The following is a 54884-nucleotide window of genomic DNA, read 5'->3' on the forward strand; positions in this document are numbered from 1 at the left end:
GCTGCTTGAACTCCTCGTGCAGCGCGGCCGCGATGGCGGCGACGACGTCGAGACCGATCAGGTCGGCCAGCCGCAGCGGCCCCATCGGGTGCTTGCAGCCCAGCTCCATGGCGCGGTCGACGTCTTCGGCCGGGCAGTACCCCGTGTCGACCATGCGGATGGCCGCCAGCAGGTACGGGATGAGCAGCGCGTTGACCACGAAGCCGCTCTGGTCGGCGACGGTGACCGGCTGCCGGTCGAGCGTGTGCTCGGCGAACGCGGTCACCGCCGCGGTGACCTCGGTGGCCGTCGGCAGCGCGGGGACGACCTCCACGAGCCGCATGGCCGGAACGGGGTTGAAGAAGTGCAGGCCGATCACGCGCTCCGGCCGGGAGGTCGCCGCGGCGAGCCGAGTGATCGCGATGGCCGACGTCGTGCTGGCCAGGATCGCGGCGTCGCCGGCGATCTTGTCCAGTGTGGCGAACAGGCCCACCTTGAGCTGCTCGTCCTCCGGGATCGCCTCGACCACCAGGTCCCGGTCGCCGAGCTCGGCCAGGTCCGTGCCGACGCTGATCCGCGCCAGCGCGGCGTCCCGCTCGGCCGGCGCCAGCTTCCCCTTCTCCACACGGCGATCGAGCGACGCCGCGATCCGGTGCGGAGCCGACGTCAGCGACGACTCCCGGGACACCGCCAGCCGCACGTCGAGCCCGCTCGTCGCGCAGAGCTCGGCGATGCCCGCACCCATCGTGCCCGAGCCGACCACGCCGACCCGGCTGATTCCATTCGCACCCACTTGTTTCCCCGCATTCTGCCGTGCCCGAATTCGCAGTGGCTCGTCAAGGAGCCGGCTTGAGTTCGATACCGAAAGCCCGATAGCCCCGACCAAAGGGCACACCTCCGGAACAGTTCGCGCCGAAGTCCGGCGGTGCAGCCATTCGCGGTGGTACCCCAGTGCCCCGGTTACTTCACCCCAGCCGTGGCGTTCGCCAGTCTGCCCATGCCCGGTGCCGCGGCGCCATGGGGGCCGCTCCCCCATCTTTTCCGTGGACCTCGTGGTTTCCCCGAGAACAGGGCGAATCCGGCATCGAGACAGTGGTCCGGACCGCTCGTGCGGCGTGGGTCACGGGGTCCGCTGGGCCAACCGGCCCTCCGGCGCGTGTCAACCACCGAACGAACGATTCGGCATTCACTCCCTGCCTGCCGCCCGCCGGCGAAATCTGGGGGAACGCGCCCCAGCCCGCCGGTCCGAGCCCCCGGAGTCGCAGCAGTGAATTCCAGCATTCGGTCCCGGTTGGCAATGCCGCGGTTGTCCTGTATCCAAGGAGCGGCGTCCGGAGAGGCGCCAGAGCTGGGGGCTCGATTCGATGGATGAATACAGTCATTCCTTTTTCCAGGCCGCTCGCCGGACATGCTGATCCGCTCACCGGAGCTGTTCGGCCGCGCCGGTGAGCTGCGGGAACTGGGCCAGGCCCTCGAACGCGCGCTGGCGGGCCACGGCGGCGCCGTCTTCCTGGTGGGAGAAAGCGGTATCGGGAAGTCCCGCCTGGCGCGGGAGCTGGCGGCCCGCGCCGCCGAGCGGGGCGTCCGGGTGCTGCGCGGCCACAGCAGCGCGATCGGTCCGGCAGTACCGTTCCGTCCGCTGGCCGAAGCACTGCTCGCGCTGGCGAGGGACACCGAACCGGTGGACGTCGGCGACCTCGGCTTGTACCAGCCGGCGCTGGGCGTACTCGTGCCGGACTGGCGTGGGAGCGCTCCGGACGAACCGGCACCGCCGTTGCTGGTGGTCGCCGAGGCGGTCCTGCGGCTGCTGACAGCTGTGGGGCGAGCAGGCGGTTGCATGCTGGTACTCGACGATCTGCACGACGCCGACGCGGAGACGCTGTTCGTGCTCGAGTACCTCGTGAACAACCTGGGCGCGGCCCGGGTGCTGCTGATCAGCACGATCCAGGACGGCAGCTCCGCAGCCCGCGACATCGCCCGGTCCGGGGCGCGGCACGGTGCCTGTTCGCTGCGCACCTTGCGCAGGCTGACCCGCGACGACGTCCACGGCATGGTCGCGGCGTGCCTCGGCACAGAACACGAGCGCGTTCCGGCCGCGACAGCCACGTCCCTGTGGCAGCTCAGCTCCGGGAACCCCCTCCTCCTCGAAGAGCTGCTGCACGAACTCGTTCACGAGCGCGTCCTGACCGAACGGCCCGATGGCTGGCACCTGGCCGGGCGAATGGCCGGCACCGTGCCCGCAGCGCTGGTCAGCGGCATCGCGGCACGGACGGCCAAGCTCGGCTCCGCCGGTGGGGAACTGCTGGCCGCCGCGGCGGTCCTCGGCCCCCGGTTTCCCGCGCCGGTCGTGCAGCGGATCGCCGGCGCCGACGACCGGACCGTGGCGGCGTTCCTCGGCGCCGCCGTCGACGCGCAGCTCGTCGAGCCGGATCCGGCGGCGTTCGGCTGGTATGTCTTCGGCCACCCGCTGACTGCCGAAGCCGTGCTCGCCCGGCTGAGCCCCACGCGGCGCGCCGAGCTCGCCAGGCAGGCGGCCGACACGACGGAGCTGCTGTATCCCGGCCTGCCCGGCGACTGGTGCACGCGAGCCGCGCGGCTGCGGCAGCTCGCGGGCGACCGGATCGCCGCCGGCCGGCTCTTCGCCGACGCCGGGCACCGGGCGCTCGCGGCGGCAGCTGCCGATCGCGCGGTCACGCTGCTCGAGCAGGCCGATGCGCTGCTGGCCGACAGCCCCGACCTGCCGCTGCGAGGCACCGTCCTCGAATCGCTGGTGTACGCGCTCGGCGAGACCGGGCAGACCGATCGGGCGTTCGCGTTGACAAGCCGGTTCTCCGACGTCGGGCTGTTCGACCGGGCCGCTGTGCTGCACGCGAGGGTGGCCTGGGCCGCGCACCTCGCCGGCCGGACCGACGACGGGCTCGCCCAGGTGACCGCGGCCCGCATCCGGCTGGGGCCCGGCGGCGACCGGGAGCGTGCCGCGGTCGACGCCGTCCACGCCCTGCTCCTGCTCGATGCGCCCGGCCGGGCGGGTGACGCCGGGGCGCTCGCTGCGGCTGCACTGGAACAGGCTGAGCGAACCGACGACCCGGTCGCCGCGGTGCCGGCGCTGCTGGGGCTCGCTGCCCTCACTCGTGACCCGGCGCGGGCCCGCGACCACCTCGAACGCGCGCGGCAGCTGACCGAGACCCACGGCATCCCGTTGTGGCGCACGCACGTCATGCTCCGGCTGGGCGAGCTGGCTGCCTTGGCCGAAGGGGATACCGGCGGGCTGGAGCTGGCCCGCGGACAGGCGGAACGCAGTGGTGCGGCTCCGGCGGCGCAGGCGGCCGAAGCCCACGCCATCCTGCACGGGCTGGTGCTTCGCGGGGAGTTCCACGCTGCCGCGGAGCGGCTCGGCGCCGTGGCCGGCCGAGCCCACGTCATTCGCGCTGTCCGCGCCGCGCACCAGGCCGACCGGGCCGGCATGGCGGAGGCGATCGGCGACTTCCGCGCCGCGAGCGGCGACCACCACCCGGACCTCGCTCTGTGCCTCGGCCTCGCCCAGGCGTTCTGCGCCCTGCTGGAGGAGGACCGCGACCAAGCCCGACGAGACCTGAAGCGCGCGCGAATCCAAGCCCCCGGCGGTGCGCCGCTGGCCGGGCAACACGGGCTCGAACTGCTGCTCGACATCCTCGCCGGTGACCTCGAAGCCGATGAGCCGGCCCGCGCGGCCACGGCCGCGGAAAGCATGTTCCGCTGGAACCGCCAGTTCGCGGCCCTCGCCGAGGCAGTGCTCCACGGCCGCCACGGCGACACCACCCGCGCGGACAACGCGGCGAAGGAAGCCCGGGAAGCAGCGCTGCCGTACCGGATGGCGGGGCACCTCGGCGCGCGTCTGGTCGCCGAGGCCGCGCTCGCCGACGGCTGGGGTGACCCGGTGACGTGGCTGCGTGCCGCGGAGGAGTACTTCCACGACGCGGAGATCCCCGCCGTGGCCGGAGCGTGCCGCACCCTCCTGCGGCGGGCCGGGGAGTCCGTGCGGCAACGGCGGCCGGGCCTGCACCGGCTCCCCCGCGAGCTGCGCGACGCGGGTGTCACGGTCCGCGAATACGACGTGTTCCGGCTGCTCGCGTACCGCCTCGGCAACACCGACATCGCCCGGCGCCTGCTCATCTCACCGAAAACGGTCGAGAAGCACGTCTCCAGCCTGATGGCGAAGACGAAGCTTCCCGACCGTGTGACGCTGTTCGACTACGCGGCCACGATCAGCCGCTGAGCCGGCTCACTTCCGGGGCAGGCCCTGGGGGTTGACCTGCGAAGCCGGCAGCGCCTCCGAGGCCAGGTTCCAGCGCTTGAGGACCTCGGCGTACTGGCCGTTCTTGATGATCGTGTCCAGTGCCTGCTGCAGCGCCTTGACCAGGCCGTCGTCCTTTTTGGTCATCGCCGCGATGTCCGCCGGGAGGGTGCCGCCACCGGAGACCGTGCCGACGATCTTGGTCTTCCCGTCGACGGCGACGTGGTAGGCCGAGGTCGGGTTGGGGCCGACGTAGGCGTCGATGCGGCCGGACTGCAAGGCGAGGTAGTAGTCGGACGTCGCCTGGTAGTACTGGAACTTCACCGGGGCCAGGCCGGCGGTCTTGTTCTGCTGGTCCCAGCGCAGCAGGATCTGCTCCTGGTTCGTCCCGGCGCCGACCCCGACGGTGAGCCCGGCGATGTCCTTCGGCTCCTGCACGGTGATGTTCTTTTCCTTCTTGACCTCGAAGGCGATCGTATCCTTGCGATAGGTCGCGAAGTCGTACTTGTCCTTGCGCTCCTCGGTCACCGTGATGTTCGAGAACCCGGCGTCGAACTGCCGGTTCTCCACCGAGAGGAAGAGGTTCTCCCACGACGACGCCTGCAGGTCGAGCTTCAGCCCGAGGACGTCGGCGACCAGCTGCGCGAGGTCGGGTTCGACGCCGATGACCGTCTTGTCGTCGTCGGCGCGGAAAGACAGCGGCGGGGTGCCGTTGCCGGTGGTGCCGACCACCAGCGTGCCGCGGTTCCGGATGCCTTCGGGGACGAGCGCGGCGATGGCGTCCACCTTCTGCGCCCGGATCCGGTTCTGGTTCGCGGTGATGTTGACCCCACCGGGTCGGTCGGCCGCGGGAGCGGTCGCGGCTTCCGGGCTGCCGCACGCGGCCAGCGCGAACACCGACGCCAGCAGAAGGGTTTTCAGTCTCATCATTCTCCTCAGAGGACTTTGTCGACGAAGGCCCGGGTGCGGGCATGGATCGGGTTGTCGAGGACGTCGGCGGGCGGGCCCTGCTCGACCACGCGGCCTCCGTCGAGGAACACGACGGTGTCAGCCACTTCGCGCGCGAAGCCCAGCTCGTGGGTGACGACGACCATCGTCGTGCCGGTGCTCGCCAGGTCGCGGATGACCGTGAGGACTTCCCCCACCAGCTCGGGATCGAGCGCCGAAGTGGGTTCGTCGAAGAGGAGGACGTCCGGTTCGAGGGCCAGCGCCCGCGCGATCGCGACCCGCTGCTGCTGGCCACCGGAGAGCCGACGTGGGTATTCGGCTGCCTTGTCTTCGAGGCCGACTCGGGCCAGCAGCTCGCGGGCCTTCGCCTCGGCTTCGGCGCGGGGACGGCGTTGCGCGGAGATCGGCGCCTCGACGACGTTCTCCAGCACGGTCAGGTGCCCGAACAGGTTGAAGTTCTGGAACACGAACCCGATCTTCGTGCGCTGCTTGAGGATTTCGCGTTCCTTGAGCTCGTGCAGCCGGTTCCCGGAACGCCGGTAGCCCATCAGCTCGCCGCCGACGCTGATGAAGCCGCGGTCGGCGCGTTCGAGGTGGTTGATCAGCCGCAGCAGCGTCGACTTCCCGGAACCGGACGGTCCCAGCAGGACGGTCACTTCCCCTTGACGCACCTGGAGATCCACGCCGTCCAGCACGGTCAGCGTTCCGAAGCTCTTGTGCACGCCCCGCACGTCCACCATGAAATCCGCGGTCACGCCCGCCTCCAGGCCGCTCGCAGGCGCTGCAGCGGCGTCGGGGGCAGCGTGCGCTGGGCGCCCCGGCCGAAATGGCGCTCGACGTAGAACTGCGCGATCGACAGCACGCTGGTCAGCGCGAGGTACCACGCCGTGGCCACCAGCAGCAGCGGGATCACCCGGCCGCTGCGCGTGTAGATCACCTGGACCTGGTAGAACAGCTCGGGCAGTGCCATCACGTACACCTGCGACGTCGCCTTCAGCAAGCCGACGATCTCGTTGGCCGCGGTCGGCACGATCGTGCGCATCGCCTGCGGCAGCACGATCCGCCGGAACTGCCGCCCGGCCGGGATGCCCAGCGCCGCGGCCGCTTCGCGCTGCCCGGCGTCCACCGAGAGGAACCCGGCGCGCACGATCTCCGCCGCGTAGGCCCCTTGGTGCAGGGCGAGCCCGAGGCCGGCGGCGAGGAACGGCGGGATCAGGCTCATCGTGCCGACCGAGACGAACGACGGCCCGAACGGGACGCCGAAGGAGATCTCGTTGTACAGGATCGCGAGGTTGTACCAGAAGAGCAGCTGCAGGATGAGCGGCACCGACCGGAAGATCCACGTGTAGGTCCAGCTGACCGCGCGCAGCAGTGGGTTCCGGGAAATGCGCATCAACGCCAGCACGGTCCCCAGCAGAAATCCCGCCACCACACCGAACAGGGTCAGTTCCAAGGTCAGCGCGATCGCTTCCAAGATCGATTTCTGGAAGACGAAGCGCGCGAACGTCGGCCAGTCGAACGCCTTGTTCGTCACGAGAGCGTGCCCGGCCATCGCGACGAGGACCGCCACGACGACGGCGGCCACCCAGGTCAGCGGATGGCGGGCCGGAACGATCTTCAGGGCGTGGTCCGGCGCTTCGGCAGGTGCGGGGCGCGTTCCGAGATCGCTGGTCATCTCGATCCCACCGCAACGGGAAGCGCTTTCGAGAACGACAGCCGCGTTTGCGGGACGGCATCGACGTCGAAGTGTGGCGTGTACCCGGCGGCGAGGTAGAGCCCGCGCGCCTCGGGCTGGTTCGGGCCCGTGGTCAGGAAGATCCGCGTGTACCCGCGGCCCACGGCTTCGGCCTCCAGTTCGGCGACGACTCGGCGGGCGAGCCCGCGCCCGCGGTGCGCACGGTCGGTCCAGATCCGCTTGAGTTCGGCGGTTTCTTCGTCGTAGCGCTGGAAAGCGCCACCCGCAACGGCGACGCCGTCCGCCAGGAGCAGCAGCAGGCCCCCTTCCGGCGGAGCGAAGTGTTCGCCCGGGTATTGCCGGAGTTTGTGGTGCTCGTCGACGAGCGCGCGGTGGTACCGCGTCGCGTATTCGCGAGCCAGGTCGGCGAGCAAGGGCCGGACCCGCGGATCAGACTGGGCGACCCAGACGGATTCGGGCATGCGTGTGCCTGTTCTGCGATGGGAACGGGGAGAAAAGCGCAGGCGCTTTCCGCTGACACCGACGAACCTTATGAAGCGGACCGGGCCGGGTCAACGAACCGGCCGCGAGTTCCAGATCCTGGAAGCAGGTGCCGAGCGACCCCGCTGCCGGATAGCTGTTGAACCATGACCTCTCGCAGCCTGCACCTCGCGGTCGACCTGGACAGTGGCGGCGCGCACACGGCCACCGGCGCATCGCCGAGCGCTCTGGCCCGCGTCGTCAAGACCGCCGAACGGGCCGGCTTCACCTTCGCCACCTTCGACGACTCACCGCTGCCTCCCGACGTCGGTCCGCGGCTCGACGCGACCACCCGCGCGGCCTACGTCTCGACACTGACCGACCGGCTCGGGCTGGCGCCGGCGGTGAACGTCACCACGGCCGAGCCGTTCCACCTGGCCGCCCAGCTCGCGAGCCTCGATCACGCCTCGCACGGGCGAGCTGGCTGGGTGGTCGGCGCCGACGGCTCGGCCGAGGCCCTCGCGACGATCGGCGGTTCCCGGCTCGACCCCGGCGCGCTGCACCACGAAGTCACCGAGGTGGTCGAGGTCGTCAGCAGGCTGTGGGACTCCTGGGACGACGACGCCGTCGTCAAGGACGTCACCACCGGCCGGTACCTCGACCCGGACAAGGTCCACCACGTCGACTTCACCGGCACGCGGTTCTCGATCAAGGGCCCGCTGATCACGCCGCGGCCACCACAGGGACAGCCGGTCGTACTCGCGCCCGACAGCCTGGCCGAAGCCGCTCGTCCGGACATCGTGCTGGTCGGCGGCGCCGGTCTCGACGACGTCCGCGCCCGCGCCACGCGGGCACGGCAGTCCGGCGCTCCCCTCGTTTTCGCGGAGGTCGACGTCGCGCTCGGCGCCGCCGCACGGCGGCCGCACAGCGACCGGTTGCGCTACACCGGGTCCGCCACCGGGCTCACCGAGCTGCTCGGCTGGCTCGCCACGAGCGTCGACGGCGTCCGGCTGCTCCTCGCGGACCTGGCGGCCGGCCTGCCGGTGCTGGCGGGTGAGGTGCTGCCCGCGCTGCGTTCGGAAGGCTTGCTCGTCCCGCCGGAACCCGGCGTCACACTTCGCACCTCGCTCGGACTTCCGCGCGTGGAAAGCGTGTTCGCATGACCGCGCGGCTGCACCTCGGCGTGTTCTACACCGGCGTCGGCCCCCAGTTCCTGTGGGACGACCCGTCGAACGCCGACCACACCGCGATCGAGACGTACGTCTCCGTGGCGAAGACCCTCGAACGCGGCCTGTTCGATGCGTTCTTCCTCGGCGAGGGCCTGCGGGTGCGGGAGAACCGCGGCCGCGTCCACGCCCTCGACGTCGCCGGCCGCCCGGACGCCATCACCCAGCTGTGCGCGCTGGCCGCCGCCACCACGCGCATCGGGCTGGTGGCCACCCAGAACACCACCTACAACTTCCTCGCCGACCTCGCCCGCCGGCTGTCCTCCTTGGACTTCCTGTCGGGCGGCCGGGCGGGCTGGAACATCGTCACCACCGACAACGCCTGGACCGGCGCCAACTTCCGCCGCGGCGGCTGGCTCGCCCACGAACGCCGCTACGAACGAGCCGAGCAGTTCGTCGAAGCCGCCCTCGCCCTCTGGTCCGGCGGCGGCCCGGTGAACCGGCACACCGACCTGGTGAACCTGCGGGCCACGCCCATGGTGCCCCCCAGTCCGCAGGGGCGCCCGGTGCTGTTCCAGGCGGGTGACTCCCCCGGCGGCCGCGAACTGGCGGCGAAGTACGCCGACGTCGTCTTCTCCGCCAACACCGCCTACGACAAGGCCGTCGCCTACGCCGAAGACCTGCGTGCCCGGCTCGCCCGCCACGGCCGGCCCGCCGATGCCGTCCGCATCCTGCCCGGCACGACCGTCGTCCTCGGCGACACCCCCGCCGAAGCCGCCGAACGAGCCGAGGACGTCCGGCGGCGCCAGATCACCCCGCAGCGCGCGCTGGCGTTCCTCGAGCAGTACTGGGGCCAGGACCTGTCGGTCTACGACCCACACGGGCCGCTGCCGGACATCGAACCGGCCGAGGGCGAGCTCGACCCGTCCCGCGGGACGATCCCGATCGCCGACCGGACCGGCAAAATCGACCGGATCCGGCAGTGGCGGGAGCTGGCGGAGGCGAAGAAGCTCTCGATCCACCAGCTGGTCCTGGAGGTGCAGCCGCACCGGCACGGCTTCGTGGGCACTCCCGGCCAGGTCGCCGACGAGTGGGCGCGGTACGTCCGCACTCGCGCGGTCGACGGGTTCAACATCAGCCCGCACCTGGTGCCGGCCGCGCTCGACGACATCGTCGACCGGCTGGTCCCCGAGCTGCAGGACCGCGGCGTCTACCGCACCGAGTACGAAGGCACGACGCTGCGCGAGCACCTGGAGCTGCCTTGACCGTCTCCGGGAATCCAGTCCGTGGGCACGATTGCGCATCCGCGCCCGGAAGAGTCCACTCGGCGTAACCCCTTGCCCCCGAGGAAAGGATGACCATGTCGGTCACCGACGAGCTCCTGGCCAACAACGCCGAATACGCCGCGGGCTTCACCGGGCCGCTGCCCCTGCCGCCCGCCAAGCACCTCGCTGTGCTCGCCTGCATGGACGCCCGCATCAACGTCTACGGCGTCCTCGGCCTGCAGGAGGGTGAGGCCCACGTGATCCGCAACGCCGGCGGCGTGGTCACCGAGGACGAGATCCGGTCGCTGGCCATCAGCCAGCGGCTGCTCGGCACCGAGGAGATCATCCTCATCCACCACACCGACTGCGGCATGCTCACCTTCACCGACGACGGCTTCAAGCGGTCCATCCAGGAGGAGACCGGCATCAAGCCCGCCTGGGCCGCCGAAGCCTTCAGCGACCCCGACGAGGACGTCCGCCAGTCGATCGCCCGGATCAAGAACAGCCCGTTCATCCCGAAGAAGGATTCCGTGCGAGGCTTCGTCTTCGACGTCGCCACCGGAAAGCTGCACGAAGTGGAGTGAACCACGGCGCTCACACGCCAGTCAGCTGCTGCGGCGCCGGCCAGGTCGATCGCCGCCGTGTTCTCCTCCGCCCGGGTACGCACGGCGGCGAGCGGCACCGCGACGGATCGGCCGAAGACGGAACACGCACTTCAGGCGGAACTGTCAGCTCCACCCGACGCTCGACCAGAGCCGTCGCAGGTGCGGCTCTGGCGTGCCGCCCGAGATCCGCGACCGGTTCACCGACCAAGGACGCTCAAGGAATCGACGTGTCGCTGCTCGCCCGCACCCCGCCGGGAATCCAGCCACTGCCACCCGGGCAGGCAACGGCATCGACATCCAGCGCAGCCGGAGGGAGCCGGCCTGAGCCCACCCGCCCTTGCGGGACCTCGGTGCACGGACCACTCATGTCGGCTTCCGGCTGTGCAGCGCGATTTCCGCACCCATCAGTCCACACCAGACAGCGCAGCTCGTGCGATCCCGCTTCGACCAAGCTGGAGGACTACCTGCTGACGGCGGAGGCGCCGCTGGCGGGCTTCGCCTGCCCGGCCTGATCCGCCGGACGGCGGACGTGCTGGCCGAGGAAGAACGCCGCACGGTCGAGGGCCTGGTCCGCCTCCTCGAGCCGGCCGGCGAACGCCTGGAACACGTGCGGCACGTCGGCCGTGACGTCGAGGACCACGTCGACCCCCGCGCCCCACGCGCGGGCGGCCAGGCGCGTGGAGTCGTCCAGCAGCACCTCGTTGGTGCCCACCTGCAGCAGCATCGGCGGGAACCCGGACAGGTCGGCGCACACCGCGGGGCTGGCCAGTTCCTGGTGCGGGTCCTGGCCGGCGAGGTACATCGCGCTCGTCGGCACGAAGCTCTCCCGCGTGAAGAACGGGTCGATCCCCGCCTTGGTGTCCATGCTTTCGCCCGTGCGGGTCGCGTCGAGACCCGGGGAGAACGCCACGAGCGCGGCCGGCATCGGCAGCCCCTCGGCGCGGGCGCGCAGGCACGTGGTGACGGTCAAGCCGCCTCCCGCCGAATCCCCGGCGAACACGATCGCCGACGGATCCACGCCGCGTTCGAGCAGCGCGCGGTAGGCGGCCACCGTGTCCTCGATCCCCGCGGGGAAAGGGTGTTCCGGAGCGAGGCGGTAGTCCAGCGAGTAGGCCGCCCACCCGGTCCGCGTCACGAGGTTGCCGGTCACGGAAAGCGCTGTCTCCGGAGCGCCGAGGACGAACGAGCCGCCGTGGAAGTACAGGATCACGCCGTCGCCCGGCTCGCCCTCAGGCTTCACCAGCAGGGCTCGGCGGCCGCCGAGCTCGGACTGCGTGGTCCTGATTCCGGCCGGGACGACCATCCCGGCCATCATGGCGGCGAAACCCGCCCGCATGTCCTCGATCGCCTGCGGCCCTGGGGGTTTCGGCTGCGCCCGCAGCATGGTGTCGATCTCGGCGCGCTGATGCCTGCTCATCGTCGTCCCTCCGGTAGATGCCTGTACAGTATATGCCATGGCATCTAACTCGGCGGCCACCCCGATCGACCACCGGGTCCTGTTCGCGGACCTGGTCCGCTGCGAGACGCGGCTCTACAACGCGCTCAACGACCGGCTGCGCGACCGGCACGGGATCGTCACCTCGCAGTACGAGTTCCTGCACCACCTGCGGAAACACCCCGGAGTCCGCGTGGCCGACCTCGCCGCCGAGTTCGCCATCGGCATCGGCGCCACCAGCAAGGGCATCGACCGCCTGGAGCGCGCCGGCTGGGTCGCGCGGCAGCCGAACCCGGCCGACCGCCGGTCGTCGCTCCTGGTGCTGACCGAGGACGGCACGAAGCTGATCGAGGCCGCGGAACGGACCTTCGCCGAGCGTGTCGCGGAGCTGGTCTCCAGCGCGCTCGACGACACGCGGATCCGAGCCGTCGCCGACGCGATGGCACTGCTGCGCGCCGCACTCGAACGCGCGGAAATCGGCCTGCCCACCGGCTGAGGCCAGGTCGCAGCCAACCAGGTCAACCCGGGTAGCGGCGCGGCGCGGGTCAGCCGGGCAACCGCCGTTCCAGGCCGTCGAGGATCAGTTCCAACCCGAAGTCGAATTCGTCGGCGTAGTCGTAGCCGGGTTGCAGGACTCGCTGCACGGCGAACTCGACCAGGTGCGGGTACTCCTCCGCCGGGAACTGCTCCATGAAGCCCGCCATCGACTGGTTCAGGTTCTGCGGCGTGAACGGCAGCGCCGCCTCTTCCAGGGCGAACCCGTAGATGTAACTGTCCAGCAGCGAGTAGGCGTGTCCGGCCAGCTCGATCGGGAAGCCGCCTCGACGCAGGGTGGCGAGCACCGCGTCGTGATGGCGCAGCGTGGCCGGCCCCGGGCGCGAGCGCGACTCCATGAAGGGGGTCGCCCACGGGTGGCGGCGCAGCACGGCACGGGCCGAGTGGGCGCGGTGGTTCAGCGCCGGCCGCCAGCCGACGTCTTCCGGTGGGAGGTCGATCTCGCCGAAGACGACGTCGATGATGCCGTCGATGATCGCCTCCTTGTTCGCCACGTGGTGGTACAGCGACATCGGCTTGACACCGAGTTCGGCGGCGACGGAGCGGATCGTCAGAGCGGCGATGCCACCCGTGTCCGCCACCGCGATCGCCGCGGCGAACAGCCGCTCCCTGGTCAGTGGCTCCCGTTGGGTTCCGGTCATCTCCCCGCTCGCCTGGAGGTCGTGGTTGACAACGACACCCGTCAGCGTACCGTACTAAGTACGCCGTACTTAGTACGACCGGAAGGGGTGCAGCGATGAGAACAACCGGACTGCCGACTCGGAGCGGGACGATGCAGGCGATCGTCCAGAACGGCTACGGCTCCGCGGACGTCCTGCGGATGGCCGAGGTCGAACGCCCCGCCATCGCGGGCAACGAAGTGCTCGTGCGGGTACGCGCCGCCGGCGTCGACCGCGGCGTGTGGCACTTCATGGCGGGCAAGCCGTACGCCGCGCGGCTTGCCCTCGGCAAGCCGGAGAACCGGGTCGCCGGGATGGACTTGGCCGGCACGGTCGTCGCGGTCGGCGACGCCGTGACGAGGTTCGCGGTCGGCGACGAGGTGTTCGGCGTCGGCAAGGGCTCGTTCGCCGAGTACGCGGCGGCGCGTGAGGACAAACTCGCCCCCAAGCTCGCCATGCTCAGCTTCGAGCAGGCTGCCGTCATCGCGGTCTCCGGGGTCACCGCCCTGCAGGGCGTGCGCGACGCCGGCCGGGTCCGGGCCGGCCAGCGCGTGCTGGTGATCGGCGCGTCCGGAGGTGTCGGTACGTATGCCGTCCAATTGGCCAAAGCCTTCGGCGCCGAGGTGACCGGCGTGTGCACCACGGCGAAGGTCGAGCTCGTCCGCTCGATCGGCACGGACCACGTGCTGGACTACACCAAAGCCGACTTCGCCGACGGCAGCGGACGCTACGACGTGGTCATGGACATCGGCGGCCTCAGCAGCTTTTCCCGGCTGCGCCGAGCGCTCACCCCCCGGGGAACGCTCGTCATCACCGGCGGCGAGGGCGGCGGCACATGGCTCGGCATGGGCCGGCCGTTCCACGCGTTCGCGTTGTCGCCCTTCGTGCGGCAGCGCCTGACCGCGTTCGTCGCCCGGCAGCGGTACACCGACATGGAAACCCTGCGCGGACTCATCGAGGCCGGTCAGGTCACCCCGGTGATCGGCGCGACGTACCCGTTGGCGGAAGTGCCCGAGGCGCTGCGTCAGCTGGAAGCAGGACAGGCACGGGGCAAGATCGCCATCAGGATCTGACCGGGTCCGGATCGATACCCGCGGTGAGGAAAAGGCTCAATGTCGCATTCGGTGCTGACCACCCACACTCCGGCAGCAGCACCGGCGACGACGGATCCGTTGCGGCGCATGGCCCGCGTCGCCGGTGCGCTGTCCCTGTCCACCTCTCAGGACACGAGCTGGCTCAGCGGCCCGTCGGCGTCGTCGAAGTTGCGGGTGCTCATGGCCTGGACCCCGGCGGTGTGGTCTCCGTTGAACGGGGTGACCGTGCCGGGCAGCCTGCCTTGACGGCGTCGGCGGGCGCGTTGAACCAGAAGCCGACGTGGAAGGTGTGGATCGGGGCGAACGGACGATTGCCGGCCGCATCCTCGCGGCAATGCCCCGGCGAGTGGCGTGCCGCACGCCGAGTGCCAGGCGACGATGATGCCCGGTCCACAGTGGACGTCTTGGCGTCCAGCCAGGTGAAGACGGCCGGCCTACGCGTCGGCGTTCGCGACGATGGCGTCGAGCAAACCGGGGAACCGTTCGGCGAGCTCCTCGCGGCGCAGCGCGACGTACTGCTGGTTACCGCGCTGCGTGCGCCGCACGATGCCGCTCTCGCGCAGCACGCGGAAGTGGTGGGAGGCGTTGGACTTGCTCAATCCGAGGTCGGCGTAGACACGCGAGCACTCGCATTCGCCGAGGGTGGCCATCGTGCGCACCATGTGCAGCCGGGAGGGATCGGCGAATCCGCGCATGACATCGGCCAGGCCGAGGCCGGCCAGGTCCGGGTGCGGCCGATCGGACACCGGGTTCAGCCCGCGGCGGTGAAGACCTGCTTGCTGAACAGGACGTCCAGCCGGTGCACGTGCGCGGGCGCGGCCAGGATGTCGTTCATCCGCTCGATGTCGCGGAAGATGTCCCCGCCGCCTCCGTCCACGTGGGCCTGGCGGCCGGCGATGCTCGGGAAGACCTCGAAGATGCCGAAGGTGGTCGGTCTGAACTGCACGCCGTACCAGGGTCCGGTCTCCGGCTCGCCCTCCACGCACCCGAGGATGTCACGCAACATCATCCGGACCTCATCCACCTTGTCCGGTCGCGCCTCGATCTCGATGTAGAACGCCTTGGTCCCGTCCACACCGTTACGCCCGGTCATCAGGACGCCCTCGTGCCGCTCGCCGTGCGTCATGTCCGCATCCCTCACTCGACAGGTTCAATCGTCATTGAACCATAGGACGCCTCACCCGTCACACGGTCGCTATTCCGATGATCAGCGGGTGCACCACCGAAGGCATCCCTCGCCACCTCGCCGTGCTCATCTCCTCGATGGCGAACCGCTGCTTGAGGAGCGCGACGGTGTCGCGATCGCAGCGGCAGCCCTGCGCGAACGCCGCCCACGGCCCCGCCAGCCGCGTCTGCCGGCGCGCCAGCTTCGGGTCCTCGGCGCGCACGTGCTCGCAGAACAGCAGGCGCCCACCAGGCCGCAGCACCCGCACGAGCTCGGCCAGCACCCGATCGACGTCGGGGACCGTGCAGAGGACCAGCGTCGACACGACCGTGTCGACGCTGGCGTCCGCCATCGGCAGCGCGTCCGCCGGGGCCTGCACCAGCCGCATCCCGGGGCGGCCCGCCACGCGCTTTTCGAGCCGCCGGTACATCGCCGGGACGGGCTCGGTCAGCACGACCTCCGCCGTCTCCGGGTAGTGCCCGACGTTGAGCCCGGTCCCCGCCCCGATCTCGACCACCCGGCCATGCGCGCGCCGCAGCAGTTCCCCGCGCCGGCCCGCCAAGCCGAGCCGCTCCCCCCGGCGCAGGAACGGTTCGTACAGTGCCGCCCCGAACCGTTCCCCGAGCCCGTCCCGTGCCTCCACGCTGTCCCCTCCGGCCATCGTTCCTCCTCCACACCGCCGATGCGCTGCAGCACACCAGCCACCGGCCGCCCGCCGCATCACCCGCTCGTGCCATTCCGGGAACTGGCCGGAACGGGCCACGGCCTACGCTCGTGGCATGCCGGGACAAGACCAGGTCGTGCGGTTCACCGCTGCGGGCGATCGCCCCCTCGCCTGGGCCGCCGTCGGCGCGGGGCCGCCGCTCGTCGTCGGCGGCTGGTGGTGCGGGCACCTCGAACTGGACTGGCAGGACCCGCTGTTCCGGCGGTTCGCCGGCCTGCTCGGCGACCGGTTCACCCTCGTCCGCTACGACCGGCCCGGCGTCGGCATGTCCGACGCCGCCGGGCCGCTGGTCACCTCGCTCGCCGAAGAGGTGGCCGCGTTGAGCGCCGTCGTCGACGCGGCCGGGCCGAAGGTGACCCTGTTCGGCGGTTCGTCCGGCGGCTGCGCCGCGATGGCGTACGCGGCGGCCCACCCCGACCGCGTGGAGCGGCTCGTCCTCTACGGCAGCTACGCCTGCGGCACGGAGATCGCCACGGCGGAAGCCCGCGATTCCCTGCTGGCGGTCGTCGGACGGCACTGGGGCGTGGGGTCCCGGGTGCTCGCCGACCTGTTCCTGCCGACCGCCACCCCGGCCGAACGCGACGAGTTCGTCCGGTTCCAGCGCGCAAGCCTCACCGCGGAGAAAGCGGCGCGCTCGCTCGCGGCGGTGTACGCCTTCGACGTCCGGGACCGGCTGGACGCGATCGAGGTGCCGACGCTCGTCCTGCACCGCCGCGACGACCGCGCGATCCCGTTCGCCCTGGGCCAGGACGTCGCCGCCCGCATCCCGGGCGCCGCCTTCGTCCCGCTCGACGGAACCGACCACCTGCCCTGGCGCGGGGACGTGGACGGGCTCGTCCGCGCCGTGCGGGAGTTCCTCGGCGCCGGCCGGGCCGCCCGCCGAGCCGGCTCGCCGCGCCACGAGCTCTCCGAACGCGAACTCGACGTGCTGCGCCTGGTCGCGCACGGGTTGAGCGACCAGGAGATCGCGCGCCGGCTCGGGATCAGCGCCCACACCGCGCACCGCCACGTGTCGAACATCCGCGGCAAGCTCGGCGTGTCGTCGCGAGCGGCGGCCGCCGCGCACGCCGCCACCGCCGGGCTGCTCTGACTCAGGCCGAGGACTGCCGGGCACGCCGAGCTTCCAGAACACGAACGCCGGCTCCTGGCGCACCTTGCTTTCGCGGCGCAGGCCGTCCCGGACCGCGGGGCCGAAGCCCAGGAGGCTCGAAAGGGCACCGAAGATCGTCGCCGCCGGTGGCGCGGCACTCACCACCCCACCCGCGACGGCGAAGCCCGCCGTGGCCAGGACGAAGGGCAGGTCACGCAGCAAAGTGTTGCGCTGCATGGCTTTCTCGATGACGCGGATGTTCGGCCGGAACACCTCGTCGAAGACCCGGGTGACGTCGGCGGAGAACCGCTCCTCGTCCGGATCGGAGCCGATCAGGTCTTCGGCCAGCGCGAGGTGCCGCCGGAAGGCGTCGAACGCTTCGTCGTTCCCCCGGATCGCGAGCAGGTCCCGCGTCGGCACCTCTTCCAGGACCGGCCGGGTGAACGTGTCGACGAAGGACAGCAGCCTCGTCCCGGGGTGCAGGCCGTTCATCGCGTCGCGGGCCAGCCGCCAGTACGCGTCGGACGTGCTCCAGAACGTCCCGTCGACCGCTTCCGCGTGCAGCAGCCCGTTCCACGTGGTCAGGGACTGCAGGGTCAGCCGCGGTTCGACGGTGAAGCGGGCGATCTCGGCCGGCCCCATGCCGAATTCCGTCCACAGCTCGCGGTCCAGCTCGATCTTCGCGTGCTCGGCCAGCAACGGCAGCCGGTACTCGACCCACTGCGGATAGCCGAGCACGTCGTAGCCGAGCATCTCCAGGTGTTCGCCGAGGTGGTCGGTGACCGCGCGCTCCACCGCGGCCACGGTCTCCTCGGCCGCCATGCGCAGCGGCCGGAACACGACGAGCCCGGCCCGCACCAGCGGCAGCACGTCCCACATCCGTTCCAGCTGGGTCGCCAGGTGGGCCAGCAGCCGGGTGCCGGTCCCCCGGCCGAAGGTCCGCCGGTAGAAGTGGGCGAATCGCTTGATGTGGTCCTGCACGTACAGCAGCGGGTCGTCGCAGATCACCAGGTCGGCGACCGGCACCGAGCTCTTCACCTCGGCGGACCAGTCACGCCAGGGATCGAGGGCGATGACGGCGACCCGGCCCGGTTCCTCGCCGGGTGCGGGCAACTCCGCGTAGTAGGCGCGGAGCCGTTCCAGCACCGCTTCGGCGTCTTTGCGCTCGCTCAGCGACAATTCGAGCTCGGGGAGCAGTTCGCCGAGGAACCGGCTGTACTCGCTGTCGGCGGGCATTCCGGCACTCTACGGGGAAAAAACGCGTTGGCGGGCGGGTTCGGGCGACCTTAGGGTCTGCCGGTGTCCGCTACCCGGCCTGAGCCGCCGAGCCACGTGATGAGAGTCCTCGGCCCCCGCGACCCGCTGCCGGTCGAGCCGGTGCGGCGCATCGCGGTCGCCGGCGCCCCCGGCGCGGGCAAAACAACGCTCGCCCGGATGCTCTGCGGACGGATGGGCCTGCCGTTCGTCGAGTTCGAATCCTTCTACCACGCACCGGGCTGGACGGTCCGGCCCACCTGGCGGGAGGACGTGCTGGCCTTTCTCGAGGAGCCCGCGTGGGCGATCGAATGGCAGGGCGAGGACGTGCGCGAGGCGATGACCGCCCGGACCCAGGTCCTGGTCTGGCTCGACCACCCGCGGGCCTACGTCGTCGCGCGGACGGCGTTCCGGACGGTCAAGAGACGGCTCGGCTACGGGACCGCCATCGCGGGCGGCAACGTCGAGCCGCCGCTGCGCGCCTTCTTCACCGATCCCGGCCACATCGTCCGGGAGTCGTGGCACCGGCACCCGGTGATGCGCGCGCGGGTTCGCCGGGTGATCGCCGAGAACCGGCACCGGAGCCTGGTGATCGTCCGGCTGCGCGGACAGCGGCAGGTCGACGCCTGGCTCCGCGGCCCGTTCACCGACAGCCTCGCTGGAGGAGCGAATCCGGGCTAGGCGGTGAGGAGGCGCCGGATCCGTTCGTACTCCGCGGACATCTCCGGGGTGGCGAGCACGTCGTCGAGATCGGCGTTGACCTGGAAGTCGACGTCCTCGATCGAGCGGATGGCCAGTTCGTAGAGTTCGCCTCGCCGCCGGCCCCGGAGGTAGGTGCTCCAGTGCATGAGCGCGGTCAGCGCGGCGACGATTCCGCGGTCCAGGTCGTCGTCCACGAGGATTCCTGCGTCGATCCGGGCGATCAAGGTCTCCAGTTCTCCGGCGTCGATGGTCAAGATCGACTCCCGCGCGCGGGTCAGCGCGGCCCAGGCGTCTTCGGTGAGTTCGTCCTGTCCCGCGTCGGCCACGACCTCGTCGCGGAGCAGCCGGGTGATCGTCGCGGCGCCGAACGCCTCGGCACTCTCGTCGCCGGCGGCGATGACGAGCTGCAGGACGGCCGTCTCCAGTTCCGGGTACTTCACCCCCGGACCCTATCGGGCCGCGTTCCGGGTCAGGGTTTGCGCCCGACTCCGGCCAGCATCACCGACTCGCTGGGGTCCGCGAAGTCGATCACGGGCGTGTCGGGGCCACTGTCCTCGGGGTGCCAGGACGCCGTCCACGTGACGCCGGGCTCCAGCAGGGCGAAGTCGCCGAACAGCGCAGCGAACTCCGCCTTCGACCGCAGCACGTGCTTGCTGACGTCGTCGTCGTACATCCGGATGATCGCGTGCAGCTGCGCGGCGATCTCCTCGGGCAGTCCCTCGTGGGTGATCTGGGACAGCACCAGGTACGAGCCCGACGGCAGCAGGTCCCGGTACCGCGCAATGGCTTCCGGACCCGCGTCGCGGCCGTCGGGGCCGGTCTGCTGGACGTGCAGCACCGCGGTGACCAGCAGGGCCAGCGGCTCGCCGAGGTCGACCACGCCGGTCCGGGCGACAGCGTCCCAGACGCCGTCGGGATCACGCAGATCGCCGTGGATCACCGCGTGCCGGGCGGGGTCGCCGTGCTGCTCCAGCAAGATCCGGGAGTGCGCGACCGCAACGGGTTCGTAGTCGATGTAGACGACCCGGGAGTCCGGCGCCACCTCGTCGGCGACCTGGTGCACGTTGCCCATCGTGGGCACGCCGGAGCCGATGTCGACGAACTGCCGCACACCCCGGGCCACCAGGTGCCGCACCGCGCGGTGCAGGAAGGCCCGGTTGGCCCGGGCGCAGTACATCCCGGCCGGGAACGTCGCCAGGACCTTCTTGCCGAACTCACGATCGATCGCCCAGTTGGCCGTGCCGCCGAGGTACCAGTCGTAGACCCGCGCCACGCTGGGACGCTCCAGGTCCACCCCCGGTAAGGGTTCCTCCGTCATGCCGCCTCCCCACCGTGCCGGGCCATCGTATCGCTGCCGGTGACCGCGCCGGCTGCGACCGGACTGCGACGGCACCGGGACCGCCCGCCGACACGAGCCCGGCACCGTCGGCGTCATGAACCGAGCCGAGGCCGTTCCGCTCACCACGGAACGCAAGCCGCACCTGCCCGCGCTGGACGGGTTGCGCGGGGTCGCGATCCTCGGTGTGCTGGTGTTCCACACCGGTCACCTGCCCGGGGGTTTCCTCGGGGTGGACCTGTTCTTCGCCCTGTCCGGGTACCTCATCACCGATCTGCTGCTGCGGGAGGCCGAGGCGACCGGCGCGGTGTCATTGACCGCGTTCTGGGGGCGCCGGATCCGCCGGCTGCTGCCCGCGTTGGCGACGATGCTCGCCGGGGTGACGGTGCTGGTGTGGGCGGTCGGACCGCCGGACCTGGTGCGGACGACCCTGGACGACGGCCCGTGGGTGCAGCTGAACCTGGTCAACTGGCACCTGCTCGCGCAGTCGGCGGGTTACTGGGACCGCTTCGGGGCGCAGCGGGTCTTCGAACACCTGTGGAGCATCGCCGTCGAGGAGCAGTTCTACCTGCTGTGGCCGCCGGTCCTCCTGGTCATCGCCCGATTCGCGAAACGGCCGGGCACCTGGGTCGCGGTGGTCGCGGCCGCGGCCTCGATCGGTTCGCTGGCGCTGATGGTCACGCTCGCCGGGCCGGGCGATCCGAGCCGGGTCTACACCGGCACCGACACCCGGGCGTTTTCCTTGCTGCTGGGCGCGGTCGTCGCCACCGAGCCGGTACGGGCCGCGCTGGCCCGGGCCGGCACGCGGTGGGCGGGCGCCGTGACGGCGTTGCTCGCGGCCGGCATCGGGATCTCGTGGTCGCTGGCGGACGGGACGACCTCGCGGTGGCTGTTCACCGGCGGGCTGTTCGCGCACTCGCTGGCCGCCGCGCTGCTGATCGGGCTGTGCGTGCAGGCGCCGCGAACGGGGGTGGCGAAAGCCCTGGCCTGGCCGCCGTTGCGGTGGCTCGGGCTGATCTCCTACAGCCTGTACCTGTGGCACTGGCCCGTGTTCGTGCTGCTTTCTCCGCAGATCGACGGCCTGCCCCAGACGTGGGCGGTGCTCGCGGTGTCCATCGGCTTGGCCACGCTGTCGAAGTACTTGGTCGAGGACCCGATCCGGTTCCGGGCCCGCTGGGCGCGCGGCCGGCGCGGGCCGGCGGCGTTCGCCGCGATCACCGCCGCGCTGGCCGTGCTGTGGGTGGTGCTGCCCGCCCCGGCCCCGGTCGTCGTCGACATCACCGGGCTGTGATCAGCGGGCAGGCCCGCGCCTGATCCGACTCGGGGGTGGGCTGGACGAACCGGACCTGCACCTTCGTGTGCCGGTCCCCGCCGGCCTGGACGTGGGCGCCCAGCGCGGTGCACACGATCTGGTCGATGCCCAGCGGGGTCACGTCGTGGATCGTCAGCGGCACCGAAAGCTGGAGCACGCCGGTCGTGGGCGTCACGGAGACCCTCGTGACCGGCGTCGGCGCGATCTCCGTGTGCAGGTCCGAGCCGCTGGGCACGCTCAGCAGCAGCGCCAGCGCCTCGGGGATCGAGCCGAGGTGACCGGTTCGCCGCAGCTCGGGCCGGAGCTGCTCGTGCGCGTCGACGAGGTACAGCGTCATCCCCGGCGCCACGCCCGTCGGGGCGTCGCCCCCGTCGGTCACGTCGGAGGCCTGCACCCCGCAGCCCGCGAGCAGGAAGACCACCACCACCGCCGGCCAGATCCGTTTCACGAGTCCTCCCGGTGCCGGGGCAGGGACAGCACGAACCGCGCGCCGCCGCCGTCGGCGTTGCCCGCGGTGAGGTCCCCGCCGTGCAGGCGGGCGTTCTCCAGGGCGATCGCCAGCCCGAGCCCGCTGCCCGGGGTGCGGGTGCGCGCGGCGTCGGCTTTGTAGAAGCGGTCGAACACGTGCGGCACCACGTGCGCGGGCAGCCCCGGCCCGCGGTCGGTGACTTCGATCCGCACGTCCTCGCCGGCCTCCGAAACGATCACCCGCACCGGCGGCTCTCCGTGCCGCAGCGCGTTGCCGACCAGGTTGGCCACGATGACGTCCAGCCGGCGCCGATCCAGCCGCAGCGAGATCCCCTCCGGTGCCACCACCTCGACCCGGTCCAGCCGGCCGCGGGCGCGCAGGCAGTCCCGCACGGCACCGGCCACGTCGACCTCCTCCACCCGCAGCTGCGCGGTGCCGGCGTCCAAGCGGGCCACCTCCATCAGGTCCTCGACGAGCCGGACCAGCCGGTGCGTTTCGACGATGGCCAGCTGCGCGGACTCCCGGGCGTCGGCCTCCATCCCGTCCGCCGAGGTCGCCAGGACCTCCACGACGGCCGTCAGCGTGCTCAGCGGGGTGCGCAGCTCGTGCGAGACGTCGGCGGCGAACCGCCGGGCGTCCCGCTGCATCCGGGCCATGGCCAGCATCGACGTCTGCACCGACTCGGCCATCTCGTTGACGGTGACGGTCAGTTCGGCCAGCTCGTCGGCGCCCTGGGGCGGCGACCGGGCGCCGAGGTCGCCGCCGGCCAGCCGGCGCGCCGTGTCCCGGAGTTCCCGCACCGGGCGCAGCACGCTGCCCGCGGCCAGCAGCGCCAGCAGCACCGCCAGCGGCAGCGCGAGTGCGGCGGTGGTGGTCGCGGACCGGGTGAGGCCGCCGATCTGCTGTTCGACGCCGGTCAGGTCGTGCACGGAGTACACCTCGATGCCGGAGGGGGTGCGTGCCCCGTCCGGCGCGGTGATCGTGATGGGCGTGCCGACCACCAGCCACGGCCGGCTCCCCGCCGTGATCCGCTGCGTGACGAGCCGGTTCCGGCTGCGCACGGCGGCGCGCAGCGTGCCGGGGACCAGATCGGTGCCGGTGCCCGCCGCGGACCGCAGGTTCCGGTAGGTCACCACGGTGTTCCCGCCGGCGGCCGTGCGCAGCCGGTCGAGCGCGTCCTGGTCCGGCGGGTAGGTCAGCTGCGGGGTGATCGCGCCGAGCCGGCCGGCGAGGCCCTCGGCGATCCGCTGCTGCGTCGAGGTGACCAGCGCGGTGCTCGCCGATCCGGCGCTGGACCAGGCCGCCGCGGCGGCGCCGAGCACGGTCACCAGCACGAACGCGACGAGCAGCCGCGCGCGCAGGCCACGCGGCCGGAGCCTCGTCCGCGGCCGGTGCCCGGTCTCCGGCGGCCCGGTCCTCACACCGGTCCGAACCGGTAGCCGAACCCGCGCACGGTCTGCACGTATTCCGGCGTCGCCGGATCGGCCTCGATCTTCGCCCGCAGCCGCTGCACGCAGTTGTCGACCAGCCGGGAGTCGCCGAGGTAGTCGTGCTCCCACACCTCTTCCAGCAGTTGCTGCCGGCTGAACACCCGGCCGGGCGCCCGTGACAACGTCAGCAGCAGCCGCAGCCCGGTCGGTGTCAGGGAGACCGGCTCGCCGCGCGACGACACGGTCAGCGATGTGGTGTCGATGCGCAGGTCGCGGTGCGCCCGCACGCCGTCCGGGGAGTTCGTGCCGCGGCGCAGCACCGCGCGGATCCGCGCGTCCAGCACGGCGGGCCGCACCGGCTTGACGACGTAGTCGTCCGCGCCCGCCGCCAAGCCGCCGACGACGTCGAAGTCGTCGCCGCGCGCGGTCAGCATGATCACCGGTACCGAGCCGGCCGCCCGGATGCGGCGGCAGACCTCGAAACCGTCGATGCCGGGCAGCATCAGGTCGAGCACCACCAGGTCCGGCGGGGCCGATCGGAACCCACGCAGGCCGTCCTCGCCGGTGTCCGCCGTGCGGACGTCGTGGCCGTGCCGGGCCAGCGCGAGCTCGAGCCCGCGCCGGAGCAAGGGGTCGTCTTCGATCAGCAGAATCGCCGCCACCCGTCCAGTATGGACAATCCGAGCCCGCCGGACCGGTTCTTGCGACACGACCGGGACAAGACGGCGGAAGCACGCGGACACAGCGGCAGCACCGTCGAAGCCATGAGCAAAACGCGAATTCCCCTCCTCGGCGTGGCCGGTCTGCTCCTGCTGACCACCGCCTGCTCCGGCGGGACCACGACGACCGGCGCGCCCGCACCGGCGTCCGGCTCCGGACCGGGCAAGGTGCTTTTCCTCGGTGACTCCGTCGCCGTGGGCGAGGCACTGCCCCTGGCCGCCGCGTTCAAGGCGAGCGGCGTCGACTTCCAGTCGATGGCCGCCGACGGCGGCGGAAACGTCGTCGGGCCGTTCTCCGAGGAGAACTGGCGGAAGCTGCCCGGCCAGATCACCGCTGCCCACCCCGCCGTGGTCGTCTACCAGCTGACCACGTACGACTGGGGCAGCCGGGAAGAGCAGCAGGCCGCCTACGGCAAGCTGTCGACGACGGTCACCGGGGCGGGCGCGAAACTGGTCTTCGTCACGACTCCCCCGATCAAGCCCGACGACTTCTACCAGCCGCACCTGGCCGACCTGAACCGCGCGCCCGAGGTCGCCCGCGCGATCGCTTCCGCGGGCAAGGCCACGGTCCTCGACGCGGGCACGGTGTGGGGCAGCACCTACCAGCAGGTCAAGGACGGCAAGGCGGACCGCAGCGCCGACGGGATCCACACCTGCCCCCAGGGCGCCGCCCGTTTCACCAGCTGGCTGCTCGCCGAGCTGGCGAAGCTGTTCCCCGGCTTCGTCCCGGCACCGGCGCAGTCGTGGGCCAACACCGGCTGGTCCGCGGACAACCACTTCACGGGCTGCTGAGGCGCTTTTTCCGGGCCGGCTCAACGGAAGTCATCCGGGGCGGCGCACGTCAGGCGCTCCGGCTGACGCCGGCCCGGTCCAGGTAGTCCCGCACGGCAGTCCTGCTCGCGCCGGGTGCGCGCAGCGCGAGGTAGCCGTCAGGCCGCACCAGGACGAGGGTGTCCCCGGTGACGCCGTACGCGGTCCGCGCGTGCCCCTCGGCGTCCACCAGATCCGCGCCGCTGCCCGGCGCGCCGACCGACACCGGCTTGATGAGTCCATTGTGGGCGGTGACGGCGTCCTGCAGTGGACCGGCGCAGGACTCGCCGAAGCCGAGCAGGGTGAAATGCGGGCCGCGGAAGGCGTCGAACAGCCGCCGTGGTGTGCCGGAGCTGTCCACGCAGGGCGCGTCGGGTGCACGATCACCGGCGCTCGGTCCGCTCCCGGCGTCGCCTTCGACGGACAGCGAGCCGGCCCGGTAGCCGAGCTCGAGCTGCTGGCCGTCCGGGTGCGCGCCGTCCGCGATGTCCGCGCTGCCACGGTCGGCGAACCGCTCCGCGACCCTGCGCAGCCCCTCGGTACTCACGCCGAGCGTCCACGAGGCGACCGGAAGCCGCTCCTCCTCGTAACTGTCCAGCAGCGACTGCCGGGCGCCGGAACACACCATGGCGAGCTTCCAGCCGAGGTTGTACGCGTCCTGGACGCCGGTGTTCATGCCGAGGCCGCCGGCCGGCGGGTGCACGTGCGCTGCGTCGCCGGCCAGCAGCACCCGGCCCACCCTGAACCGGTCGGCCATCCGCACGTTCACCCGGTACGTGGACAGCCAGCTCGCCTTCGCGAGCCGGATGCCGTGCCCGCCGGCGACATCCTCCACGAGCCGCCGGAAGTACGGCAGCGAGGGTTCGGGGAGGCTGCCCCTCCGCGCCGAAGCCGCCGAACGGTATGGCCTGCAGTTGCCAGGACCGCTCGTGGCGGAACGGGCACAGGGCCAGGAACCCGCGCCGGCGGACGGTCCACTGGTACCAGGCGTCCGGTTCGAGCCCGTCGAGCTCGACGTCCCCGAGCAGCATGGCCTGCTCCCCGCTCTCGCCCTCGAAGCGCACGCCGAGTGCCTTGCGCACGGTGCTGCGGCCGCCGTCGCAGCCGACCAGGTAGCGCGCAGCCATCCGCTCGCCGGTGTCCAGCACCGCCTGCACACCGTTCGCGGACTGGCTGAACCCGGCGAGGCCCGCGGCCAGTTCCACCCGCACGCCGTCCTCGGCGAGCCGCGCGCGCAGGATCCGCTCGATCCGCCACTGCGGGATCAGCAGCCCGCCGTCGTAGGGCCGATCCGGGGTGGGCACCCACTGGGCGTGCGGGTCGGTCTCGGCAACCAGGTCGCCGTCGAGGTACCGCCGGTGTGGCAGGTGCCGGAACCCGTGGTGCAGCACCTCGTCGGCGACACCGAGGTCGTCCAGCACCTCCTGGGTGCGTGCGGTGAGCCCCTTGCCGCGCGACCCGGGGAAGTGCTCGCCCGTCCGGTCGACGATGCGCATGTCGACGCCCCGGCGGGCCAGCTCGACGGCCAGCGTGAGCCCGGTGGGTCCGGCGCCCGCGATCAGGACGTCGGTCACCGGTCGGCGTCCCGACGCACGGCCGGCGCCGATGCGGCGTGCATGCTCGCCATCCCACCCTCCCTGACCCCGTGTCGTCACCGAGGCGATCGGCGGTGACGCTAGCCGGTTTCCGGGCAGGGTGTCCTCGTGCCGGAGGTGGAGATCGGGGTGGAGACCAGCCCGGGAAATCTCCACCGCGGTTCCTCCCGCGAACCGACGACACACCGGGGCGGTGTTCGTAGCGTCGTCGTCAACGGACAGTGACTTTCGAAGGAGAACCACCCATGTTGATCGGATCCCTGCTGGCTGCCGCCGGCCTGTTCACCGGTGTGCCCATCGCGGTGTGGCTGACCGTGGCTGTCCTCGCCGTGGTGGGCGTGGTGGCCTTCAGGATCCGGAGGCGCCGGCGGTGATGATGACGGGGCAAGGGGTGCCACGGCGATGGTGGCCGGTGCGGCTGGGTGCCGGCCTGGCCGGACTCGGCGGCATCGTCTACGGCATCAACGCCCGCCCACCGGGATGGGGTCTTCACGGTCAGGCACTGGCCGTGCTGGTCTGCGTCGTGGTCGCCTGCCTGGCCTGGCTGGTCAGGACCGTCACCGTCCATCTCGGCAATCAGCACCGCACCCTCACCACGACCGCCCCCGGCGGGGCGCTGGTCACCGCAGGTGGCCTGCTCATGAGCATCGCCCCCATGCCCCCGGCGCTGGCCCTGGCCGCCATGGGAGCGTTCACCGCAGCCGTGGAGCTGACACCCGCACTGGCCACGACCCTGACCGCCGCCGGCGTCCTCGTCGCGGCCGTCGGCACCGCTACGATCAACCACCAGTGGGTGGCCTTCGCGGGCTACTCCGGCGGGCTCGTGGCGATCACCCTCGCGGGGTTCAACCGCCGCCAGTACAAACAACGCCTCGGCCAGGCCGAGCAACTGCTCACCCAGACCCGCATCGCCGCCGCCGCCGGCACCCGGGCCGCCGCACTGGAAGAACGCACCCGCATCGCCCGCGACATCCACGACGTGCTCGCGCACTCCCTCGGCGCAGTGGCCGTGCAACTCGACGCCGCCGACGCGCTCCTCGAGGCCGGCACCGACACACCACGAGCCCGGCACCACGTCCAACGCGCCCGGCACCTGACCGTGGACGGTCTCACCGAAGCCCGCCGCGCCATCAGCGCGCTACGCAACGACGCCCCACCTCTTGGCGACCAACTCTCCGCGTTGGTCGCCGGCCACCACAACGACGCCGCCACGCTCACCATCTCCGGCGAGCCCCGCCCGCTCCCGGCGAACGCCGCCCTCACCATCTACCGCACCGCGCAGGAAGGCCTCAGCAACGCGCGCAAACACGCCCCCGGCCAGCCGGTGACCCTGCAGGTGCACTACCACCACGACAACGTCGCAGTCACCATCACCAACCCCACCAGCACCACCGCCGACGGGAGCACACTCCGCGCCACCGGCGGCGGCTACGGGCTGACCGGGCTGGCCGAGCGCGCCACCCTGCTCGGGGGCACACTCACCGCGGGACAAGACGCAACCCACTGGAGCCTGCAGTTGTGGTTACCGACATGACCACCCCTGACCGCCCGACGCTGCGGGTCGTCGTCGCCGACGACCAAGCCGCCGTCCGCGAGGGCCTCGTCACCCTGCTCGACCTCCTCCCCGACATCGCCGTCGTCGGCGCCGCCGCCGACGGCGACCACGCCGTCACCCTCGTCGGACAACACGCCCCCGACGTGGTCCTCATGGACCTGCGCATGCCCGGCGTCGACGGCATCGCAGCCACCCGGCGCATCCACGACCACCACCCCGCCACGAAAATCGTCGTGCTCACCACCTACAGCGACGACACGTCCATCCTCGACGCCCTGCGCGCCGGCGCACTGGGCTACCTCACCAAAGACGCCGGCCGCGACCACATCGCGCAAGCCATCCGCACCGCCGCCGCAGGACAAGCCGTCCTCGACCCCACCGTCCACGCCCGCCTGCTCGCCGCCACCGCGCACGCCCCGGACACGCCACCGTCGACACCACCAGACGGGCTCACCGCCCGCGAAACCGAAGTCCTCACCCAACTCGCGGCCGGACACTCCAACACCGAAATCGCCCGGCAGCTCTTCGTCAGCGAAGCAACCGTCAAAACCCACATCAACCACATCTACGCCAAAATCGGCGCCGCCGACCGCGCCCAAGCCGTCCGCTACGCCTACCGGCACCGCCTCATCCAGCCATGAGCCACCAGGCTCCTCCCGTGCGTCCGGGTTCGTGCACGCGTGCGGTTGTCTCGCGGTAAGGATTCGGTAAGTAGCCGGCGTCGGCAAAGCGGATACGGTCAGGCGATGGCTCGCTCGCGATGGCTGCCCGCTGCCGGTCACGCCCTGCCCGGTCTGATACTGGCCGGGTTCGGTGTCGCACACCCCTTGGTGCTGGACACCGCGAGCGCACCGTGGTGGGCGTCCCTGCACGTCGTCCTGCTGCCCGTTTTCCCCCTGCTCGCAGCAGCCCAATGGCACTTGCTCTCGTCGGCACCCCGGCCGTTGCGCTCGGCGGGTCGAGTGGCGGCGTTCGGGTTCGCGGCTTTCTACGGCGGACTCGACGCCGTGGCCGGCATCGCGGCGGGCACAGTGGTCCACGCGCAGCACGGTGTGACCCCGATCGTCGGGGCGGTGTTCGACATCGGCGACACACTCGGCCACGTCGGCGCGGCCTGCTTCCTCGCGGCCAACTTGCTGCTGATCACCGCAGCGGTACGGAGCGCGTCGTGGCGTGCTGTCCCGGGTGCCGTGATCCTGCTGTCCGCGAGTGTCTCCTTCTTCGACAGCCACATCTTCTGGCCGCGAGGCGTGTTCACGATGCTCGGCATCGCCGCGGGCATGTTCCTTATCTCCCTGACATCCGGCTCGGCCTTGGTCACGGCGCCAGCTTCAACGCGCGACCGACGATCTCCTTCATGATCTCCGTAGTACCTCCGTAGATCCTCGAAACCCGGGCGTCGGCATACGCGCGGGCGATCGGGTATTCGAGCATGTACCCGTATCCGCCGTGCAGTTGCACGCACGCGTCGACCACACGTCCTTGCAGCTCCGTGCTCCACCACTTGGCCTTCGCCGCGTCCACCGCGGAGAGCTCGCCCGCGTTGAGCTCTTCCACGCATCGATCGAGGAAGTGCTGCGCCAGGTCGAGTTCGGTGTCCATCTCGGCCAGGCGGAACCTGGTGTTCTGCAACGCGCCGATCGGGGCGCCGAAAGCGTGCCGCTCCCTGACGTGGGCGAGTGTCGCCGTGAACGCCGTGCGTGCCTGCGCCACCGCTCCGATCGCCACGGAAAGCCGCTCCTGGACCAGGTTGGCCGTGAGCCCGGTGAATCCGGCGCCCTCGGCGCCGAGGCGGTTGGCCACCGGGACCCGGACGTCGACCAGCGACAACTCGGCGGTGTCCTGCGCGTGCTGGCCGAGCTTGTCCAGGTTGCGGCCACGGGTGAAGCCGGTCATCCCCCGTTCGACCACCAGCAGGCTGAGTCCGCGGCGAGGATCGTCTCCGGTGCGCACCGCGGTGACGACGAGGTCGGCGTTGATCCCGTTGGTGATGAACGTCTTGGTCCCGTTGACGACGTAGTGGTCACCTTCCCGGCGGGCCGTGGTCCGGATTCCGGACAGGTCGGAGCCGGTGCCGGGCTCCGTCATCGCCACCGCCGCGATCGTCCGGCCGGTCGCGATACCCGGGAGCCACCTCGTGCGTTGTTCCCCGGTCGTGAGGTGCAGGAGGTAGGGCAGGACCACGTCGGCTTGCAAGGACGGACCTGCCATGGCGGGGGCGACGCCGAGGGCGGCCGACTCTTCGAGGACCACCGCGTTGAAGCGGAAGTCGCTGATCCCGGCACCGCCGTAGGTCTCCGGAACCGCGGCGAACATGCCGAGAGAACCGGCCGTCACGAACAGATCACGCGGGACGATGCCGGCCCGCTCCCAGTCCGGGTAGTGCGGGACGACCGCCCTCTCCAGCATCGTCCGCACACTCTCGCGATACGTTTCGTGATCGGCTTCGAACAAGGTGCGTCGCATGGTCGTGTCCGCTTTCAGAGAGTCATCCCGCCGCCGCAGACGAGGGTCTGCCCGCTCACGTAGTCCGATTCCGGCAGGCACAGCAGGGAAACCGCGCCGGCGGCTTCCGCCGGCGTGCCGGTGCGGCCCAGCGGGATCATCCGTTCGGCCGCCGCGAGCAGTTGCGGGTTCACCCCGACCTTGATGTCCCGGCCCTCGACGTTGATCGTGCTGTCGCCGTCGGCTGACGCGTCCGTCAACCGCGTGCGGATGAAGCCGAACGCCACGGCGTTGACGGTGACGTTGTACCGGCCCCATTCCTTGGCGAGCGTCTTGGTCATCCCGAGAATGCCGGCCTTCGCGGTGGAATAGTTGACCTGACCGGCATTACCGCCCGTGCCGGCGAGGGAAGAGATGTTGACGACCTTGCGGCAGAGGACGGGGTCGCCGGCATCCCGGGCTTTGCGGACCGCCGCCGCGATCACCGGCTGGGCCGCGCGCAGGATGCGGAAGGGCGCGGTCAGGTGCACGTCGATGATGGCTTCCCACTGCTCGTCGGTCATCTTCTGGATGACCGAATCCCAGGTGTAGCCGGCGTTGTTGACGATGATGTCCACGCCGCCGAACGTGTCGACCGCCGTGTTGACGAACCTCTGCGCGAACGCGGGGTCGGTGACGCTGCCGGCACACGCGACAGCCACCCCGCCGCGGGCTTCCACCTCCTTGGCCACTTCCAGAGCCGGCTCGTCGTCCAGGTCGTTCACCACGACGCGGGCGCCGTCGGCGGCCAGCTTGAACGCGATCTCCCGGCCTATCCCCCGACCGGCTCCGGTCACCAGTGCGGTGCGTCCGTCCAGCTTTCCCATGATTTGAGTCCTTTCCGTCCCCGAATTCACGTTGTTTTCCTTCGCGGCCGCCGGACGGCCAGGCCGATCGCCCCCACGGTCAGCGCCGCACACAGCCAGGAGAAGGCATCACCGATCACCCGGTACACGGTGACCGCGCCCCTTGTCGGCACATCCGTGATCCACGGCTGGTTGTCGCCGGTCGTGGTGTCCTGCTGGGACAGCACGTGCCCTTGCCGGTCGAAGGCCTGTGACGAGCCGTTCACGTCCGACCGGACCAGGGCGTAGCCGTTTTCGACCGCGCGCAGGCTCGCCATCTGGGTGTGGATGCGACCCATCTCGGGCCAGTCACCCCCGGGGACGAGCATGATGTCCGCCGCCACGTGCGCCCCGGCGGGGAAGTCGGCGTCGTAGCAGATGATGTTGGACAGGCGGCCGTACGGGGTGTCGGCCACCGGGACCGCCCCGGTGCCCGGGACGTACCGCTCCAGACCGGGAATCGGATGGTGCTTCTGGTAGGTCCACAGCACCCGGCCGTCCGGGCCGAGCAGGACCGTCTGATCGCGTCCGTAAGCCGGTGCGTCGTGGGTGTAGACGTTCGCCGCGACGTTGAGGTAGATGCCTTCTTGCTGAGCGAGCGCGCCCGCCTGGGCGAGGAACGCCGGTTCGTCCTCGGCTCGCATCCGGGCCGAGTTCTCCGACCAGAAGACGATCTTCGCGCCTGATCGCGCCGCCTTCCGGGTGTCGGCGAAGAGCTGAGTGTTGATCACGTCCGAGGCCGCGCGCACTTTCGCCGTGTCGAGTTTGGACACCGCCTCGAGATCGGTGGGAACCGCACCCAGGATTCGTTCGGCCGACGACAGCGAAGCCGAGCTCGGGTTGATGCCCGCGATGCGCACGGTCGGCGAGCTCGGTGCGGGCACGAACGCCAGCCACGCCTGGCCGAGCACGATGACTGTGGCCAGCACCGCGGCGACGATGACGACCGGCCTCGTACCGCGCCACGACGGGCCGTGCTCCCAGAAGTGGTTGGCGGCGGTGGCGACCAAGCCGACCAGGAAGGTGATCGAGTAGGGGCCGAAGACGGAAATGACCTGGAGCAAAGCCAAGTTCTCGTGCTGGGTCACCGCCAGCAGACCGTAGGCCGTGCCGAACGGGTTGAAGCTGCCGAGCAGGTAGGCGGCCGTGGTCAGCGCGAGCGGGAAGGTGAGCAGCCGGCCGGCCCATCCCAGCCGGGGAGCCACCAGGCGATCCGCGAGGTAGGGCAGCACGACCACGGCCGAGAGGAACACCACCCCGACGACCACCAGGGGCGTCAGCGGAACCGCGAGCTGCACGGCCCAGAAGAGGCCGCCGGCGATCAGCACCAGCAACACCGACGCGAGGCCGCGAACCGGCCGGCTGACCCGGAGGAACCGCAGCAGGAAGACCGGGAAGAACCACACGGCCAGTGCGACGTCCCACCGGCCACCGAGGGCGAACAGGTGCAGGATCAGCCCCAGGGCGAGCCAGAGGTGCCGACGGTGCGGCGAGAGCCTGAGCGCCGGGCCGTCATCGGCTTGGCGGACGGAGCCGAGCAAGCGGCGGATGCCGCTCGGTGGCGCGCTATCGATGGTGTCGGTCGACATGACGGCTCCCGATCTGGCTTGGCAGGTAGGCGGAATTCGAGGGGGTGCACTGGGCCGCGCGGCCGTCCGGTGGCGCGATCATCGCTCGGCCGGCCGGTAGGCGGTCACCACGGCGGCACCGCCGAGCCCGATGTTGTGCGCCAGTGCGACACCGGATCGGTTCGCCGCGGCCGGAACCTGACGCTTCCCGGCTGTCCCGCGCAGCTGCCACGTCAGCTCGGCACACTGCGCGAGTCCCGTCGCGCCGAGGGGGTGTCCCTTCGAAATCAAGCCTCCCGACGGATTCACCACCCACGTGCCACCGTAGGTCGTCCGCCCCGCGTCGACGAGCTCGCCGCCTTCGCCCGGTGCGCACAGCCCGAGAGCTTCGTACGTCAGCAGTTCGTTCGTCGAGAAGCAGTCGTGGAGCTCGATGACGTCCACGTCCTCGGGACCGATGCCCGCCTGGTCGTACACCCGCTGTGCCGCGGTCCGGGACATGTGCGCTCCGACGATCGCGGCCGCGGTGCCGTCGAAGGTGTCTTCCCCGTCCGTCACCAGCGACTGACCCACCACCTCGATCGCCTGCGGTGCGAGGCCGTGGCGGTCGACGAATTCCTCACTCGCCAGGATCGCCGCGGCCGAGCCGTCCGAGGTCGGCGAGCACTGCAGCTTGGTGAGCGGGCCGACGATCGTCGGCGCGGCCAGGATTTCGTCGAGGGAGAACTCGCGCTGGAACTGCGCGAACGGGTTGTCGACCGAATGCCGGTGGTTCTTGTGCGCGATCTTCGCGAACTGCTCGGCGGTCGTGCCGTACTTCTCCATGTGCTCCTGGCCGGCGGCGGCGAACATCCACGGAGCCATCGGCGCACCGGGTCCGCGCACCTCCGCGAGGGCGCGCACGTGCCGGGACAGCGGCCCTTCCCGATCCGGCCAGACTTCCGAGAGCGAGCCGGGCGACATCTTCTCGAACCCGACGGCCAGGACGCAGTCGGCGAGTCCGCCCTTGATCGCCCGCCCGGCCAGCCACAGTGCCGATGATCCGGTGGCGCAGTTGTTGTTCACGTTGACGACCGGCACGCCGGTCTCACCCAGTTCGTAAACGGCGCGCTGTCCGCTGGTGGAGTCGCCGTAGACGTACCCCGCGTACACTTCCTCGACGGCCGAGTAGTCGAGGCCGGCATCGTTGAGCGCTGCGCTCCCGGACTCGGCCACCATCGCCGGGTAGTCCCAGCCTTCGCGTCGCCCCGGCTTTTCGAACTTCGTCATCCCGACCCCGATGACGAACACCTTGCGTGGCATGTCATTCTCCTGTCTTTCGGGCTCGGTCAATCAGCGAATTCGGCTCGGCCGTCGGTGAGAAGGCGCGCACCTTCTCCGTTGACCGTGGTGAAGGCGTACTGGTCCGCCCCGAGCGACCAGACGCGAGTATTGATCGCCTGGCCGGGCCGGCCGGGGGCGCTGAACCGCACCGCCAGCCGCCGCAGCCTGCGCGGGTCGTCCGCGGCGAACGACTCGATCAGCGCGTGGGAAGCGAAAGCCATCGTGCACAACCCGTGCACGATGATGCCGGGCAGCCCGACCCGACGCGCGAAGTCCTCGTCGAGGTGGATGGGCATGCTGTCCCCGGACGCCTTCGCGTACCGGAACGTCTGGTCGTCGTCGAACTTCTGGCCGATGGTGGCTACGGCGTCCAGGTCCTGCACGCCTTCCGGCATGCCGTGGGCGGGTGCGGTCCTCCCGACGTCGCCGGTGTGCTCGGCCTCGCGGAAGAACGCCGTGAAGTACTGTTCGTTGACCAGCTCCGCTGCTTCGTCGCGCGTCTCCACGACCGTGGTCACCACGACCCCGGACCGTCGCGAGTGGACGCCGACCACCTGCGCCCGGGTCGTCAGGACGTCGCCGGGCACGATGGGCCTGCGGATGTGGATGTCGTGCTGCCCGTGCAGGATCTTGCCGGCGACTTCCTCGGGCACGAGCGCGAGGGTCTGGCCGGCCATGGCCGAGAAGCCCGGTACGACCGCGAAGACCGGCGGAGCGACGGTTCCGTCCAGGTGCGCGGCAATCGGGTCGTTGGTGGCTTCGGCGTAGGCGACGGTCCGGTCGGCAGTGACGCGGAACTCAGTCGGGTCGCTCCAGAGGCCGACCCGGTTGGTGGTGAACATGTCCCGTACGTTAAGGACCGGCCGCGCTCTTTCCGAGAACCGTGCCTAGCGCATATGGAGACCGTCGCGCGCACGGCCGGACCCGGTGTCACCCCGCCGGAGGACATCCGCTCGGCGTGTGGGCCCGCGGATCGACCTGGAGTTATATTGCGGGCGTGAGCGGTTCGACGCTGCCGGGCGACATCGTCCGGCGACTGGTGCGCATCGGCGAGCAACGTGGCTTGGACGTCGCCTCGATGCTGCGCCGGACGGGGATCCCGGTCGACGGGTCGGGCCGGCCGCTCACCACGAGAACCACGCCGACGCAGGTGGCCGAGCTGACCCAGGAGCTGTGGATCCTGACCGGGGACGAGCTTTTCGGCCTCGGCCCGGCCGCGCCGAGAGGCCTGTTCCAGCTCGTGATGCGTTCGGTGATCCACGCGCCCGACCTGCAGGCCGCTCTCCAGCGGCTGACGGAGGCCGGGAAGGTGCACCCCGGGATGCCCGGGCTGGCGGTGTCGGTGGACGGCGGGACTGTCCACGTCGAAATCGACATCAGCCGGCTGGACGACCCCGATCACCTCGGTGCCGAACTCCTGGCCACGCTCATGCACCGCGTGCTGGGCTGGCTCGTCGGGCGCCGGATCGGCCTGCAGGACCTGCGGCTGCCGTGGCCGGCGCCGGAGTACGCGGCCGACTACGAGCGCGTGTTCGGCCGGCACCCGGATTTCGACGCCGACCGGCTCAGCTTCGCCTTCGACGAGCGCCTGCTGAGCTTGCCCTTGGTGCGGGACGAAGACGAACTCGCGGACTACCTCCGTGACCAGCCGAACGTCTGGTTCACCACCCGCGACTACGGATCGTCGACGGCCGACCACGTGCGCCGGGTCCTCGAGCGCGGCCTCCGGGGGCACTGGCCGTCCCCGGACACCATCGCCGCCCAGCTCAACGTGAGCACCCAGCACCTGCGCCGGCTGTTGCACGGCGAGCACACTTCGATCGGTCAGATCAAGGAGGACATCCTCCGCGACGCCGCCATCGCGAGCTTGGCCCGCGGTGAAGAGTCGATCGTGGCGCTGGCACGACGTCTGGGCTTCTCCGAAGCCAGTGCTTTCCGCCGCGCGTTCCGTCGTTGGACGGGGCAGCCGCTCAGTGCGTACCGGTGACCGGTCCTGGTCACCCCGCCGACGGCGACTTGGCCGCGTACATCGCATCGATGTCGGCTGCGTACTTGTCGATGATGTTGTGCCGCCTCAGCTTGTTCGTCGGCGTCAGCTCGTCGCCACCGGGAGACCAGCTGTCCGGCAGGATGTGGAAGTACTTGATCTGTTCGACGCGGGACAGCGTGGCGTTGGCCGCCAGGACGCCCGCCTCGACTTCCGCGCGCACCTCGGGCGTCGCCGCCAGGGCGGCCAAGTCGTGCTCGCCCGGCAAGCGCCGCTCGGCCGCGAACTTCCGGGCCGCGTCGACGTCGAGGGTGACCAAGGCGACCACGTAGGGGCGCCGGTCGCCTACTGCGACGACGGAATCGGCCAGCGAACACGAAGCCAGGACGGCGTTCTCGATGTTGGCGGGCGACATGTTCTTCCCGGACGCATTGATGATCAGCTCCTTCTTGCGGTCGACGATCGTGACGTACCCGTCCGCGTCGACAGTGCCGACGTCGCCGGTGTTCAGCCACCCGTCGGGGCCGAGTGCTTCCGCGGTCTTCGCCGGATTCCCGCGGTAGCCCCGCATCAGGGTCGGGCTGCGCATCAGCAGCTCACCGTCCTCGGCCACCTTCACCTCGATGCCGGGCATCGGTCTCCCGACCGTCCCCGGCCGGACCGCGCCCGGCCGGTTGATCGCTCCCCCGGCGGCCGACTCCGACATCGCCCAGCCCTCGCAGAGCTCGATGCCCAGGCTGAGGAAGAACCAGACGATCTCCGGGGCGATCGGGGCCGCACCGGTGGCGGTCAGCACGGACTCGTCCAGGCCGATCCGGGTGCGCAGCCGGCGCAGCACCAGCCGGTCGGCGAGCGCGCGCCGGAAGGCGAGCCCGGCGGGGATCGGGCGTCCGGCGGCTTGCCGTTCCGCGACGGCGCGGCCCGTGGCGACGGCCCACTCGGCCAGGCGACGGCGCGAACCGGGTTGCGCCGCGATCGCCTGACCGAGCGCCGTTTGGATCTTGTGCCAGAACGCCGGGACGCCGAGGAAGACCGTCGGCCGCACGGCCGGGAGCACCGCGGCGATCGTCTTGAGGTCGGCGACGGTGACGACGGTGGCGCCACCGGCCATCGCCAGGTAGTGGCTGAAGTAGCGATTCGCCACGTGGGCGTCGGGAAGGTACGAAATCAGGCGCCCCCCGTCAGCGCCGGCGGTCATCTCCGGCAGGGTCAGCCCGCTGCGGAGCGACTCCAGGATCGCGCGGTGCTCCAGTTCCACTCCCTTCGGCGGCCCGGTCGTCCCCGACGTGTAGATGATCGTGGCGAGGTCGTCCGGGCCGACAGCACGCCAGGTGGCCTCGAAGTCGAACTCATCGGGCCTTTGTGCCTCGAGTTCGGCCAGGGAGATGGTGCCTGCAACGCCGTCGTCCACGCAGATGATGCGCTCCACGGCCCCGCCGGCCGCCCTGATCGTGTCCACCCATTGCCGTTCCGTGACCACCACCCGGTTGCCGGCGTCGGAGAACAGGTACCCGATCTGGGCGGCGGGGCTCGTGTTGTAGATCGAAAACGGAACGGCGCCCAGGTGCAACGCCGCTGCGTCCACGAGGTGGAACTCGGGCCGGTTGGTCAGCATGATCGCCACCGTGTCCCCCCGGCGGACACCCAGTGCGGCCAGGCCGCCGGCGATCCGCTCCACGCGCTCGGCGTACCGCCCCCAGGTCAGCTCCACAGCGCCGTCGGAACTGCGCAGGGCGATCCGATCCCGGCACCGCACCGCCGTTCGCTGGAAGAGTCCGGGCAGCGTCTGCCCCGCGTGCAATCCGTCACCGGCGACCACGAGCGTGCGACCTCCTCGTCTCGGTGCTGCATCAGTCCCACCACCGGAAGCCGGTTCCGGTGGTCCGGGATGGACAATCATCCGGCACCAGCACCGGGGTCGCCCAGGACCGCAGCGCGCCGCATGCGGGACCTCCGCGCGCAACCGAGCCAGCAGTCGCTTCGGCTCGCCGGTACACCTCTTGAGGCGGCGCCGACCGCGCTACTTGCCGGATTCTCCGGCTGCCTGCTTCACCGCCTCGGCGAAGGTGAGAGGCGGCCGCTGCAGGATGCGCCGGATGGGGCGGGGGTCGCCGACCGAATCGGTGTCGAGGCCTTGCAGGAACGCACGCAGGGAACCACGGGGCATCCGGCTGATCCGTTCGAGCAGCGGGGCGGCGAGGGTCAGCGGCCACCGCGGGAAGTGGAGTTTGACGGTGCGGCCCCGCCCGAGCACGCCGGCGGCGAGGTCCACCATCTGGTTGTAGCTCAAGGTCTCGTCGCCGCCGACGTCGAAGGCGTGGCCGAAGGTTTCCGGCTGGTCCAGCGAGGCGACCAGGTAGTAGGCGAGATCGGTCACGGCGATGTGCTGGAAGTGCCGCTTGCCGTTGCCGAGCAGAACGGCGACCGGGCGCCGGGCCCGGCTCATCAGGACGCCGAACCCGCGTCCGCCGTCGCCGACGATCATGCCGGGGCGGAAGATGGTCGCGTCGAGGCCGCTGTCGAGGAGGTACTGCTCGGCCTTCCAGCGGCCGCGCGTCCACGCGTTTTCGGCGTCGGGGCGGACACCGAGGAAGGTGACGTAGACGATCCGGCCGACGTCGTTGGCCCGGCAGCCGGCGACGATGTTCCGCAGGCCCTCGAGTTCGGTCTCGACGAAGTCGGGCGAAGAGTCCGTCCCGCCGGCCTGCGGGAGCAGCGTGTGCACGCACACGAAGACGGCGTCCACCGAGTCCAGTGCGCGCACCATGGACCCGGCGTCGGTCATGTCGGCCTTGACGACCTCGCACCCCCGTGCGGCGAGGTCGGCGACCGCCTCGGGTCTCCGTGCGGCGCAGCGCACGCGGTAGCCCTTCTCGAGCAGTTCAGCGACCGCGTGCCGTCCGACGAATCCGGACGCCCCGATCACGAGCACCGTGGAGATGTTCCGGGAATTCATGCTGTCAGCCTATGCCAGTGTGGCAGCGACTGCCAACAGGGCTGAGACTGTCGCGGGGCACTTTTCCGGGTAGGGTGGGCCGGTGGAGGACGAGGGAGCCATGCCGCTCACGCTGCGTGAACGGTCCCGGCTGATGGTCGGACGGGAGATCAGCGACACCGCGCTGCGGCTGTTCACCGAGCAGGGCTTCGAGCAGACGACGATCGCGCAGATCGCCCGCGAGGCCGGGGTTTCGCAACGGACGCTGTTCCGCTACTTCGGCACCAAGGAAGACCTCATCGGCGGCGGCGAAGACACGTTCGCGGCCGTCTTGACGGAGACCGTCGAGAGCCAGCCGGCCGAGGTGTCCGCCTGGACCGCGTTGCGCGCGGGTTTCCTCTCCGTGCTGGCGCCCGCCCGGCAGGAGCAGGTGCTCGAGCGGATGCGCGTGATCCTCCGCGCCGCTTCCCTGCGAGCTCGCTTCATCGAGAAGCGGCTCCGCCTGCAGGACGCGCTGCTGCCGGTCATCGAGGCGAGGATGGGGATCGACGAACCGGACCGCGACCCGCGTGCGCGCACGCTGGTCGCCGTCGCCTCCGCCTGCGCGGACGCGGCCCTGGAGACGTGGGTCGCCTGCGACGGGCGGATCGGACTCGAGACGCTCTTCGACCAGTGCGCGGCCACGATCCGCACCGACTGCGGCTGACGTCTGCCCGACGACACGGGAGGGCCGAGATGATCTCGGCCCTCCCGGACGGTTCGGGGTGAGGATCAGATCTTGCCCGCCGCCACCTCGGCGAGGGTCACGCGGGAGGACTTGTAGTTCACCACGTAGTGCTTGGACGATTCCGCCGAGGTGATCTCCTCCCGGATCGGCAGGCCGTTGCCGGCGTCGATGACGAGGACGTCCGTACCGCCGTCCAGGATGGCGGGGGGCGCGGTGAGGGTCAGCGCGGCCCGGCCGTCGACGTCGGTCTTGCCGACGACCATGCCCGGGATGGTCGCGTACAGCTTCAGCACGCCCGCGCGGACCTCCGCGTCGGCGGCGTTGGCGAACAGCGCGTGTTCGATGTTGCTCACCAGGTGGTTGTTGACGAGGTTCTCCAGGTCCTTGCCCGTCGGACGCGGTTTGGGGCCGGGGAACGGCTTGCCCATCTTGCGGAACAGCTCCGCGGTCTCCGCCTGGGCGGCCGCCCAGGCCTTGTCCGCCTCGGCGGGGCTCAGGCCGACTCCCAGTGCATTGCCGGACGCGGTGATCATCGCGATCCTGGCCTTGTCGACGTCGCCGTTCGCGGCGAGACGGGCCGCCGCCATCACCTTCCCGTCGTACGGCGTGGCAGGCTGGGCGTCACCCCGGGCGACGGCGTCCACCAGGGACTTCGCCGAGTCGCCCGTGAACTGCCGGCCCTTGTCGGTGTAGAGGGTGTAGTTGAGGTCCGGCTTGTTGTCCAGCCCGAATTTCGTGTTGATGATCAGCGACGCGTCTCCTGGCTGCGTCCCGGCCGCCTGAACCGCGGAGGCCAGCTTCACCAGTGGCGCCTCGACCGCCTGCGGGGCCGCGTCGGACGGGCCGGCCGGGACGCTGCCGCCCGACGTACCCACCACCACAGCCGCCGCGACGGCAGCCGCGCCCGCCGCGGCGGCGCTGACCTTGGGCCAGGAGAACCAGCGCTTCGGCGGCACGACCGTGACCACGGGTTCGTCCATCGCCGCCTGCAGCGCCGTGCGGGCACGGTCGTAGGCCTCGGGACGGGGGGACGGCACGTCACGCAGGTTTTTCATGAGATCCATTTCGTCCATGGGGTGTCTTTCACGTTGTCGGGACTTGCAGCAGCGCGACCACTTCGGGGGCTTCACGCAATGCCTTGCGCGCCTGATGCAACAGGCGGCGGGCCGTGCCGGCCGGGATGTCGAGCACCCGGCCGGCCTCGGCGACGGTCAGGTCTTCCCAGGCCACCAGGCCCAGCACCTCCCGCTCTTCCGGTTTGAGCCGAGCCAGTGCCCTGCTCAGCAGTGCCTGCGTGTCCACGCGGGCATCCACCGCCGGCCAGGGATCCCAGTCACTCGCCACGCCGGTCAGGTCCGACGCCGGCTCCTCGGCCGGTTCGGACCGCCAGTGCCGGCGCAGCCTGTTCAGCGCGACGCCGTACAACCAAGGCCTGGCTTCGGGATACGAACGGTCGTAGTTCGCACGGGACTCGTAAGCCGCCACCCACACATCGCCGAGCACGTCCTCGGCGGCCTGCCGCCCCACTCGGCGCGCCAGGTAGTTCCCGAGCGCGGTCTCGTGCCGGCTGATCACTTCCACGAAGGCATCGGTGTCTCCGCGCAGCGACCTACCGATCAGTTCCGCGTCTGACGACATGAAGCTCCTCGGGTTTCGCTTCGCCCTGACACCCCGTCTTTGCCAACGCGCGCCCAAAGCGTTCAGGCTATGGCACCCCATGACGAACGTCGCTGGTCAGGCGCCTGCCGGGTGCGAGCCCGGGCGCCCGTGGCGAGTCCGGTCAGCTCTCGGCGGGGTCGAGCAGGATCAGCGGCAGCGCGTCCTCGTCGCGGAACAGCGATTGGCCACCACCCGGTGCTTCGCTCTCCTTGCCGAGCGCTTCTTCGGCCGATTTCGCCGCCGATTTATGTGGACCGGGTGCCGGTGTCGGCTCAGACGGGTCGGATATCCGCCGCATATCCACCGGGAACATTTCCTCCACGTTGACACCCCTGTCGGAAAATGGTCAACGTCACCCTTGGTTAGACGCATAGAGAAGTTGGCCTTGCAAATCACTGAATCGAGTGAATTTGGAGCGTGGCTCGTGGAATGATCGGTCGTGCTCGGCGTATCGTCGGTGATTCGCGCTGTTGAACGGCTTGGTTTCGGGGAGCCGGCGGCGATCAGAAGACCTGACGGAAGGCGAGCCGGGGCGTGGACTCGCACAGCCTGCTCGACTGCGATGTTTCCGGGTTGCAGGGCGCGATGGTCGTGTGTCCGACGGGCGTGCTGAACATCCACAGCTACCCGGTGTTGCGTGATTGCCTGCTGAAATGCGCGGCCGACCAGCCGCGGGCGGTGATCGTCGACCTCGAGCGGCTCGAGATCAGCCACGATTTCCTGATCAGTGTGTTCGTGTCGGTGTGGATGCAGGTTTCGCGGTGGTCGACGGTGCCGCTGATGCTGGTTCCCGCTCCGGCGCAGGCGGCGATGTTCCAGCACAGCCCGACGCGTCGTTTCGTCACCCTCCACGCGAGCGTCGGCACCGCGCTGGAGCTGGCGGACGAGCCGCCGCCGCGGCACCGCACCGAGCTGTGGTTGCCACCGTCGGAACGCAGCGTGCTGGCGTCCGCGCGGTTTGTCGCCGATACCTGTCACAACTGGGGAATCGAAGCACTGACCGCGGACGCGGTCGTGGTGGCGAACGAGCTGGTGGCCAACGCCGCGCGGCACACCACGTCGCCGGCGACGCTGCGTTTGGAGCTGTGGCGGGGAAGGCTCACGGTGGCGGTTGCCGACGATGACCCGCGGCCGGTGCTGTTACCGCGGCCGGACAGCACCTCGGCGGAGCCACGGGGTGGCCTGCTGCGCGTCACCCGGCTGGCTCGTGCGGCAGGCTGTTCGCGCAGGCGCTCGAGCGGCAAGGTCGTCTGGGCGGTACTGCGGATGCCGGAGGCATCGCGACCGGGACGGCAGCCCCGAGAGGGGCTCGGCCCGCGGCCCGACGCCGTCGACCGCGAGCCGGACGCCTGATCGATCACCGGCGGTAGTCAGGACGTCTGAGCCGGCTGCGGCCAGGAGGTCCACGATCCGGTTCAGCCGCGGTGGCCGGAGGTGAGGGTCGCCCAGACGACTTTGCCGCCGGACCAGCGGCGGCTGCTGCCCCACGTCCGTGCGGTCCGGGCGACGATGCGCAAGCCGAGTCCGGGCTCGCGCAGGTCGGTTCGCTCGATGAGCGTCGCGGGCCGGGGACTGTCGTCGGAGACCGCGATGGTCAGCAGGTCCCGGCGAAGGTCGAGGCGTACCTCGGGTGCGGACGTGGTGTGCCGGAGCGCGTTTCCGACGAGCTCTCCGACGATCAGCGTGCCGTCGTAGACGAACTCGGGTGCGTCCCAGTTCGTCATGACCTCCCGGAGGAACGCGCGGGCGAGCCTCGTCGCGCTGTCGGCGCGGGGGAACCCCCGCTGGGCCCACCGGCGGATCGGGACCGTCTGCTGCTGCTCGGCTGCCTCCACGTCGCCGTGCACGGCGACGAACCGGTCGATGCCGGAGCGGTGGAAGGTGTCCAGGTGGAACGGCTGCCGGGTGACCAGGGAGAACGGGATGCCGGGCCAGTCGCCGATCCGGCGGGCGACCAAGGGGAAGACGGTGGCCGGGGACAGTTCGCTGATCCGCAGCCCGTCCACGTCGGCGATCAACCCGGGTGGGCCGTCGGCGGCGACCTTCAGCAAGCCGTCGCGCAAGAAGCCGTAGCCGGAAAGGTCGAGTTCCCCGGTCACGGTGACCAGGGTGCTGGCGAGCCTGGCCGAGGGCGCCAGCGTGACACTCCGGTCACCGCGTCCCGTCACGCCTCCCCCGCTGACGACGCCCGTCGAGGCCGGACGTCCACCGCCTCAACCTACTCCCCCGCCGAGTCACCGCGATTCCGGCTGCAAGACGGCCGGAGCTTCTTCCATCAGCAGCAGAGCGCCATGGCTCTGGCCGTCGGCGGCGCGCAGCGCGCTGCACAGCAGCCGGACGACCGCGGAACGGCCCCGGCGGTTGATCGCGTTCAGCTTCAGCTCGGTTTGGAAGCCGGCGTCGGCCAGTGCGTCGCGCACAGCCGGGCGAAGCTCGGTCAGCGGCAGCCCGATGTCGAGGTTGAGCAGGTGCGTGCCCTCGGCCTCTTCCCGGCGGACGCCCCAGAGGTCTTCGGCGCCGCGGTTCCAGGCCTTGACCCGCATTTCGGTGTCGATCACGACGATCCCGGCCTGGATCGAGGTCAACACGGACTCCAGGAAGTCGTTCAGCTCGTCCAGTTCGACACTGCGGTCACGGAGGGCGTCGTTGATGGTCTGCAGCTCGTCGTTGGTCGACTGCAGCTCTTCGTTCATGGTTTCGAGCTCTTCGTTGGTGGACTGGAGTTCTTCGTTGGTCGTCTCCAGTTCCTCCACTGTGGACTGGAGTTCCTCGTTGGTGGTCTCGAGCTCCTCGTTGGTGGACTGGAGCTCCTCGTAGGCGGATTCGAGCCGGCGGTTGGTGTGCTCCAGTTCGGTCAGCAGCAGCCGCGCCCAGCTGACGTCGTGGAACACCACCGAAACGCCGAGCAGGCTCTTGTCCCGGCCCACCAGCGGGTTCACGTGCACCTCGTACCAGACCGTGTCGCCGCCCCGCCGCCACTCGACGTCCTTGACCCGCAGCGACCGCCGTTCCAGCCGGGCTTGCTCGACGTAGGGGCGCAGGCCGACCGGACGGTACGACACATCGAGGTCCCACAGCTTGCGCCCGATGTCGCGGTCGTTGAGCGCGAACGAGAGCTCCGCCTGCTGGTTGATCAGGGCGACCGTCTCGTCGGCGGTCACCACCAGCTGGGCCACCGGGCTCGCGGAGAAGGCGTGCTCCCGCAGCTCGTCCAGCCCGGACACCTCGACCGGCCGCCGTCCGGGCGAGCCGGGAGACACGAAGTGGTTGTAGCCGGCCGAGCTGCCGGCCACCTTGCGGAAGATGCGCCGTTTGAGGTCGAGCGGCTCGAAGATGCGGGTGTGGCTGAGCAGCATTTCGGCCTTGCCCAGGAACATCAGCCCCCGCGGCGCCAGCGCGAAGTGGAACCGCTCGAGTATCTTGGTCTGCGTCTCGGCGTTGAAGTACATCAGCGTGTTGCGGCACACGAGCAGGTCGATCCGCGAGATCGGGGCGTCCTGGACCAGGTCGTTGCGGCCGAAGATCACCGACCGGCGCAGGTCCTTGCGGAAGCAGTACCGGCTGCCCTGCAGCTCGAAGTACTGCTCCAGCTTGTCCTCGGGCAGCCCTTCGACCTCGGCCGGGGTGTAGGCCGCGTGCCGGGCCTGGGCGAGGGCTTCCTCGTCGACGTCGGTGGCGTAGATCTTGACGCGCTGCCGGAAGGCCTCCACCCCGATCGCGTCGGCGAACGCGATGGCGAGGCTGTAGGCCTCCTGACCGGCGGCGCAGCCGGCGCTCCACACGCGGATCGGCTCCTCCGGGCTGCGCTCGGCCAGGAGCGCCGGAATGGCCTCGTCACGCATGAACGCCCAGGCCTCCGGGTCGCGGAAGAACCCGGTGACGTTGATCAGGATGGTGTTGAACAGCGCGACGAACTCATCGGCGTTGACCTGGAGCTGGTCGATGTACTCGCCGTAGCTCCCGGCTCCGGCCTGGGACATCCGGCGCTGGACCCGCCGGCGCAGGCTGCTGCGCTTGTAACCGGTGAAGTCGAAGCCACGCGACTCCTTGAGGTACGCGAGAACCGACTCGAACTCACCGTCGTCTTCCGGCTGGGGCTCCGTCACGCTCCGCACGCTACCCGCCGAGGTCGTGGCGGGAGCGGCCGCTCCGCGCGAGCACGGCCCAGACGACCTTGCCCCCGGTCCAGGACCGGCTGCACCCCCACACCCGGGCGGTCCGGGCGACCAGCTGCAGCCCGAGGCCGCCGTCCCCCCGGTCGGGCAGCTCGCGCATCACGGCCGCCCGTGGATCGTCGTCGGCGACCGCCACGGTGAAAACACCGCCCCGCAGCTCCAGCCGGAGCCGCGGGTGCGACGTCGTGTGCACGATCGCGTTCTCGACCAGCTCGGTCGCGATCATGAGCGCGTCTTCGATGTGTTCCGGCACGCCCCACTGCGCGCAGACCCGCTCGACGAACGACCGGCCCAGGGCGGACGCACGCGGCGACGCGGCCAGCAGCTGCACCGCCCGCCGCCGGGGCGGCCGGTCCCGGGCCCGTTCCGCCGCCACGACGTCGGGGTGGACGGCCACGAACCGGTCCACCGTCTGCGCCGCCAACCGGGCGAGGTGGTCCGGGCGGTCGGTCACCACCGCGAACGGGATCCCCGGCCACTCGCCGATCCGCATCGCGATCACCGAAAACACCGTCACCAGGGTGTCGGCGTCGACCTCGAGGCCCTGGATGTCGGCGATGATGCTCTCCGGCGCGTCCGCGGCCGCCTTGAGCACGCCGTCACGCAGCTCCGGATAATTGGCCAAGGTCAAGGTGCCGGTCAAGGTCGCCACGGTCGACTCCGGCCGGTACCGCGGTACCAGCTTGAGGTCGCCTTCGGTGGTCACGGGTTCGCCTCGGTCTCTTGGGAAAGGGCCAGCAGGAACCGGCGCAGCTTCTCCGCGGCGGTCGCGCATTCCCGGGCGGTGCTGCCGTAGCGGCCGGTGAGGCTGCCGTGCCCGCGTCCGGCGGCGTCCTGTTGCATGCGCCGGGCGAGGGCCGCCTTTTCGTCCAGCGAGCGCAACGCCGTCCACAGCGCCCGTTCCAGTTCGGTGTCGCGCGCGGCCAGCAGGGCTTCGGCCGACCAGGCGTGGCCGATCCGGCAGCGGTACCGGCCGGGCTGCTGCCCGATCTCGAGCAGGGGACCCTGGCAGTCCGGGCAGCTGTACCCCGCCTGTGCCGCCAGCTCCTCGGCGACCGCGCCACGCCGGACGCCGTCACGCGCGATCCGGTCCTCCAGCAGCAGCGCCGGGGAGGGCGGCTCGGCCGGCGGGGTGCTCGCCGCCGTGCGGGCCAACCGGTCGAGCACCTTGCCGAGCACGTCGGCGGGGTAGACGTGGTCCGTGCGCACGCAGGCGAGGGCGCTTTCCGGCATTCCGGGGTAGAGGGCGTCCGCGGGGTCCTGCACCATCGCGAGGCCGCCGCGTTCCACCACCGCGCTCAGACCGGCGGCGCCGTCGTGCAGAGCGCCCGAAAGGATGACGCCGATCGCGCGTGGCCCGGCGGCGACCGCCGCGGACCGGAAGGTGGCGTTGATCGCGGGCCGGTGCCCGTTCTCGGTGGGGCCGTGGCTGAGCATGAGTGCGCCGTCGTCGATGAGCAGGTGGTGATCGGGCGGCGCCACGTGGATCACACCCCTGGTGAGCGGCGCGGCGTGGGTCGCCGGGACCGCTCGCAACGGCCCGGCGCGGCTGAGGATCTGGGGCAGCGCGGTCGGTGCGCCGGGAGCGAGGTGCATGACCACCAGGACGGCGGCGGGGAAGTCGGCCGACAGCGACCGCACGGTCTGGCGCAGCGCCTCGACACCGCCCGCGGAGGCGCCGATCACCACGACATCGCGTTCGAACGTCACGGCGGTCACCTCCTCACCCCGGCCACGGTAGTCGCATCGGCGCCCAAGGGTCAGTTCACCGGCGGCAATCGGACCCGCGCCCTGCCTTGCATCGCCCGGCGGCTGAACTCTGCCGACGGCCGGGAGCGCGCGAAGGCGGCTATCCGGACGTGACGCGCGCAGCGTGAGGTGGCGCGACGAGGCGGTCGCCGGCCAGCAGCGTGCCGGCCTGCTTGACCTGCCGCAGCACCGGGGAGACCTCCATGCTCTGCAGCCCGGCCAGGGAGCCCAGGCGATCGGAGGTGAATTCGAACAGTTCGTCGAGGTCCCGGCAATGCGCGACGGCGTGGAGGTTGTGCGGCCCGGACACCGCCGCGGCGAAGGCGATCCCGGGCTCCCGCGCGAGCGTGCGTCCGGCTTCCTTCACCGCTGACGGGTGCACGCGCAGCCACAGGTTCGCCCGGGCGTGGTAGCCCAAGGCGGCGGCGACGATTTCGACGTCGATGTGGACCACGCGGCGGGTGAGCAGGTCGTGAAGCCGGCGTGACACCCGCCCGGGCGTGGAGTTCGCTGCCGCGGCGAGGTCGACGAGGCCGGCGCGGCCGTCCACGGCGAGGGTGTCGAGGATCTTTTCGTCCTCGGCCGTGAGGCGCGCGGGATCGCGGGCGACGACCGGGGCTTCGGTGAACGGGGCACCCTCGCTGCCGAGCAGGGCTTCCTGCTCCGGGGACAGCACGCCCTGCAGGTCGGCCCAGTAGTGGCCGCGGCCGCCCATGAACTGGCGGAGCATGGCGAAAGCGTTGAAGTCGAGCACGGCCGCCGTGCGGGGCAGCCGCCTGCCGAGCAGGTCTTCCCGCTGCTGCCGGGTCCGTGACTGGGTCGCGCAGGTGATTTCGCAGCCGGCCGCGCTCAGGGCCACCCAGTTGACGTCCTCGCGCTTGGCCAGTGCGTCGGCAATCGTCTCGACGCTGCCGGGACGGCAGCGAAGCCGCACGAGCCACCGGCTTTGGGCCAGCGCTCCCGGGTTGACGACGCCCGCGACGCGGATCACGCCGTCGGCGTGCAGCCGCCGGTAGCGGCGCCTGACGAGACCTTCGCTGAGGCCGATCGCGGCCGCGATCGACGCGAACGAAGCCCGCGGCGCGACCTGCAGCGCCCGGATGATTCGCACATCATCGGGCCCGACAGCGTCGGATTCGAACATCGCGGCACTCGCCATGTCCGGAATCCTACAGAAAGCCGGTCTCGAATCGCCTCGACGCGATCGCCGCGGCCAGACTGGCGACGTACCGGAAAAGAAACGGAGCTGACGCCCGATGTCATCCACAGACCAGAACCCGACCGCGCTCATCGTCGGGGCCTCACGCGGCCTCGGTCACGCGATGGCGGCCGAATTCCTCGACCGAGGGTGGCACGTCGTCGGCACGGTCCGCGACACCGACGCCCGGACCCCGCTGCACGACCTCGCCGACCGGGCCGGCGGCCGCGTCACCGTCGAACACCTCGACATCACCGAGCCCGGCCACCTGCCGCCCCTGCACGAACGGCTCACCCGGCGCCGGCTCGACCTGCTCCTCGTCAACGCGGGCACCACGAACAACGAGCACACACCGATCGGCGCGGTCCCGACCGCCGACTTCGTCGAGGTGATGGTCACCAACGCGCTCGGCCCCATGCGCGTCATCGAAGCGCTCGAAGACCTCGTCTCCCCCACCGGGCTCATCGGCGCGATGTCGTCCGGGCAGGGCAGCATCACGAACAACACCACCGCGGGCCGCGAGGTGTACCGCGGCAGCAAAGCAGCCCTCAACATGTTCATGCGCAGCTTCGCCAACCGCCAAGCCGAGACGGAGCGCGCTTTCGTTCTCCTGGCGCCGGGCTGGATCCGCACCGAGCTCGGCGGGCCGGACGCACCGTTCACCGTCGAAGAAAGTGTCCCGTTGCTCGTGGATGTCCTGCTGTCCCGAGCAGGCACACCCGGGTTGGCGTACCTCGACCGCTCGGGGCGAAGCGTGCCGTGGTGAGGTGCCGGACGAGGCCGGCTCATCCGGGCAGCAAGCCGGTGAAGAATTCGACGACCGGCGGCCGGGTGCCCGCGGCGCTGTGGCCCACCCCGGGGACCACGACCTGCCGGACCGCGGTGCCGTGCCAGGTCAGGCTTTCGGCCAGCCGGGCGAGCTGCTCCGGGCGGCTGTGGCCGTGGTCGCCCATGACGGCCAGGTCGGCCCGGCCGTCGTCGTCGCCGCCGATGACGAGCAGCACCGGCACCCGGGCGACCGCGGCGGGGTCCACGGTGATCCCGAACCGCTGCCGGGTGTCGCCGATGCCTTCCGGCCAGGCGAGCGAGTCGTCGAGCAAGGTCACGCCGCCGGGTGCGCCGACCGCGACCGCGGCGACCCGGTCCGGGTGCAGGTACAGGAAGCGGTGGGCGAACTGGCCGCCGCCGGAGTGCCCGGACAGCAACACCTTGCCGACCCGCGCGTTCCACCGGAACCGGACCTGCTCGAGGATGCCGAGCAGCACCCGGTCGAACCGGATCCCGTGGGCGTCGACGAGCTTGTAGCCGTGCACGTCGTCGGGATCGTCGATGCCGACCGGGAACAGCGGGAGCACGACGATGACGTGGTGCTGTTCGGCGAAGGGGATGAGCCCCTCGCGCAGCTCCCCGACGCTGCGGCCGGTCCCGTGCACGGCCACCAGGACGGGCAGTTCGGCGTCCGGGGTCCAGCTCGTGGGGATGTAAGCGCAGTAACTGCAGCGCGGCTCGTCCGGTGCGACGAAGAACGGGGTGCGCTTGGTGAGCAGACGGCGGCCGGGGTGCGCCACCGGCAGGTCTTCGACACGGATCACGGGCTTTCCTCCAAGGGGCGGGTCGACGACGGGACCGGCATGCGGGCGAGGGGAACGTGGTGCTGGCCCGCGTGGATGTCGCGGTCCCGCAGCGACCCCTGGCCGACCGGGCGGGGGAAGGAGATCTTGACGACGTTGAGCGACGGGATCCGGAACAGCCGGACCGCCTTCTCCTCGACGCGGTAGAGCTGCGCGATCACGCTCTCGTTGAGGAAGGATTCGTCCGCGGCGAGCCGGTAGCCCTCGGTGTCGCGCATGAACAGTTCCATCGTCACCCAGAACGGGCCCGCGTTCTTGGAGCGGACTTCGTGGGCCAGATCCGCCAGAGTCGTTTCAGGCATGGGTTTTCTCCCCCAGCTCGGTTCGGAACAGCTCGGCGGGATCGCAGTCCACGACGTGGTTCAGCACGAACTCGTACGCCGCGCCGCGCTCGACCTCCGCGGGAGAGAACGGGAACGCGAGACTCGGCAGGTAGTTCATCCCCGGCGTCGGCAGGTGCAGCATGAGCGGGTTGGCGACCTTGGCGACCGCCGTGGCCGTCGCCTGGTCGGGCGCGTTGACGAGCAGCATCACGCCGACCTCGCGCGGCGGCCCGCTCTCGGGCTCGAGGTCGTCCAGCACCGCGTTGTGGCCGTAGAGGCGGAGATCGAAGGCGTACTCGTCGTCCGCCAGCCCGAGCGTCTGCCCCACCCGCTGCGTGATCATCGTGCGCATCAGCTGCGCCCACGCGTCGATGTCGGCGAGGATGAGCGGGTCCCGGATGGCCGAGAACGACACGGTCTCGTAGCCGGTGATGCGGGCGCCTTCCAGCTTGATCGTGTGCTGATCGGCAATGTGGAATCGCGACCCCTCGACGCGGACGATCCGGTCGTCGAGCGCGGTGTACCGCGCGTCCCGGACGTCGAGGGTGCCGGCGGGCTCCCGCATCTCGAACGGGTCCGCGGACTCGTAGAGCATGTGGGCGGCCACCGAGATCGGCGTGCACGCCACCTCGGGGTCGAGCGGCTCGATGGTGAAGCCGTCCGCGTCGATGGTGGCGAGAACCCCGCCCGCGCGCGGGTTGCTCGTGCACTGGCCGCCGCATTCGACGATCTTCGCGGCGTGCCAGGTGGGCCCGGCGGGCATGCCCTTCATCAGCGGGTACGCGGCCGCCACCGCGGTGTCGGTGGCGCGGCCGGCGAGCACGACCTGGGCTCCGGCGCGCAGCGCCGCGACGATCGGTTCGTGCCCCATCGCGCCGACGATGTGCGTGCAGCTCTCGAGCGTCTCGGCGGTCAGCTCTCCCAACGGGGGCAAGGGATGCACGCGGCCCGCGTCGAGGTGTTCCTTCAGCTCGGCCGCGTTCTGCTCGCTGTAGATCCGCGCCACCTTCAGGTCCAGGCCTTCTTCGGCCAGCACGCCGGCGGCGATCCCGGCGATCCAGTCGACGCCGCGGTCGGTCCCGCTGGTGCCGCAGGAGCCCACGATCACCGGGATGCCCGCGCCCGCGGCGGCCGTGAACAGGCTGCGCAGATCGCGGGCCACGGCCTTGGCGGTCGTCTTGGCCGTCGCGGACCCGAGGTAGTACGGGCCCGAATCCGTCGAGCCGCCGTCGATGCTGATGACGTCGGCGCCCAGTGCGATGCCGCGCTCGACGGTCGCGTGGTCCCAGCCGGCGCCGAGCATCCCGCTCGGGGCCAGCACGCGCACGTTGTCCATGTCCCTCATTTCTCTCGGTTCACCATGAACTGCGCCCGGCCCGCAAGGGCGGCGACCAGTTCCTCCGCGCCGCGCAGGCCGGCGGCCCGGCGGGCTTCGGCCGTCTGCCCGGCCAGGTGGGAATAGACGACGATCCCGGCCAGTCCGCGCAACGGGCTGTCGGACGGCAGCGGCTCCTCGGCGACGACGTCGAGCGCCGCGCCCGCGATCTCGCCCGACCGCACGGCCGCGACGAGCGCGTCTTCGTCGACGATCGCGCCACGGGCCGTGTTGATCAGCAGCGCTGCCGGCTTCATCTGTTTGAAGGCCACCGCGTCCAGCAGTCCCCGGGTCCGGTCGGTGAGCGCGGTGTGCACCGAGACGTAGTCCGAAGTGGACAGCAGCTCGGGCAGCCCGGTGAACCGGACCCCGGGATCCCGCAGCTCCGCCGGGACGTTCGTCGTGCAGACGACGTTCATGCCGAACGCGCGGGCCAACGGCACCACGGCGCGCGCCACTGCGCCGTAGCCGATGAGCCCGAGCGTCGAGCCGCGCAGTTCCCGGCCGTCCTCGCGGGGCCAGTTCCCCGCGGCCACGCCGTGGGCGGACTGGACGAGCCGCCGGGCGCCCGCGAGCAGCAGGCCGAGGGTGTACTCGGCCACGGCGTTGGCGTTGACGCCGGGCAGGTTGCTCACGGAGATCCCGAGCCGGCGCGCGGCGGCGACGTCGATCGAGTCGTAGCCCACGCCGGTGCGCACGATGACGCGCAGCTTTGGCGCCCGGGCAAGGACATCCGCCGTCAGTGGCTCGTTGGCCACCAGCGCCGCGTCGATCCCGTGGAGAGCGGCCGCGAGTTCGCGAGGGTCGCGACGGCCCGCCATCGGCAAGTGCACGGTCTCCAGGCCGGAGCTTTTCAAGAACAGGTCGACGTCGTCACCGGGACGCAGATAGTCCGTGGTGATCAGCACGCGTTCGTTCACAGTGCCCGCCCGGCGGACGACCGGCGCTGCAGGGCACTGACGCGCGCGACCGCCAGCACGGCGAGCAGCGCGACGATCGCGACGTGGAGCAGCAGCAGGGACCAGCCCGTGAGGTCGACCAGGCCGCCGACCACGGCCGGGCCGAGGAAGCCGCCGCTCACCCAGCCCACGGTGTAGAGCCCGGTGTAGGTCCCGACCACGCGGTCGGACGGGGCGAGGTTCCACAGCACGACGACCGCGTTGACCAGGAACGCCGACGCCCCCGCGGACGCCACGCAGAGGCCGGTGACGACCCCGGTGGGCGTCCGGACCACGGTGCCGAGCACCATGCCGGCCACGAAGATCGTCATCCCGACGGTCATCACGCGCAGCCGGCCGAAGCGTTCGGCGAGCCTCGCCACCGGATAGGCGGCCACGATGAAGGCCACGCCGCTGGGCAGCGTCAGCCCGCCCGCTTCGCCGCGGGACAGGCCCAGCACCTCCATGCCGTAGGGCGTGATGAGCGCCCGCGAAGCAGCCCACGCGCCGCCGAACAGCAGGATGGACGCGATGAGCAGCAGCCGGCTGTGGTCGGCGTCCCGCACGATGTCGAGCACGGTGTCCCGCACCCGTGCGGCGGGTGCGGCCCGTTCGCGTTCTTCGTCGAGGGCGACCTGGTAGGCAGGCGACCGGCTGTCCCGCACGTTCGCGGCCAGCACGATCAAGGACACCACCATCAGGATCGCGGGGATCGCGAACGACAGCTTCGGATACGTGTCGATCAGGAAGATGCTGATCAGCGCCGCGACCATCACGGTGAGGCTGGCCGCGATCTTGACGACGGCGTTGGCCCGGCTGCGCCGCTCGGGCGGGACGAAGTCCGGGAGCAGGGACTCGGCGATCGGCTTGAACGAGTTCGCGACCAGCGCGTAGCCGAACATCGTCAGGATCAGCAGCGGCAGCGACGCCGCGGCGTGCGGGATCAGCAGGAACAGCAGCGCGGCCACCGGCATCCCGACGAGGAGGTAGGGCATGCGCCGGCCCCACGAGGTGCGCGTGCGGTCCGACCGGTTGCCCATCCACGGCTGGATGAAGATGCCGAGCACGTTGTCCATCCCCATCAGGAGACCGATCAGCGCGGCGCTGCCGATGTGTTCGCGGAGCAGCGGCGGAACCTGCGAGTCGTAGAGGTTCCACGTCGACTCCTGCGCGAAGACCGCCAGGGCCACGAAGAACGTGATCCGCCCTGTCCGCACGCGTTGTGTGCTCGACGTCGTCGTCATGCCGCCAAGCTACTTTTGCTATAGCAAGAACGTCAAGTGTTTCTTACCGACGTTGCCATGGCAGATAGAGTGACGCCATGGCAAGTGAGACCTTGAAGGGCCTGACGGCCGACACGCTGGCCGACCGCGCGTACCGCGCCATCCGCGACGCGGTCACCACCGGCGAGCTGCGGCCGGGGCAGAAGGTCACCGAGCGCGGGCTCGCCGAGCGGCTGTCGGTGAGCCCGACGCCGGTGCGAGAGGCCATCCGCCGCCTCGAACAGGACGGTCTCCTCGAACGGACCGGGCCGCGGACCGTCCAGGTCGCCGCGTTCGGGGACACCGCGATCCAGGACCTCGCCGAGGTGGAGGTGGCCCTGCGCGGGATGGTGGCCCGCTTCGCCGCGCGGCACGCGACCGCCGCCCAGCTGGACCACCTCGACGCCGTG

At 71.0% G+C, this 54884-nt stretch carries 56 protein-coding genes and 1 pseudogene (2 of these 57 cut by a window edge); 21 read left to right on the forward strand and 36 right to left on the reverse strand.

All coding sequences use genetic code 11. The features are described from left to right. Positions 1 to 772, reverse strand: the 5' portion of a protein-coding gene (locus tag AB0M93_RS08820; protein ID WP_364269938.1) for a 3-hydroxybutyryl-CoA dehydrogenase. 89 nt of this gene lie to the left of the window's left edge; only the first 772 of its 861 coding nucleotides appear in the window; its start codon is at positions 770 to 772; its stop codon lies beyond the left edge, outside the window. A 615-nt stretch (positions 773 to 1387) separates the two neighbouring features. On the opposite strand from AB0M93_RS08820, the gene AB0M93_RS08825 reads away from it, so the two are divergent. Beyond that, positions 1388 to 4234, forward strand: coding sequence for an AAA family ATPase (locus tag AB0M93_RS08825; protein ID WP_364269940.1), 2847 nt, complete (start codon positions 1388 to 1390; stop codon positions 4232 to 4234). 6 nt (positions 4235 to 4240) lie between these two features. Here the strand turns inward: AB0M93_RS08825 and AB0M93_RS08830 are convergent, their stop codons facing one another. From AB0M93_RS08830 to AB0M93_RS08845, 4 genes are read right to left on the reverse strand one after another with little or no spacing between them, the layout of a single operon-like run. Then, positions 4241 to 5179 carry an ABC transporter substrate-binding protein gene (locus tag AB0M93_RS08830; protein ID WP_364269942.1) on the reverse strand — a complete coding sequence of 313 codons (939 nt, stop codon included), beginning with the start codon at positions 5177 to 5179 and terminating at the stop codon, positions 4241 to 4243. An 8-nt stretch (positions 5180 to 5187) separates the two neighbouring features. Beyond that, positions 5188 to 5955, reverse strand: a complete 768-nt coding sequence (locus AB0M93_RS08835) for an amino acid ABC transporter ATP-binding protein (RefSeq protein ID WP_364269944.1) — start codon at positions 5953 to 5955, stop codon at positions 5188 to 5190. Beyond that, complete coding sequence (locus AB0M93_RS08840) at positions 5952 to 6875, reverse strand: amino acid ABC transporter permease (RefSeq protein WP_364269946.1); 924 nt, start codon at positions 6873 to 6875, stop codon at positions 5952 to 5954. The genes AB0M93_RS08835 and AB0M93_RS08840 overlap by 4 nt, the downstream gene beginning before the upstream one ends. Further along, entirely contained in the window at positions 6872 to 7309 is a 438-nt protein-coding gene (locus AB0M93_RS08845; RefSeq protein WP_364269948.1) for a GNAT family N-acetyltransferase, read from the reverse strand. Before AB0M93_RS08845 ends, AB0M93_RS08840 begins: the two co-directional genes overlap by 4 nt. A gap of 213 nt (positions 7310 to 7522) precedes the next feature. Between AB0M93_RS08845 and AB0M93_RS08850 the strand changes: the two genes are divergently transcribed. The 3 genes from AB0M93_RS08850 to AB0M93_RS08860 all read left to right on the forward strand — a co-directional run bounded on the left by AB0M93_RS08850 (position 7523) and on the right by AB0M93_RS08860 (position 10370). Next, on the forward strand, positions 7523 to 8518 hold the full coding sequence (locus tag AB0M93_RS08850; protein WP_364269950.1) for an LLM class flavin-dependent oxidoreductase: 996 nt from the start codon (positions 7523 to 7525) through the stop codon (positions 8516 to 8518). Then, entirely contained in the window at positions 8515 to 9786 is a 1272-nt protein-coding gene (locus tag AB0M93_RS08855) for an LLM class flavin-dependent oxidoreductase (RefSeq protein WP_364269952.1), read from the forward strand. The genes AB0M93_RS08850 and AB0M93_RS08855 overlap by 4 nt, the downstream gene beginning before the upstream one ends. A 95-nt stretch (positions 9787 to 9881) precedes the next feature. Next, entirely contained in the window at positions 9882 to 10370 is a 489-nt protein-coding gene (locus AB0M93_RS08860) for a carbonic anhydrase (protein WP_364269954.1), read from the forward strand. Between the two features lie 481 nt (positions 10371 to 10851). Here the strand turns inward: AB0M93_RS08860 and AB0M93_RS08865 are convergent, their stop codons facing one another. Further along, entirely contained in the window at positions 10852 to 11808 is a 957-nt protein-coding gene (locus tag AB0M93_RS08865) for an alpha/beta hydrolase (RefSeq protein WP_364269956.1), read from the reverse strand. A 37-nt stretch (positions 11809 to 11845) separates the two neighbouring features. Here AB0M93_RS08865 and AB0M93_RS08870 point away from each other — a divergent pair, with 37 nt between their 5' ends. Beyond that, positions 11846 to 12322 (forward strand): MarR family transcriptional regulator, encoded by a 477-nt coding sequence (locus AB0M93_RS08870; protein WP_364269958.1) that lies wholly within the window; start codon positions 11846 to 11848, stop codon positions 12320 to 12322. Positions 12323 to 12371: 49 nt separating this feature from the next. Here the strand turns inward: AB0M93_RS08870 and AB0M93_RS08875 are convergent, their stop codons facing one another. Continuing rightward, positions 12372 to 13022, reverse strand: a complete 651-nt coding sequence (locus tag AB0M93_RS08875) for a TetR/AcrR family transcriptional regulator (RefSeq protein ID WP_364269960.1) — start codon at positions 13020 to 13022, stop codon at positions 12372 to 12374. Between the two features lie 95 nt (positions 13023 to 13117). Here AB0M93_RS08875 and AB0M93_RS08880 point away from each other — a divergent pair, with 95 nt between their 5' ends. Then, positions 13118 to 14113 carry an NAD(P)-dependent alcohol dehydrogenase gene (locus tag AB0M93_RS08880; protein ID WP_364269962.1) on the forward strand — a complete coding sequence of 332 codons (996 nt, stop codon included), beginning with the start codon at positions 13118 to 13120 and terminating at the stop codon, positions 14111 to 14113. Positions 14114 to 14152: 39 nt separating this feature from the next. Then, on the forward strand, positions 14153 to 14380 hold the full coding sequence (locus AB0M93_RS08885; RefSeq protein ID WP_364269964.1) for a hypothetical protein: 228 nt from the start codon (positions 14153 to 14155) through the stop codon (positions 14378 to 14380). Between the two features lie 188 nt (positions 14381 to 14568). On the opposite strand, the gene AB0M93_RS08890 is transcribed toward AB0M93_RS08885, so the two are convergent. Genes AB0M93_RS08890 through AB0M93_RS08900 form a run of 3 tightly spaced genes read right to left on the reverse strand, consistent with a single transcriptional unit; the run spans position 14569 to position 15960 of the window. Further along, entirely contained in the window at positions 14569 to 14880 is a 312-nt protein-coding gene (locus AB0M93_RS08890; protein ID WP_364269966.1) for a metalloregulator ArsR/SmtB family transcription factor, read from the reverse strand. 5 nt (positions 14881 to 14885) lie between these two features. Beyond that, entirely contained in the window at positions 14886 to 15260 is a 375-nt protein-coding gene (locus tag AB0M93_RS08895; protein ID WP_364269968.1) for a hypothetical protein, read from the reverse strand. A 58-nt stretch (positions 15261 to 15318) separates the two neighbouring features. Then, on the reverse strand, positions 15319 to 15960 hold the full coding sequence (locus AB0M93_RS08900; RefSeq protein WP_364269970.1) for a class I SAM-dependent methyltransferase: 642 nt from the start codon (positions 15958 to 15960) through the stop codon (positions 15319 to 15321). 118 nt (positions 15961 to 16078) lie between these two features. Between AB0M93_RS08900 and AB0M93_RS08905 the strand changes: the two genes are divergently transcribed. From AB0M93_RS08905 to AB0M93_RS08915, 3 genes are all read left to right on the forward strand, one after another. Next, complete coding sequence (locus AB0M93_RS08905; RefSeq protein WP_364269972.1) at positions 16079 to 17113, forward strand: alpha/beta fold hydrolase; 1035 nt, start codon at positions 16079 to 16081, stop codon at positions 17111 to 17113. A 354-nt stretch (positions 17114 to 17467) separates the two neighbouring features. Continuing rightward, positions 17468 to 18403, forward strand: coding sequence for a hypothetical protein (locus AB0M93_RS08910; RefSeq protein ID WP_364269974.1), 936 nt, complete (start codon positions 17468 to 17470; stop codon positions 18401 to 18403). A gap of 9 nt (positions 18404 to 18412) precedes the next feature. Next, positions 18413 to 19048: an AAA family ATPase gene (locus AB0M93_RS08915; protein ID WP_364269976.1), complete on the forward strand. Its 636-nt coding sequence runs from the start codon at positions 18413 to 18415 to the stop codon at positions 19046 to 19048. On the opposite strand, the gene AB0M93_RS08920 is transcribed toward AB0M93_RS08915, so the two are convergent. After that, entirely contained in the window at positions 19045 to 19509 is a 465-nt protein-coding gene (locus AB0M93_RS08920; protein ID WP_364269978.1) for a hypothetical protein, read from the reverse strand. The two genes, AB0M93_RS08915 and AB0M93_RS08920, sit on opposite strands and share 4 nt — an antisense overlap. Positions 19510 to 19538: 29 nt before the next feature. Beyond that, positions 19539 to 20387 (reverse strand): SAM-dependent methyltransferase, encoded by an 849-nt coding sequence (locus AB0M93_RS08925; RefSeq protein ID WP_364269980.1) that lies wholly within the window; start codon positions 20385 to 20387, stop codon positions 19539 to 19541. Between the two features lie 115 nt (positions 20388 to 20502). Here AB0M93_RS08925 and AB0M93_RS08930 point away from each other — a divergent pair, with 115 nt between their 5' ends. After that, positions 20503 to 21696, forward strand: coding sequence for an acyltransferase (locus AB0M93_RS08930; RefSeq protein ID WP_364269982.1), 1194 nt, complete (start codon positions 20503 to 20505; stop codon positions 21694 to 21696). Here the strand turns inward: AB0M93_RS08930 and AB0M93_RS08935 are convergent. From AB0M93_RS08935 to AB0M93_RS08945, 3 genes are read right to left on the reverse strand one after another with little or no spacing between them, the layout of a single operon-like run. Next, complete coding sequence (locus tag AB0M93_RS08935; RefSeq protein ID WP_364269984.1) at positions 21683 to 22165, reverse strand: hypothetical protein; 483 nt, start codon at positions 22163 to 22165, stop codon at positions 21683 to 21685. The two genes, AB0M93_RS08930 and AB0M93_RS08935, sit on opposite strands and share 14 nt — an antisense overlap. Then, complete coding sequence (locus AB0M93_RS08940; protein WP_364269986.1) at positions 22162 to 23607, reverse strand: HAMP domain-containing sensor histidine kinase; 1446 nt, start codon at positions 23605 to 23607, stop codon at positions 22162 to 22164. The genes AB0M93_RS08935 and AB0M93_RS08940 overlap by 4 nt, the downstream gene beginning before the upstream one ends. Continuing rightward, entirely contained in the window at positions 23604 to 24278 is a 675-nt protein-coding gene (locus AB0M93_RS08945; RefSeq protein ID WP_364269988.1) for a response regulator transcription factor, read from the reverse strand. Before AB0M93_RS08945 ends, AB0M93_RS08940 begins: the two co-directional genes overlap by 4 nt. 102 nt (positions 24279 to 24380) lie before the next feature. On the opposite strand from AB0M93_RS08945, the gene AB0M93_RS08950 reads away from it, so the two are divergent. Further along, positions 24381 to 25127, forward strand: a complete 747-nt coding sequence (locus AB0M93_RS08950; protein ID WP_364269990.1) for an SGNH/GDSL hydrolase family protein — start codon at positions 24381 to 24383, stop codon at positions 25125 to 25127. Between the two features lie 49 nt (positions 25128 to 25176). On the opposite strand, the pseudogene AB0M93_RS08955 reads toward AB0M93_RS08950, so the two are convergent. Then, a pseudogene (locus AB0M93_RS08955) lies at positions 25177 to 26719 on the reverse strand (FAD-dependent oxidoreductase). Positions 26720 to 26985: 266 nt separating this feature from the next. On the opposite strand from AB0M93_RS08955, the gene AB0M93_RS08960 reads away from it, so the two are divergent. The 4 genes from AB0M93_RS08960 (at position 26986) to AB0M93_RS08975 (ending at position 29656) form a co-directional block, all read left to right on the forward strand. Further along, the gene (locus AB0M93_RS08960; protein WP_364269992.1) at positions 26986 to 27114 is read left to right on the forward strand and encodes a hypothetical protein; all 129 of its coding nucleotides are present in this window, start codon (positions 26986 to 26988) and stop codon (positions 27112 to 27114) included. 17 nt (positions 27115 to 27131) lie between these two features. After that, the gene (locus AB0M93_RS08965; RefSeq protein ID WP_364269994.1) at positions 27132 to 28274 is read left to right on the forward strand and encodes a histidine kinase; all 1143 of its coding nucleotides are present in this window, start codon (positions 27132 to 27134) and stop codon (positions 28272 to 28274) included. Next, a complete protein-coding gene (locus AB0M93_RS08970) occupies positions 28271 to 28936 on the forward strand; it encodes a response regulator transcription factor (protein ID WP_364269996.1) in 666 nt (221 codons plus the stop codon). Before AB0M93_RS08965 ends, AB0M93_RS08970 begins: the two co-directional genes overlap by 4 nt. Before the next feature lie 105 nt (positions 28937 to 29041). Continuing rightward, positions 29042 to 29656: a hypothetical protein gene (locus AB0M93_RS08975; RefSeq protein ID WP_364269998.1), complete on the forward strand. Its 615-nt coding sequence runs from the start codon at positions 29042 to 29044 to the stop codon at positions 29654 to 29656. Here the strand turns inward: AB0M93_RS08975 and AB0M93_RS08980 are convergent. From AB0M93_RS08980 to AB0M93_RS09000, 5 genes are all read right to left on the reverse strand, one after another. Continuing rightward, entirely contained in the window at positions 29613 to 30761 is a 1149-nt protein-coding gene (locus tag AB0M93_RS08980; RefSeq protein ID WP_364270000.1) for an acyl-CoA dehydrogenase family protein, read from the reverse strand. The two genes, AB0M93_RS08975 and AB0M93_RS08980, sit on opposite strands and share 44 nt — an antisense overlap. A gap of 14 nt (positions 30762 to 30775) precedes the next feature. After that, positions 30776 to 31606 (reverse strand): SDR family oxidoreductase, encoded by an 831-nt coding sequence (locus tag AB0M93_RS08985; RefSeq protein WP_364270002.1) that lies wholly within the window; start codon positions 31604 to 31606, stop codon positions 30776 to 30778. Positions 31607 to 31632: 26 nt separating this feature from the next. Then, complete coding sequence (locus AB0M93_RS08990; protein WP_364270004.1) at positions 31633 to 33213, reverse strand: nitrilase-related carbon-nitrogen hydrolase; 1581 nt, start codon at positions 33211 to 33213, stop codon at positions 31633 to 31635. 78 nt (positions 33214 to 33291) lie between these two features. Next, the gene (locus AB0M93_RS08995) at positions 33292 to 34494 is read right to left on the reverse strand and encodes a lipid-transfer protein (protein ID WP_364270006.1); all 1203 of its coding nucleotides are present in this window, start codon (positions 34492 to 34494) and stop codon (positions 33292 to 33294) included. A gap of 26 nt (positions 34495 to 34520) precedes the next feature. Further along, positions 34521 to 35357 (reverse strand): MaoC/PaaZ C-terminal domain-containing protein, encoded by an 837-nt coding sequence (locus AB0M93_RS09000; protein WP_364270008.1) that lies wholly within the window; start codon positions 35355 to 35357, stop codon positions 34521 to 34523. A 155-nt stretch (positions 35358 to 35512) separates the two neighbouring features. Here AB0M93_RS09000 and AB0M93_RS09005 point away from each other — a divergent pair, with 155 nt between their 5' ends. Next, positions 35513 to 36502: an AraC family transcriptional regulator ligand-binding domain-containing protein gene (locus tag AB0M93_RS09005; protein ID WP_364270010.1), complete on the forward strand. Its 990-nt coding sequence runs from the start codon at positions 35513 to 35515 to the stop codon at positions 36500 to 36502. Positions 36503 to 36512: 10 nt separating this feature from the next. On the opposite strand, the gene AB0M93_RS09010 is transcribed toward AB0M93_RS09005, so the two are convergent. Both AB0M93_RS09010 and AB0M93_RS09015 read right to left on the reverse strand, forming a co-directional pair. After that, positions 36513 to 38321, reverse strand: a complete 1809-nt coding sequence (locus AB0M93_RS09010) for a long-chain fatty acid--CoA ligase (RefSeq protein ID WP_364270012.1) — start codon at positions 38319 to 38321, stop codon at positions 36513 to 36515. 201 nt (positions 38322 to 38522) lie between these two features. Continuing rightward, positions 38523 to 39458, reverse strand: a complete 936-nt coding sequence (locus AB0M93_RS09015; RefSeq protein ID WP_364270014.1) for an SDR family NAD(P)-dependent oxidoreductase — start codon at positions 39456 to 39458, stop codon at positions 38523 to 38525. A gap of 82 nt (positions 39459 to 39540) precedes the next feature. Here AB0M93_RS09015 and AB0M93_RS09020 point away from each other — a divergent pair, with 82 nt between their 5' ends. Continuing rightward, positions 39541 to 40143 (forward strand): TetR family transcriptional regulator, encoded by a 603-nt coding sequence (locus tag AB0M93_RS09020; protein WP_364270016.1) that lies wholly within the window; start codon positions 39541 to 39543, stop codon positions 40141 to 40143. Positions 40144 to 40208: 65 nt separating this feature from the next. On the opposite strand, the gene AB0M93_RS09025 is transcribed toward AB0M93_RS09020, so the two are convergent. The 3 genes from AB0M93_RS09025 to AB0M93_RS09035 form a co-directional block, all read right to left on the reverse strand. Continuing rightward, positions 40209 to 41228 carry a hypothetical protein gene (locus AB0M93_RS09025; protein ID WP_364270018.1) on the reverse strand — a complete coding sequence of 340 codons (1020 nt, stop codon included), beginning with the start codon at positions 41226 to 41228 and terminating at the stop codon, positions 40209 to 40211. A 19-nt stretch (positions 41229 to 41247) separates the two neighbouring features. Continuing rightward, positions 41248 to 41802 (reverse strand): sigma-70 family RNA polymerase sigma factor, encoded by a 555-nt coding sequence (locus AB0M93_RS09030; protein WP_360272816.1) that lies wholly within the window; start codon positions 41800 to 41802, stop codon positions 41248 to 41250. A gap of 142 nt (positions 41803 to 41944) precedes the next feature. Beyond that, positions 41945 to 42145, reverse strand: a complete 201-nt coding sequence (locus AB0M93_RS09035) for a hypothetical protein (RefSeq protein ID WP_364270020.1) — start codon at positions 42143 to 42145, stop codon at positions 41945 to 41947. A gap of 212 nt (positions 42146 to 42357) precedes the next feature. Here AB0M93_RS09035 and AB0M93_RS09040 point away from each other — a divergent pair, with 212 nt between their 5' ends. Beyond that, positions 42358 to 43176: a hypothetical protein gene (locus tag AB0M93_RS09040; protein ID WP_364270022.1), complete on the forward strand. Its 819-nt coding sequence runs from the start codon at positions 42358 to 42360 to the stop codon at positions 43174 to 43176. A gap of 62 nt (positions 43177 to 43238) precedes the next feature. Here AB0M93_RS09040 and AB0M93_RS09045 read toward each other — a convergent pair whose 3' ends face one another. From AB0M93_RS09045 to AB0M93_RS09065, 5 genes are all read right to left on the reverse strand, one after another. Beyond that, complete coding sequence (locus tag AB0M93_RS09045) at positions 43239 to 43991, reverse strand: ATP-binding protein (protein ID WP_364270024.1); 753 nt, start codon at positions 43989 to 43991, stop codon at positions 43239 to 43241. Positions 43992 to 44057: 66 nt separating this feature from the next. Further along, positions 44058 to 45929, reverse strand: a complete 1872-nt coding sequence (locus AB0M93_RS09050; protein ID WP_364270026.1) for a CheR family methyltransferase — start codon at positions 45927 to 45929, stop codon at positions 44058 to 44060. Positions 45930 to 45939: 10 nt separating this feature from the next. Then, on the reverse strand, positions 45940 to 46704 hold the full coding sequence (locus tag AB0M93_RS09055; protein ID WP_364270028.1) for an ATP-binding protein: 765 nt from the start codon (positions 46702 to 46704) through the stop codon (positions 45940 to 45942). Next, complete coding sequence (locus AB0M93_RS09060; protein WP_364270030.1) at positions 46701 to 47708, reverse strand: chemotaxis protein CheB; 1008 nt, start codon at positions 47706 to 47708, stop codon at positions 46701 to 46703. The genes AB0M93_RS09055 and AB0M93_RS09060 overlap by 4 nt, the downstream gene beginning before the upstream one ends. A 139-nt stretch (positions 47709 to 47847) precedes the next feature. Then, a complete protein-coding gene (locus tag AB0M93_RS09065; RefSeq protein ID WP_364270032.1) occupies positions 47848 to 48906 on the reverse strand; it encodes an Lrp/AsnC family transcriptional regulator in 1059 nt (352 codons plus the stop codon). 97 nt (positions 48907 to 49003) lie between these two features. On the opposite strand from AB0M93_RS09065, the gene AB0M93_RS09070 reads away from it, so the two are divergent. Next, positions 49004 to 49711 (forward strand): SDR family NAD(P)-dependent oxidoreductase, encoded by a 708-nt coding sequence (locus AB0M93_RS09070; RefSeq protein WP_364270034.1) that lies wholly within the window; start codon positions 49004 to 49006, stop codon positions 49709 to 49711. Positions 49712 to 49730: 19 nt separating this feature from the next. On the opposite strand, the gene AB0M93_RS09075 is transcribed toward AB0M93_RS09070, so the two are convergent. The 5 genes from AB0M93_RS09075 to AB0M93_RS09095 are packed head-to-tail and all read right to left on the reverse strand — an operon-like array spanning position 49731 to position 54456. Next, on the reverse strand, positions 49731 to 50537 hold the full coding sequence (locus AB0M93_RS09075; protein ID WP_364270036.1) for an alpha/beta hydrolase: 807 nt from the start codon (positions 50535 to 50537) through the stop codon (positions 49731 to 49733). After that, positions 50534 to 50878 (reverse strand): DUF4387 domain-containing protein, encoded by a 345-nt coding sequence (locus AB0M93_RS09080; RefSeq protein WP_364270038.1) that lies wholly within the window; start codon positions 50876 to 50878, stop codon positions 50534 to 50536. The genes AB0M93_RS09075 and AB0M93_RS09080 overlap by 4 nt, the downstream gene beginning before the upstream one ends. After that, positions 50871 to 52235, reverse strand: coding sequence for an acyclic terpene utilization AtuA family protein (locus AB0M93_RS09085; RefSeq protein WP_364270040.1), 1365 nt, complete (start codon positions 52233 to 52235; stop codon positions 50871 to 50873). Before AB0M93_RS09085 ends, AB0M93_RS09080 begins: the two co-directional genes overlap by 8 nt. A 5-nt stretch (positions 52236 to 52240) precedes the next feature. Beyond that, a complete protein-coding gene (locus AB0M93_RS09090) occupies positions 52241 to 53194 on the reverse strand; it encodes a phosphoglycerate dehydrogenase (protein ID WP_364270042.1) in 954 nt (317 codons plus the stop codon). Continuing rightward, positions 53191 to 54456 (reverse strand): MFS transporter, encoded by a 1266-nt coding sequence (locus tag AB0M93_RS09095; RefSeq protein ID WP_364270044.1) that lies wholly within the window; start codon positions 54454 to 54456, stop codon positions 53191 to 53193. The genes AB0M93_RS09090 and AB0M93_RS09095 overlap by 4 nt, the downstream gene beginning before the upstream one ends. 77 nt (positions 54457 to 54533) lie before the next feature. On the opposite strand from AB0M93_RS09095, the gene AB0M93_RS09100 reads away from it, so the two are divergent. Further along, a protein-coding gene (locus AB0M93_RS09100) for a GntR family transcriptional regulator (protein WP_364270046.1) crosses the window boundary here: on the forward strand, positions 54534 to 54884 show its 5' end (the start). The gene runs 378 nt beyond the window's last position; 351 of the gene's 729 nt are visible here — the first part of the coding sequence; it begins with the start codon at positions 54534 to 54536; the stop codon falls past the right edge of the window.

The sequence above is a fragment of the Amycolatopsis sp. NPDC051102 genome, assembly GCF_040682815.1.
In the GTDB taxonomy this organism is placed as follows: Bacteria; Actinomycetota; Actinomycetes; order Mycobacteriales; family Pseudonocardiaceae; genus Amycolatopsis.

Excerpts from the sequence above, each read along its gene's own strand:
- AB0M93_RS08975 (WP_364269998.1), top strand. The coding sequence starts at position 29,042 with ATGGCTCGCTCGCGATGGCTGCCCGCTGCCGGTCACGCCCTGCCCGGT.
- AB0M93_RS08870 (WP_364269958.1), top strand. The coding sequence starts at position 11,846 with ATGGCATCTAACTCGGCGGCCACCCCGATCGACCACCGGGTCCTGTTC.
- AB0M93_RS08840 (WP_364269946.1), bottom strand. The coding sequence starts at position 6,875 with ATGACCAGCGATCTCGGAACGCGCCCCGCACCTGCCGAAGCGCCGGAC.
- AB0M93_RS09085 (WP_364270040.1), bottom strand. The coding sequence starts at position 52,235 with ATGGACAACGTGCGCGTGCTGGCCCCGAGCGGGATGCTCGGCGCCGGC.
- AB0M93_RS08985 (WP_364270002.1), bottom strand. The coding sequence starts at position 31,606 with ATGGGAAAGCTGGACGGACGCACCGCACTGGTGACCGGAGCCGGTCGG.
- AB0M93_RS09025 (WP_364270018.1), bottom strand. The coding sequence starts at position 41,228 with ATGGATCTCATGAAAAACCTGCGTGACGTGCCGTCCCCCCGTCCCGAG.
- AB0M93_RS09070 (WP_364270034.1), top strand. The coding sequence starts at position 49,004 with ATGTCATCCACAGACCAGAACCCGACCGCGCTCATCGTCGGGGCCTCA.
- AB0M93_RS08900 (WP_364269970.1), bottom strand. The coding sequence starts at position 15,960 with ATGGCCGGAGGGGACAGCGTGGAGGCACGGGACGGGCTCGGGGAACGG.
- AB0M93_RS08970 (WP_364269996.1), top strand. The coding sequence starts at position 28,271 with ATGACCACCCCTGACCGCCCGACGCTGCGGGTCGTCGTCGCCGACGAC.
- AB0M93_RS09030 (WP_360272816.1), bottom strand. The coding sequence starts at position 41,802 with ATGTCGTCAGACGCGGAACTGATCGGTAGGTCGCTGCGCGGAGACACC.
- AB0M93_RS08995 (WP_364270006.1), bottom strand. The coding sequence starts at position 34,494 with ATGCCACGCAAGGTGTTCGTCATCGGGGTCGGGATGACGAAGTTCGAA.
- AB0M93_RS08850 (WP_364269950.1), top strand. The coding sequence starts at position 7,523 with ATGACCTCTCGCAGCCTGCACCTCGCGGTCGACCTGGACAGTGGCGGC.
- AB0M93_RS09015 (WP_364270014.1), bottom strand. The coding sequence starts at position 39,458 with ATGAATTCCCGGAACATCTCCACGGTGCTCGTGATCGGGGCGTCCGGA.
- AB0M93_RS09065 (WP_364270032.1), bottom strand. The coding sequence starts at position 48,906 with ATGGCGAGTGCCGCGATGTTCGAATCCGACGCTGTCGGGCCCGATGAT.
- AB0M93_RS08930 (WP_364269982.1), top strand. The coding sequence starts at position 20,503 with ATGAACCGAGCCGAGGCCGTTCCGCTCACCACGGAACGCAAGCCGCAC.
- AB0M93_RS08855 (WP_364269952.1), top strand. The coding sequence starts at position 8,515 with ATGACCGCGCGGCTGCACCTCGGCGTGTTCTACACCGGCGTCGGCCCC.
- AB0M93_RS09095 (WP_364270044.1), bottom strand. The coding sequence starts at position 54,456 with ATGACGACGACGTCGAGCACACAACGCGTGCGGACAGGGCGGATCACG.
- AB0M93_RS08880 (WP_364269962.1), top strand. The coding sequence starts at position 13,118 with ATGAGAACAACCGGACTGCCGACTCGGAGCGGGACGATGCAGGCGATC.
- AB0M93_RS08990 (WP_364270004.1), bottom strand. The coding sequence starts at position 33,213 with ATGTCGACCGACACCATCGATAGCGCGCCACCGAGCGGCATCCGCCGC.
- AB0M93_RS09000 (WP_364270008.1), bottom strand. The coding sequence starts at position 35,357 with ATGTTCACCACCAACCGGGTCGGCCTCTGGAGCGACCCGACTGAGTTC.
- AB0M93_RS08980 (WP_364270000.1), bottom strand. The coding sequence starts at position 30,761 with ATGCGACGCACCTTGTTCGAAGCCGATCACGAAACGTATCGCGAGAGT.
- AB0M93_RS08830 (WP_364269942.1), bottom strand. The coding sequence starts at position 5,179 with ATGAGACTGAAAACCCTTCTGCTGGCGTCGGTGTTCGCGCTGGCCGCG.
- AB0M93_RS08895 (WP_364269968.1), bottom strand. The coding sequence starts at position 15,260 with ATGACGCACGGCGAGCGGCACGAGGGCGTCCTGATGACCGGGCGTAAC.
- AB0M93_RS08875 (WP_364269960.1), bottom strand. The coding sequence starts at position 13,022 with ATGACCGGAACCCAACGGGAGCCACTGACCAGGGAGCGGCTGTTCGCC.
- AB0M93_RS08905 (WP_364269972.1), top strand. The coding sequence starts at position 16,079 with ATGCCGGGACAAGACCAGGTCGTGCGGTTCACCGCTGCGGGCGATCGC.
- AB0M93_RS09080 (WP_364270038.1), bottom strand. The coding sequence starts at position 50,878 with ATGCCTGAAACGACTCTGGCGGATCTGGCCCACGAAGTCCGCTCCAAG.
- AB0M93_RS08825 (WP_364269940.1), top strand. The coding sequence starts at position 1,388 with ATGCTGATCCGCTCACCGGAGCTGTTCGGCCGCGCCGGTGAGCTGCGG.
- AB0M93_RS08950 (WP_364269990.1), top strand. The coding sequence starts at position 24,381 with ATGAGCAAAACGCGAATTCCCCTCCTCGGCGTGGCCGGTCTGCTCCTG.
- AB0M93_RS08860 (WP_364269954.1), top strand. The coding sequence starts at position 9,882 with ATGTCGGTCACCGACGAGCTCCTGGCCAACAACGCCGAATACGCCGCG.
- AB0M93_RS08960 (WP_364269992.1), top strand. The coding sequence starts at position 26,986 with ATGTTGATCGGATCCCTGCTGGCTGCCGCCGGCCTGTTCACCGGTGTG.
- AB0M93_RS08865 (WP_364269956.1), bottom strand. The coding sequence starts at position 11,808 with ATGAGCAGGCATCAGCGCGCCGAGATCGACACCATGCTGCGGGCGCAG.
- AB0M93_RS08885 (WP_364269964.1), top strand. The coding sequence starts at position 14,153 with ATGTCGCATTCGGTGCTGACCACCCACACTCCGGCAGCAGCACCGGCG.
- AB0M93_RS08925 (WP_364269980.1), bottom strand. The coding sequence starts at position 20,387 with ATGACGGAGGAACCCTTACCGGGGGTGGACCTGGAGCGTCCCAGCGTG.